Source organism: Bacillus cereus (assembly GCF_002567495.1).
Taxonomy (GTDB): domain Bacteria; phylum Bacillota; class Bacilli; order Bacillales; family Bacillaceae_G; genus Bacillus_A; species Bacillus_A cereus_AQ.
Window position 1 is genome coordinate 1 of sequence record NZ_NVAP01000039.1, and the last position, 57,671, is coordinate 57,671.

The following is a 57,671-nucleotide window of genomic DNA, read 5'->3' on the forward strand; positions in this document are numbered from 1 at the left end:
TTCTTCAATAAAAATATGCTTAAATTCCTCTGTATAGGTGATACCTTTCTGACTTACAGATTTTACGTATAAGTTATTTGATAGAATTTGAATTTCTCTTTCTGTAAATAGCTTTTTTGTCATTTTCAACATTCTCCGATCCCAATTTCCCTTTTATTATACAAGAAATACCCTATAGAATAGACTTTTTTTCAAGTGTCTATTCTATAGGGTACATTTTATCTAAATGCCCTACTCTTTTCTTTTATTTGATAATATCGTTGGTAATTGTACATTAGTCGCCAATTTACGAATAAAACCGAACACTAATCCCATTCCAATAAATATATATAATATCGTGAAAATCTTTCCAAAATCCGTTTGAGGACTAAAATCTTTATCTCCTACAGTTGTCAATGTCACAACACTAAAATATAACGCATCTAAAGGACGTAGCCCTTCAACCGTACTATAAAAAATCGTACCCGATATTAAAGTCAAAATTGTTAATACAAATAACACTTGAAATTCTTTATCTTTCCACGCTCGTAAAAAGGCTCTTAACATTCGTTTTAAAGTTAACAAAAATGAAAGCACCAGACTCCCCCTTCCAAACAAAAATACATTTAGTCAAAGGAAAGTCTATCATCTTTCAGTATAGAAAAAAAGTAGCCCTCTTCTATTTCTAGAAAAGGGCTACTCTTTTCGATTCTATCTTATTTAGGCGAAACAAGAATTTTCACTTGTGTTTTATCTTTTACAAGTGCTTCAAATCCTTCTTCAACAACTTGATCCACTGTAATTTTTTTCGTAATTAATTTCTCTGCTTGAATTTGACCAGAGCTAATTAATTTAATAACAGCTGGGAAGATGTGACGGTACCCTAAAATACCAATAACTTCTTTTTCTTTTAATACTAAGTTATTCGGAGTAATTGTTGCGTCTTTTTCCCATACACTAACAATTACAGTTTGTCCTTCGAAGCTTGTACTTTCAATCGCTTGGCGTAGTACAACTTCAACACCTGTTACTTCAAAGCTAACATTTACACCTAAGCCATTTGTTAAGTTTCGAATTTCAGCTAACACATCTTGAGTTGCTGGATTTAATACATAATCCGCACCTGCTAATTTTGCTAACTCTTGACGTTCTTTAGAAAGTTCAACTGCAATAACAGGAGTTGCGCCTGCTGCTTTAGCTGCTTGGATAACAAGAAGTCCAATTGGACCGCAACCAAATACTGCTACAGCTTCCCCTTCTTTTAATTTACTTTGACGTACTGCATGAACTGCTACTGCTGCTGGTTCTACAAGCGCACCTTGTTCATACGTCATTTCATCTGGAATGTGATGAACCATATCTTCTGGTACTACTGTATATTCAGAGAAACCGCCGCCTTCTCCGCCAAGACCGTGGAAAACAAGTTGTTCACAAACATTGTAATGTCCATGTTTACAAGCTTCACATTTACCACAAGAATAAATTGGTTCTACAACAACGCGGTCTCCCACTTTATGAGATGTAACTCCTTCACCAATCTCTATTACCTCACCACTAAACTCATGACCTAAAATAACAGGTGCTTTCACATGTGTTAATGGATGTTCTTCTGTTGGAATAAAAATAGGCCCTGCTAAATATTCATGCAAGTCTGTCCCACAAATACCACACCATTTAACTTTGATTTTCACTGTTCCTGGTTTTACTGTTGGTTCTGGTACTTCTTCTACTCGTACATCACGTTGATTATGCCAAAGTAGTGCTTTCATTTTATACATCCCTCTCTATGTATATACTTAACCTGGTGAAGTTTACAATTCTATTATAATACTTCTATCCATATATTTCAAAAAAACAATCACATTCCCACTAATTTTTTACAAATAATGTTCAATATTTTGTCACTTTGTACTTTTTTCCACATCTGTTAATTCAATTTCATTGCAGGTGAAATTAGCATTGTGCCATAATAGCATAGGAGAGGTGAATATCGCTTGAAATATTTTATTTACTTTATCGTTATCGTGGCATTTTTAGATACATTTTCACAATTACCTATTATGAGTACTTTCGCTCAAAGCCTTGGAGGAAGCCCTCTTATTATCGGGCTGGTTGTCGGTATGTACTCATTCGCTAATATGATCGGGAATATTATTGCTGGAGCCGCTGTCGATAAATTTGGTGCAAAAAAAATCCTTTATATAAGCATGGGAATTACGAGTTTCATAGTCTTGTTATACACCGTTGTTCAAAGTGGTGAACAACTATTAGTTGTTCGCTTTATGCATGGATTTAGTGATGGCTTTTTAATTCCTGCTGCCTTTACATTTTTATCAAAACAAACAAATGCAAAAAGGCAAGGAAAAGCAATGGCTCTATCTGGTGCTGCTGTTGGAACAGCGGCAATCGTAGGACCTGCTTTCAGCGGTATTATGAAAGCAACAGCTGGCGTAGAATGGGTCTTCATTACTATTTCTATTTTAATGGCTCTTGGTACAATTGTATCTCTATTCTTCTTACCAAATAACGTATCAAGAAAAGATACATCAAGAACGCAAATGATGAACAAAGAAGATATGGTTGAACTATTAAAATCAGAACCATTATTACAAGCATATATTGGTGCTTTTACATTAATGTTTTCACAAGGAATTGTCACTTATATGTTACCAGTAAAAGTTGAGGCATTAGCACTTAAAGCATCTACCACAGGCATGATGTTAAGTGTATTTGGCATTACTGCTATCCTCTTCTTCTTGCTTCCAACAAATCGTATTTACGATCGATTTAATCGTTCAAAACTAATGCTAATCGGAATTGCGGTTATGGCATTCGCATTATCTTTACTCGGATTATTTGCCACAAAGGGTATGCTCTTTATCGTAATGATGATTTATGGAATTGGATTCGCTATCCTCTTCCCATCTATTAACGCTTTACTCGTTGAAAATACTACAGACGATAACCGCGGAAAGGCATTCGGATTATTTTATGCTTTCTTCTCATTAGGAGTTGTTGCTGGCTCCTTTACAGTCGGCGCAATCGGAGCATCACCTAGTGCAAGCTTCATTATCGGAACGGCATTTTTGTTAACATTTGCTGGGATGATTTATGTAAGAAACAAAGTAAAAAAGACAATGATGGGGTAATCCATCGTTGTCTTTTTTAAAATGCATATTGATATAATCCGTAATATAATGGAAGAGTTGGAATAACGCCAATTAATTTAAATATAAAAGGTAACGGCTCATCTCGCTCTTCATATAAACGAAAAACAAAAACTGCAGTTAAAGTCCAAATGATGCTAAACACGAAGATACATCTCCAAACAATTGAGGTTAATATTTGTACATCAAATACAAAACCAAAGAGCCCTATCCACGTAATAATAGAAACTACAAAGTCAAACTTTTGAAGTGGTGTTTGAAACATGCCCCTTACTAACGAAATAATAGCTAACATTGCTACAATAACTAAATAGATTTTCCAAAGCATAATGATAATCTCCTATTTAATTCAACTTTTAACTTTCAATAAACCATATTTAATAAACAATATAGCGTTATATTTTTCATAAAAATAATACAATGGATAACAAAATAAAAAGAAAATAAGTACAGTTGGTACATTATCTACAAAAGAAAAATATTTTACTAGTAATTCCTTAATACTCTCTCCAATAATAATAAACAGTGGAATTATACAAATCATCGCTAATATTAAACATGGCGTTATCCTTATTTCTTTCAACTTCACCTTACAATGTGGACACCTTAATGAAAAAGGATGCGGGATATCAATAATATGTTGTACAGTAATATCCCCTTCACATTGTGGACATCCAATTACTTCTTTCATTTATCGCTTACTCCTTTCTATCTATAAAAAGAGCCCTATCGAATAGAACTCTTTTTTGCCCAATATATTACTTTTGTGTATAACCAAATAACAATGTAAATAAATTGAGCCGTAAAGGCAATAATACTTCTCTTCTTTTAAAAAGAAAGTTTATAAATACCGACGATACTTCGACAATTTCCTCGGAAATATTTCCTTTCCCCACATAATTTGATACACTACACATGAATAAACATTTGTATTACATGAACTAAAATAATAACTTACTGTACAAATTAAAAAGCACATCCTTCATTTGAAGAATGTGCTTTTATTTTATTAACGTCTAATCCAAACAGCACCTGCCGACTTATCTTCTGCTTGTCCAACAACTTGGAATTTAAGTCCAAGGTTTGGAACTTTGCGTCCTGCATCAGCAATTTGTTTATTACTGTATACTTTTGAATCATCAAATGTTGTAACACCTTGTAATCCATTATAATTAAATTGTCCACGTGTTAACGAATTTACACTCCATGCTGGCGTTTGATCAAATGAAAATGCAGCGTCTGCAATTTGCATGCCCGTATTCCCGTACGCTGGTTTCCCGTTCAAGTTACCAACAAGTGCTTCTGGATGAGAATCTACAACACCAAGGAAGCCTTCACCTGGATGCACTCCAACCCAGTTATCTTTGAAGCTATCATCCGCATACCAAACGACAAGGCCTGTATTATATACCGGACCTCTTCCCGCTTTTAACCCATTATCTGATCCAGCATAGTTTCTCCATTCTAAATAATAATAATGAGGTTTCTTCTCTGTCCCATCAGAAACAACGAATCCATTTAATTTCATTTTGGACTGTCCTTCTGCATCATCAGAAAATACTACTTGTCCATCAACCGTTACATTTACATTATCCATTGCGAAACCTTTATATGTTACAGCTGGATCTGTAATATAGTCGAATTGTAGTTTCACTTTTTTTCCTTTAAATTGACTTAAATCATATGATTTATCAATCCATTTTCCATCTGTTGTATCCTTATCGCCTTGGACTACTTTTTCTCCAAGTCTATCAATCAATGTTTTCGTTCCATCTTCCGTTACAGCATGTACTTCGACAAAATCGCACTCTGCTTCTAACTCATAATTTGCTTTATAATCGAATTTTACATTTGTTCCTTTTGTTAAATCAACGAATGGTGTCTCTAACGTTGTATGCATATCGTCTCCTCTTGTACTATAATATGCATGCTTTCCAAACTCAGGCTTAATCGTTTCAACACTCTTACCTGGTAAGTTAACACGTACAACGCCTGGACGATTGGATTTCGTAACACTTTGATCAATATATGTAGGAACTCCCACACCACTCTTAATTTTATCGTAATCTACTTCTAATATTTTTGCCCAGTTGCCACCCATATTCTTTTGTAAGAAGTCTTTATTTTGTGGTGAAAAACTAGTCGGCTCCGTTCCTGCGATTTTTCCTGTCCAACTACCTCCACTCATTAATGACCAAGCCTCGACTGGCGATCCGGCTCCAGTATATTTTGTATCGTATTCATCCGGCAAACCAAGATCATGTCCAAATTCATGTGCAAACACACCAACTGCACCATCTTCTGGTTCAATTGTGTAATCATGTGCCGCTACTTTTCCACCAAAGTAATCTACCTTTGATTTTGTGCCTTCAATCGCTACTGGATCTACTGCTAATTTTGAACGATGTGACCAGATTGCATCATCACCTAATTTACCCCCACCAGCTTCTTGACCGACACCAGCATGGATTACCATTAAATGATCAATTACACCGTCAGGTTCATTTTGATTCCCATCACCATTTGTATCATATCTATCAAATTGATCGAACTGAGATAAATCCAGTCCTTTCTCAGCTGCCGCATGTAAAGCTTCTTTCACTAAATCACGTGCACCTTTCGGACCTTTATTATCATGACCACTGCTACCATCAGCTCCATAATCAGATGCTTTTCCTGGAACAGTTAGCCACTCCGTTACATATCCGTCTGTCGTATAACTACCACCAGACTGCTCTTCATAGTATTGTTTAAACGTTTTTACTTTTGAACCATCAAATAATGTATAAGGCTCATTACCGAACAACATCTTTTGATAATGTTCTCTACTAAAGTCTTTCGAATACATATAACCTGGTGTTTGATCGATATTATTATGTTTATAATCACTAAATTCAACGAGTAACACTAATACTTTATCCGATCGAACAGAGCCCTTATATGGAGCTTGCTTTGCTTTTGAAGTTGGAACTTGCCCATTCAATTGCTTTTTATTTGGTTCTGGCTTTTGCTCAGGGCTAACATTTTTTTCAGCCTTTTTAACATTTTCCTTTTCTTCCATCTTTTTCTCTTTTACTTTTTTCGTGAAATCAGATGTTTCTTGTAAGTGAGCATCTGGAAGAATTTCTTTATTCGCCTGGTCTCCTTGTTTCTTTTCAATATATTGCTCGACGGCTTTTTTCGTCTCTTCTTTAGAAGCTGCTGGATTAATTGTTCCTCTTTCCTTCAGCGCTTCCGCTAAGCGATCTTCTTGAATTAAATTGTAATCAATTGGTGTTGTAGACACATTATCTTTCGCTTTTGCTACCGTTTCTGCGTATGCTAACGGAGCACTCATTACAGATGTACATCCAATAATTGCCGCAATTGCTAATGATGACAACACTTTAAATGGAGCTTTTCTTCTCATCCTATGTCTCTCCTTTTATAAAACTTAAAATTCAGATAAATAAGTGCATTTTAATCAAAATCTCTACTTTCTTCCCTCCCTATATAAAAAGGCATAATTCTATAAACATTAAACTTTCTGTTATAGAATCATGCCCTCCAGTTTTCTGGTCAGACCCTCTATCTTTTTATCCCGCTTTAACGGGCAGTAAGACTCCCACCTCAAAATTCGGTGACTGCGAGGAAGTTAGGTGGGAGATAACTGCCCGTTAAAGCCCGATTGGTTCAACTAATAATTAGTGGGGGGATGAACAAAGCCCCCCACTAATTAAAGTTTCACTTTATATCAAAATATAAAAAATAAAGAGTGATTTGTATATATTAAATAGCTTATATTAAAAATTTAAAAGACAATATGCAAAATTGCATGAAAATTCTTTCAAACAAAAAAAGAACCCTAGTCAATTAAACTAGGATTCTCGATTTTCTATTATTTCTCTTGTGTTTTTTCCCAATCAGCTAAGAATTTCTCAATTCCTTGATCTGTTAATGGGTGCTTCACTAATGAAGCAATTACGTTTGCTGGGATTGTTGCAATATGTGCACCGTTTAATGCTGCGTCAGTTACGTGAACGCTGTGACGTACAGATGCTGCAATGATTTCTGTTTCAATACCGTGAATTGCAAAGATTTCTGCGATTTGGCGAATTAAGTCCATACCGTTATGACCAATATCGTCTAAGCGGCCTAAGAATGGTGAAACGTATGTCGCACCAGCGCGAGCTGCAAGTAATGCTTGAACTGCTGAGAATACTAATGTAACGTTTGTACGAATTCCTAAATCAGAGAACGCTTTTACTGCTTTTAAACCTTCCGTTGTCATTGGAACTTTTACAACAACGTTTGGAGCAATTTTCGCTAACTCTTTTCCTTCTTCAATCATTTTATCAGCTTCTAAGCTAATTACTTCTGCACTTACAGGTCCTTCTATAAAGCTGCAAATTTCACGAATACGCTCATGGAAATCTACGCCTTCTTTTGCTACAAGTGATGGGTTTGTCGTTACTCCAGCTACTACACCTAATGCATTTGCCTCTTTAATTTCGTTAATGTTTGCTGTATCAATAAAGAATTTCATTTGTTATTCTTCCTTCCTAATTTTCATTTTATATTTATTTATTTTTTTTAATAAGCTCTAATTCAATCGGAATAGATTTGTCCACTTTCTTACCTTGTGTTATCTCTTTTGCTGTTTGCATCGCCTTCTCCCCGATTAATTCCGGTTTTTGAGCGACTGTTGCAGCCATACGCCCATCGTTAACCGCTTTCACAGCATCTTCTGTTGCATCAAATCCAACAACGACTACATCTGTTTTTCCAGCAGACTTCAATGCTTCAAGTGCACCTAATGCCATTTCGTCGTTATGCGCAAACACGGCTTTAATATCGCTATTCGCTTGCAAAATGTTTTCCATAACAGATAATCCTTTCGCTCTATCAAAATCAGCCGCTTGTTTGGCAACTACTTTTAAAGACTTATCGGCTACGTTATGGAATCCTTTCCCACGTTCACGAGCAGCAGAAGATCCAGGGATTCCTTCTAACTCAGCAACGTTTGCTCCTTCGCCAACTAATTCACGAATGTAATCACTAGCCATTTGACCACCTTCGATATTATTAGATGCAATGTGAGAAACAACCTTACCTGAATTCGCAACGCGGTCTACTGTAATAACAGGGACATTTGCTGCATTTGCCGCACTTACTGCTGAAGCAACAGCATCTGAATCGGTCGGATTAATAACAACTACATCGACACCCTTTTGAATTAAATCTTCAACATCGTTCGTTTGCTTTGCTGCATCATTTTGTGCATCAACAGCAATTAATTCGATGCCACTATCTTTCGCTTTCTTTTCTGCACCTTTTTTCAAAGTTACAAAAAAGGGATTGTTTAAAGTTGAAACAGAGAATCCAACTTTAATAGTTTTATTTCGACCTTTATCGCTAGAATCCTTTGCCCATTCTGGTGGTTCCATTGAACAACCAGCAGTAATGACCATAATACATGCAACGAGTATAAGTAACCATTTCTTCATGAACTGTCCCTCCATTACGCTTCTTTTCGGCGATCAATTAATACAGCTAGTAAGATTACAAGTCCTTTTACAACTTGCTGGAAGAAAGAAGATACACCTAATAAATTTAAACCGTTATTTAGTACACCGATAATAAGTACACCGATGAATGTACCAACAATCCATCCTCTTCCCCCAGAAAGACTTGTTCCACCTAATACAACTGCTGCAATTGCATCTAATTCGTAAGAAGTACCTGCAGTCGGCTGTGCAGAATCTAGTCGTGATGTTAAGACAATACCTGCAAGCGCTGCCAAAATTCCGGAAAGACCGTAAATCATTACTTTAATTCTCGTAACATTAATACCTGATAGTGCTGCTGCCTCTTCATTTCCACCAATTGCAAATGTACGGCGGCCAAATGTCGTTTTCTTCAAAATGAAGTACAGTACTGCGAAAGCGATCATCATTGTAACAGCTGGTACCGGAATACCAAGAAAATAACCGCGGCCAAACATTTGGAACATTAAATGATCACCAAGACCAGTGATCGGACGTCCGTCCATATAAACAAGCGTCAACCCACGAAAAATAGTCATTGTTGCTAAAGTTGCAATAAATGGAGCTACTTTTCCCTTCGCTATAATGATACCGTTTACAATCCCCATTACAAGACCTGCTAATAATCCAACTGCCATTGCAAGGAACGGATCCATGCCACTTGCCATCATTCCAGCAACAAGTGCACTTGATAATGCTAAAATAGAACCTACCGATAAGTCAATACCCCCTGTTAAAATTACGAAGGTCATTCCGAATGCAATAAGCGCATTAATCGATACTTGACGCAGTATATTAAATAAATTTGGAATTTCAATAAATGCTGGATTTAAAGCTGTAATTACTACAATAATTAATACTAGTCCAATTAAAGACCCGAGTTGTTGTAATACATTCCCCTTCTTAGCCATCCTTACTCTCCCCCTGTAGCTAGTGCCATAATAGACTCTTGTGATGCCTCATCTTTCTCTAAAATGCCGCCGATTTTCCCTTCATGAATGACAAGAACTCGATCACCCATCCCTAAAACTTCCGGAAGCTCAGATGATACCATAATAACGGCATCGCCTTGCTCTGTAAGCTTATTCATGATAGAGTAAATTTCTTTTTTCGCTCCAACATCTACACCTCTTGTTGGCTCGTCTAAAATGAGTAATTGCGGATGAATACCTAGCCATTTTGCGATTACAATCTTTTGCTGATTTCCACCAGAAAGAGATTTCACTGCCTGCTCTCCGCTAGCTGCTTTCACATTAAGAAGCTTCATCATATCTTCTGTAAACTGTTGTTCTAGCTCGCTGCTCAGAACGCTTCCCTTTGAAAGACTTTCTAAATTCGGTAACGATAAATTTTCTCGAATTGAGAAATCTAACACTAACCCTTCAGATTTTCTATCCTCTGTAATGAAAGCAATTCTTTGTCTAATCGCATCTATCGGACTATCAATCTTTACTTCTTGTCCATTTATAAAAATTCCCCCAGAGTCTAAAGGTTCATACCCAAATATCGCTTTCATAATATCCGTACGTCCAGCCCCCATCAAACCAGCAACACCAAGGATTTCACCTTTTCTCACTTGAAACGAAACATTTTCAAATTTCCCTTTCTTCGTTCCGTTACGCATTTCAAAAATGACATCACCAATTTGAGTATTTCGCTCTGGGTAACGTTCACCAATGCTGCGCCCCACCATCATACTCACTACTTCATCAAACGATGTTTCTGGAATTAATCTCTTTCCGACATATTCTCCATCACGCAAAATCGTAATAGCATCACATATTGAGAAAATCTCTTCCATACGATGCGAAATGTAAACGAATGAAACACCTTCTTTACGTAACTTATTGATTACTGTAAAGAGCGTTTCGATTTCACGATCCGTCAATGCCGCAGTAGGTTCATCCATAATAATAACACTCGCATTTGTCATCAATGCTTTCGCAATTTCAATAATTTGCTGTTGTCCAACCGATAGTTCTCCAGCTAGCATAGCACCTTTCACATGCAATCCTAGCTCTGCTAGCTGTTGCTGCGCAATCGCGTTCATTTGTCGCGTGCGTAAAATACCTGTTTTCCCATACATTAACTCTTTGCCGAGAAACATATTTTCAGCTACTGTTAAATTCGGCAATATGTTTAGTTCTTGATGTATAAATGCGATGCCATACTCTTCAGCTTCTTTCGCATTTTTAAACGTACGTTCTTGCCCATCAATCGTGATTGTTCCACCATCTCTTTTGTATACACCTGTTAAAATCTTCATGAGCGTTGATTTACCCGCTCCATTTTCCCCCATCAATGCATGGACTTCTCCTGTTTCAATCATAAACTGTGCATTCTTCAAAACAGGATTGCCATTGAACGCTTTTGAAATATTTTTCATTTCAATATGCATTCTCATCACTTCCCTTTATTAAAAAATCACGCCTGCATGTAAAATTACATTTGCATAAGGCGTAGCTTCGCCTGTACGAATAATTGCCTTCGCTTTCTTTGTATGCTCTTTAAATTGTTCATGAGATACATACTCAAATGCTGGCTCTATTAATTTCAGCTCAATCTCTTTATTCACTTCCGCATTATTTATAATGACTTCTTCTGCTAACGTCACTTTTTCAATTGCCATATCATCAGCTACAACTTGTAACACCTCTAAAAAACTCGGTTTTCCAATCTCAACAGCTAAATCAATTCGTTTTACCTCGTCAGGAATCGGTAACCCGCAATCAGCAATTACAATTGTATCTGTATGCCCAAGTGAAGCAAGGACTGCCGCAATTTCACTATTTAATACACCATGCTTTTTCATCCAACAATCACCTGCACTTCACGTACTCGATCTCTCGTTGGCATACCGCCCTGTGCTCCAAGTTTCGTCACAGAAAGACCACCGGCAATATTCGCGAAACGAATTGCTTTTTGAAGTGTCTCTCCTTCAGAAAGTGCAACTGCTAACGCACCATTAAATGTATCACCAGCTCCAGTTGTATCCACTACATCAACAGCAATGCTAGGAACATGTACAATCTCCGTTCCATTATGGAAACGAACACCGTTAGAACCTTCTGTCATCAATAGTTTATTTGGATACTTCGCCAATAAATCTTCAATTGGTGATTTGAAATCATCTAATACAATGCGGCACTCATGTTCATTTGGCGTAATATAAGTTGCCTTTTCTAAAATATCTTCTGCTAGCACTTGTGCTGGCGCTGGATTTAACATAACTGGAATATTATGCTCCTCACAAATAGCCAATACATATTTTACTGTTTCAAGTGGAATTTCTAGTTGCAGAACAACCATATCTGCTTTTATAAGAAGGTCTTTTGAGCGATCTACAACTGATTTATTTACAAGAGCATTTGCTCCTTGTACGACAACAATACTGTTATCTTCTTCTGCTAAAACGATATGAGCAATTCCTGTCGTTCCATCTGTAACCGGTACCACATAGTCGATAAAAATGCGTTCGTTCTCTAAATTTTTTCTAACTACCGTTCCGTAATCATCAGTTCCTACCGCTCCAACCATCGCTACATTTGCTCCTAATCTAGCTGCAGCAACTGCTTGGTTTGCCCCTTTTCCTCCTGGAATTGTATGAAACGCTTCACCAATTACTGTTTCTCCTGCTTTCGGCCGTTTTTTTGAAACAGCCACTAAGTCCATTGAAATGCTTCCTACTACTGCAATATTCGGCATCTGTTTCATCTCCTTACTTCGTTGTATTTCGTTCTATAATTTCAATCGGTAGACGATAGTGTTTCTCTTCTAATGCATTTCCTTCCATTTGCTCTAACAACAACTCTGTTGCAATTTTCCCCATTTCATATATCGGTTGTGCAACTGTTGTAATAGATGGATACATCATTTCTGTTAAAGAAATTCCATCAAATCCGATAATTTGTAAATCATCTGGAATGGCAATCCCCTTTTGAAGTGCAGCCTTTACAATACCGATCGCAATTAAATCATTTCCAGCAACAATACCATCAATATGCGGGTATTCTTCTAATAATTCCATCGCTACACGCTCACTATTTGCTGGATCAAACGTGCTCTCTGCAATCATATACGAAAGATTATTTTGCGTAATAACGTCTACAAAACCTTCAAAACGTTCATTTGCAGTACTCACATCACGTGGACCTCGAATATGTGCAATATGTTTACATCCTTTATCTAGTAACAACTTTGTCGCAGCCTGACTTCCCGCATAGTTATCTGCATACACGGTAGGTATACGCTCATTAAACAGACGGTCAATCGCAACGACTGGAACAGATAAATTCATGTAATTAACACTATTTTGTGGATTCGTTGCTACAATAAATCCATCTACATTATTTTGTCTAAGTACATCAATGTATTGTTTCTCTTTTTCTAAACTTTCATCAGAGTTACAAAGGACAACTGTGTAACCTTGTTTATGTGCTACATCTTCTACGGCACGTGCAACTTCTGGAAAGAATGGATTCACGATATTTGGAACAACTAAGCCAATTAAACGGGACTTTTTATTATACAGTGAACGCGCTACTGTACTGGGCTTATAATCTAACATCTCAATTGCACGCTCTACCTTTTTTAATGTATCTTCGTGAACATATCCATTTTTATTTAGAACTCTGGAAACGGTCGCAACAGATACTCCCGCTAATTTCGCAACGTCTTTGATCGTACTCATTCTCTTTTCTCCCCATTTCATGTAACCGTTTACAGAAAATAATATAACGTATTTATACAAATACGTCAATCATTTCTCACTAAAAAGCTTTTAAGTTTATACTCAAAAAAGCACCGCCATAAGGCGATGCTTCTTCATTACGAGTATGATACAGTTTTTTCTTTTTCTTCTACAGCAGGCTCTTCAGCATCTTTTTTACGATCTGATAGTTTAATTTTTTGTAAGAAAATCGTAAAGATAGCACCTACTACAATAAATACTAATCCTGTTAAGAATACAGTATGAAGCGAGTCTACTAAAGAGTTTTTCAAAATAGGTACAATGCTGTTAGCGAACGCTTCTGGCATTTGTTTTAATGCCTCTGGGCTAAATAGCATTGAATACAATCCTTGTGGATCTGTGTGAATCATGTCTTTAAATTTCGTTACCATTTGTCCCGCTTCTTTCGGGAATGTATCTAATACAGGTACTAATTTATTTGTTAACGTTGTACCTGAAGTGTTATTCATAATTGATCCTAAAATTGTAATACCAAATGTTCCACCAATTTGACGGAAGAATTGACTTGATGATGTTACGACACCAAGATCCTTTTTCGGGAAGCTTTCTTGTAACGCTAATGTTAATGTTGGCATTACAAGACCCATTCCTAAACCGATAACCATCATATAAGAAGTAGCTGTAAGCTTCGTTGTGTGCATATCCATCGTTGTTAATAACCAGAAACCACCGGCCATAATAAGCATACCTGCGATAATTTGTGGTTTTACACCAACTTTTAATACAAGTTGCCCACCGATAATACTCATCACAATCATTGTAATCATCATTGGAGTCATAATTGTTCCTGATTCAGCAGCACTTACTCCTACAATACCTTGCATGAAGAATGGTACGAACATAATCGCACCGAACATTCCGATACTCATAAAGAATCCAATCGCATTCAGTATTGTAAATGTGCGATTTTTAAAGAAATGCATTGGTAAAATCGGCTCTTCAGCTTTCGTTTCAACAATAACAAAGCTAACGATACCAATTACAGCTAGTGCAAATAAACCGATAATTTGCCAAGAATCCCATGCGTAATCTTTTCCGCCAAACGTTAACGCTAGTAATAAACTTACAACACCGAGAATCATCGTAAAGATTCCAGCGATATCAATTTTAATTGGTCCCGTTTGTTTATGTGATTTTAAGCCCATTGCGATAAAGATTGTCGCTAAAATACCAACCGGTAAGTTAATGTAGAATACCCATCTCCAGTTCACTGCATCTACAATCCAACCACCAACTTGTGGTCCAATTACAGAAGCAAGACCGTATAACGCACCAAAAATCCCTTGCCATTTCGCACGTTCTTTTCCCGTAAACATATCTCCAATAATAATCATAGCCATTGGCATCATAATACCGCCACCAAGACCTTGAATACCACGGAAAATAATTAATTCTGTCATACCATTCGCCATACCACATAACGCCGAACCAATCATGAAAATAACTAGCCCTGTTATATATACGTTACGACGACCAAGTAAATCCGCTAATTTACCTGCAATTGGTACAACTGTCGTTGATGTTAACATATATGCTGTTGTTAACCATGTCATTAAACTTAATCCGCCTAGGTCACCGACGATACGTGGCATTGCTGTACCAACAATTGTTCCATCTAATGCAGCAAATAGCATCGCGATAATTAAACCGATTAACAACAACTTTCTATTTTGATTTTCTTGTTGCTCCATGTAATCTCCTCAATTCCTCTTAGTTATTCTCTTTTTTCTCTTGTGTCCCGCAAATAATGGTTTCTAACTTCTCAAAGAGACGTAATAAATCTTCTCTTTCTTGCAACTCTAAATGTGAAAAGTATTTTGCAATATGCTCGTTGCGAGCTGTCATTGCCTCTTCTACTCTAGCTTTCCCCTTTTTCGTTAACTCGATGATGACAACACGACGGTCATCTTTGTCGTGATAGCGTTCTACAAGTTCTTGATCGATTAGACGATCAATCATCACTGTAATCGCGCTAGGCTTCACATACATCTTTTTTGCTAATGTTGTCGCTCTTGAAGCCCCATAATGATCTAAAATCTTTAAAATATAAAACTGCGGTGGTGTAAGTCCTGTTGCTTGCATTTGTTCTAATAACTCCGTCTGCATTTTCTTTCCAATCGAAAAAGCAAGAGCTTGAATTTTATCGATATGCGTCATATCATTTGGCATGTTATCCACCTCTTATTTAAACAATAAAATATTTAACGTATTTAAATATTAATCCCCCGAACAAAATCCGTCAATACTTTTTATCCATAAAAACGTTTACATTTTTGTCACAAAGTTGTATAATTTTCGTCGAAGTTAATATTGACAGTCACGGAGAATTGGAGTTCACGGCTATGAATCATAAAAAAGGAAACTTTTTTATATTTCATGGCCTTTTTATATTCTCTGTCTTAAAACGCTTCGAATTAATTAGGGGAGGATTTTCATTTTATGTTTTTCACACAATTATTTAAACCTGCGCCCCACGCGGAACGCTTACCAGCTGATCGCGTTGATAGCGAATACCGTAAATTACGTTTACAAGTATTCTTAGGTATCTTCATTGGTTATGCAGGTTACTACTTTGTTCGAAAAAACTTTTCACTAGCAATGCCATACTTAATCGAACAAGGCTTTAGTAAAGGAGAACTTGGGGTTATCCTTTCAGCAGTATCTATCGCTTATGGATTAAGTAAATTCCTGATGGGGATCGTATCTGACCGTTGTAATCCTCGCTACTTTTTAGCAGCTGGGCTATTTTTATCAGGTATCATTAATATTATTTTCGGTTCATTTTCTTTCATTACAACGAGCATCATACTTATGTTTGTACTTCAGTTTTTAAATGGATGGGTACAAGGTATGGGGTGGCCTCCATGTGGCCGTACGATGGTTCACTGGTTCTCTGTTAGTGAACGTGGTACAAAAATGTCTATTTGGAACGTCGCTCATAATGTCGGCGGAGCGCTTATGCCTTCTCTTGTAACATTAGGTTTATACTTCTTTGCAAATGACTGGAAAAGTATTTTTTACTTCCCAGGTATTCTTTCAATTCTAGTTGGTATTTATGTATTAATTACAATGAAAGATACGCCTCAATCTTGTGGACTACCTTCTATTGAAGAACATACTGGAGAATATTCACCAGATGAGAAAATACAAGATCGCGAACGCGAACTTTCGGCAAAGGAAATTTTATTTAAATACGTACTAAACAATAAATTTTTATGGTACATCGCTATTGCGAACGTTTTTGTGTATTTCGTACGTTACGGCGTTGTAGACTGGGCTCCTACTTATTTAGTAGAAGAAAAAAGCTTTACTCATAGTAGCTCACGTACTGCTTACGCTCTATATGAATGGGCTGGTATTCCAGGTACACTTCTTTGCGGATGGATGAGTGATAAACTATTTAAAGGACGTCGTGCACCTGCTGGTATTTTATTTATGGTTGGTGTATTTATCGCAGTTCTTGTTTACTGGTTAAACCCTCCTGGTAATCCAATGGTTGATAGTATCGCACTTGTCGCAATTGGATTTTTAATTTACGGACCGGTTATGTTAATTGGTCTACACGCTCTAGACTTAGCACCAAAGAAAGCTGCTGGAACTGCAGCAGGCTTAACTGGATTTTTCGGTTACTTAGGCGGAGCAGCTTTCGCTAGTGCCGCTATGGGCTTTATCGTAGATGCATTCGGATGGGATGGCGGATTCATCTTATTACTTGCATCTTGCATACTTGCAATGTTCTTCCTTGCCCTTACTTTAAATACAGGGTCGGCAAAATCAAAGCAAGCTTAATTACTAATATTATACTTCCCAAAAAAAGAGAGACCGTTCTTCCTAGAATGCCTCTCTTTTTTCTACATATAAATCTTTTTTCTTACAAAAGATTCATTTCCCTCCCTTATTCATGTTAGCGTTTTCAAATCACTCCAACCACTTACACAACTGCATCCAATCTCTATATAAAAAGATTTTTGAATATTTTTTCAACTTACCCTTGTCAAACATTGTCAATTTATATTAAAATAACAACAACATACAAAATATTTAGTCTTTTCAGAAAAGATGGAGGGATAGCCATGAAGAATCCACTTCTTCGCATTGAAAACTTACAAACTTCCTTTCGCATACAAGATCAATATCATGCAGCAGTTGATGATGTCTCGTTAACTGTCCATGAAAATGAAATTGTCGCGATAGTTGGTGAATCGGGTTGCGGAAAAAGTGCACTTGCCCTTTCTATTATGCGACTGCATAATGAAGCAAATACAAAATTACAAGGGCAGCTTAACTATAGAGATAAGGATTTACTAACTATGTCGACCGCAGAAATGAATAAAGTACGCGGATCAAACATCGGTATGATTTTCCAAGAACCTCTTACAGCACTCGATCCTCTTATGACAGTTGGAAAACAAATCGAAGAAAACTTAGACTACCACACAAGCCTTTCAAAAGCAGAAAAGAAAGAACGCACCTTAGAACTACTCCATCAAGTTGGTATTCCAAAACCAGAACTTACATATAAACAATACCCACACGAATTATCTGGCGGAATGAGACAAAGAATTGTTATCGCAATTGCAATTGCTTGCAAGCCTGGACTCATTATTGCAGATGAGCCTACAACCGCTCTAGATGTAACCATTCAAGCGCAAATTTTAGATTTATTACGTTCCATTCAAGAACAAACGAAAATGGGCATCATTTTAATTACACACGATTTAAGCGTCGTTGCCGAAACCGCTGACCGTATTGTCGTTATGTATGCAGGACAAGTTGTAGAAACAGGAACAGTCGAAGAGATTTTTAATAACCCTCTTCATCCATATACTCGTTCCTTATTAAATTCAATCCCGTCTGCATCTGCTGAAAAAGAAAAATTACATGTTATTCAAGGCGTTGTACCGACATTAGCTAAGTTACCGCGCACAGGTTGTCGATTCCAAGCACGGATTCCATGGATTAGACCTGATCAACATGAAGAAAATCCCATTTTACATGAAGTAAAACAAGACCATTGGGTACGTTGCACTTGCTACAAACATTTCAACTTCCAACATAAGAAAGGAGATGACGTAACTCATGGCACTGCTTAAAGTAGAAGATTTAAAAGTACACTTTCCAATTAAAGGTGGTGTTTTCGGTCGTACATTAGATTACGTTCGCGCTGTTGATGGCGTAAGTTTTGAATTACAACCTGGCGAAACATACGGAATCGTTGGGGAATCTGGGAGCGGCAAATCAACAACCGGAAAAGCAATTATGCACTTAACAAAAGCGACAGGCGGTAGCATTCATTTTAATAATAAAGATTTAACAAAATTAAGTCGCTCAGAACTAAGAGAACAACGAAAAGATATTCAGATGATTTTTCAAGATCCTTATTCATCCTTAAACCCGAAGAAGCGTGTTATGGATATTATCGCTGAACCACTTCGGAATTTTGAGAAACTCTCACCTGATGAAGAGCGTAGAGCTGTTCAAGATTATCTTGATAAAGTTGGATTAAATCCTGAGTCTATGTATAAATACCCACATGAATTTTCCGGTGGACAAAGACAGCGGATTGGTATTGCACGCGCACTTACACTAAAACCAAAGCTTATTATCGCAGATGAACCTGTATCCGCGCTTGACGTGTCGGTACAAGCTCAAGTTTTAAACTTCTTACAAGATTTACAATCTGAACTCGGACTAACATACCTATTTATTAGTCATGATTTAGGTGTAATTCGCCATATGTGTGACCGTATCGGTGTTATGTATCGCGGACGCATTGTGGAAGAAGCAACTAGTGCTGAAATTTATAATAATCCACAGCACATCTATACGAAGCGCCTAATATCAGCTATTCCTGATATTCGTCCAGAAAACCGCGAGCAACAACGTAAATTGCGTCGTGAAGTAAGCGATGAATACGAAAAATCATACGAAAACTATTTCAACGAAAATGGTCGTGCTTACGATTTAAAACCAATCTCGCCAACACACCGGGTGGCATTACCTTAAGGGAGTGATAAAACATGTGGAAATTTATATTACGCCGGGTTTTAGTTATGATACCGCAATTATTCATATTAAGCGTACTCGTCTTTACACTGGCTAAGGCAATGCCAGGTGATGCATTAAGTGGCGCTGAACTAGCAAACCCAAAAGCCGATCCAAAAGTGATCGAAGAACAACGTGAAAAACTAGGTTTAAACGATCCTATTCCCACTCAATATGTAAGGTGGATTTCAAATGCTGTACAAGGGGATTTCGGTATTTCTTACGCACATAAAATAAAAGTAACAGATATTATCGGGGAACGTCTTGGCAATACAATACTGTTAGCTCTTCTTATTCTTATTCTTACTTACTTAATTGCTATTCCACTTGGAGTTATAAGTGGACGTTGGAATGATACGTGGGCTGATCGACTCATTACGCTCTATAACTTTTTAGGATTCGGTACACCACTATTTATTTTCGGATTAGTAATGTTATTCTTATTCGGCTTTTTATATCCAATTTTCCCTACGAGTGGTAGCGTTGATCCACAAGTTGCAACAGGATCATTTGATTACTATTTAAGTAAATTCAATCATATGATTTTACCAGCTTTATCTGGGGCATTAATTGGAACTGTAGGAACTGTACAATATTTGCGAAGTGAAATTATCGATACGAAACATAAAGATTTTGTACGCACAGTAAAAGCAAAAGGTGTACCAGAATCTAAAGTATATTCCAGACATATTTTAAGAAATTCATTTTTACCAATTGCAGCATTTTTAGGATATGAAATTACAGGTTTAGTTGGAGGCTCTATTATTCTAGAAAATATTTTCGGCTATCCAGGAATTGGACAACTATTTTTCCAATCTATCACTCAACGTGATTTCAGTGTCGTAACTGCTCTTGTATTATTTACTGGATTCGCAACGCTACTCGGGACTCTTCTTTCCGATATTATTCTAAGCATCGTTGATCCACGTATTCGTATTGATTAATGGAGGTGAAGAAACGTTATGTTAGCAAATCCTGAAAAACAAACTGAAGTCATTCATTACGAAAAGAGCCCCTCTGGTTTCTCCATTATGTGGCGAGAGTTTCGTAAAGATAAACTAGCAATGTTTTCTCTATTCTTTTTAGCTTTAATATTAATAGCCGTTTACGCAACTTCATTTATTATGAAGCAAGAAGATATCGTCCGAGTTGATTTGTTCGCTATTTATGACCCTCCTTCTGCTGAACATTGGTTAGGAACTGATTATGGAGGCCGTGATATTTTCGGACAATTAATTATTGGTACACGTAACTCCTTTACAGTTGGTTTAGCCATCACTCTTTTAGCAACCCTTATCGGTCTTACGACGGGACTAATTGCTGGCTATTTTGGCGGAGTTGTCGATAACATCATTATGCGTTTTATCGACTTCATGATGATTTTACCATTCTTAATGATTGTTATCGTGTTTATCTCACTCGTTCCAACTTTCAATATTACAACATTTATTCTCATAATGACCGCTTTCTTATGGGTCGGAAAAGCAAGGCTTATACGCTCTAAAGTATTGACTGAGAAAGAACTTGATTACGTATCTGCATCAAAAACGTTAGGAACACCAAATTGGAAAATAATCTTCCAGCAAATATTACCTAATTTAAGTTCTATTATCATCGTAAATATTACATTAAATCTTGCTGGTAACATCGGAATTGAATCTAGTTTAACTTACTTAGGATTCGGTCTACCAGAGAGCACACCAAGTCTTGGTACACTTGTAAGTTACGCAACTAACCCAGATGTATTGCAAGAAAAGTGGTGGATTTGGTTACCCGCATCAATCATGATTTTAGTGTTGATGCTGTGTATAAATTTTATTGGTCAAGCGTTAAAGCGTGCGGCTGATGCGAGACAAAGAAAAGGATAAGGGGTGGAGAAGTTATGAACAAACCAAAACTGTACAAAGTATTAAGTACACTTGCTGCTTCAACATTATTACTATCTGCATGTGGGGGTGCTGATAGCGGTAGTAAAAAGGCAAACACAAAAAAAGTAGAAACAAATAAATTTAGTGCTGCTGTAAAAAATGACGGTAAAGAAATTAAAGACGGATCATTAACTTATGGACTCGTTTCAAATTCACCTTTCGCTGGTGTTTTAAGTAGAGTATTGTATGAAGTTGCTCCAGATTCAGAGATTATGGATTTCTTTGATGAACAATTATTAGCTACAGATAAAAACTGGGAAATTACAAATGACGGTGCTGCAACTTATAAAATTTCTGAAGATAAAAAAACAATTACAATTAAGATTAAAGATAATGTAAAATGGCACGATGGTAACCCTTTAACTGCTGAGGATTTAGAATATTCTTACTTAATAATTGGTAATAGCAAATATACAGGTATCCGTTACGATACACAAATGCAAATGATTGAAGGTATGGAAGAATATCACACTGGAAAAGCTGACAAAATTTCCGGTATTAAAGTAGTCGATCCAAAAACAATTTCCATTACTTATAAAGAAGTAAACCCTTCATTGAAAACTGGTATTTGGACATATCCTACACCTAAAAAATATTTAGGCGATGTACCAATTGAAAAACTAGCTGAATCTGATAAAATCCGTCAAAATCCAATCGGGTTCGGTCCATTTAAAGTGAAGAAAATCGTTCCTGGTGAATCAGTTGAGTATGAGCGCTTTGATGATTACTGGGGTGGCAAACCTAAGCTGAAAAATGTAACATTAAAAGTTGTAAATCCATCTATTGTTAGTGCATCTCTGAAAAAAGGTGATATTGATATTGCATCAATTACTGCTGACCAATATCCGAACGTAAGTAAATTAAAAAACACACAACTAATTGGTAAAACTGACCTTGCTTACACTTATATCGGATTTAAGTTCGGACATATGGACAAAGCAAAGAATGAAGCTGTAATGGATAACGATAAATTCAAAGACGTTCGTTTACGTCAAGCGATGGCATATGCAATTGATAGAGAAAAATTAGGAGAAAAAGTATATCACGGACTTCGTGTTCCAGCTAACTCTCCAATTCCACCGTCTATGCCAAAGTACCATAATAACAATGTTGGCGCATATAACTTAGATGTAGATAAAGCGAAAAAACTATTAGATGAAGCTGGCTATAAAGACAAGAATGGTGATGGATTCCGTGAGGATCTAAAAGGTAATGAACTTAAAATTAACTTCCTAGCTAGTAACGGTAGTGAAACAAGTGAACCACTTGCAAAATTCTATATTCAATCTTGGAAAGATATCGGCTTAAAAGTAGAACTTGTTGATGGACGCTTACACGAATTTAATGCTATGCGTGATATGATTAAAAAAGATGATCCGAAGGTCGATATTTTCTCTGGTGCTTGGAACACTGGCTCTGACCCTGACCTTTCTGGCCTATGGGGCAAAAATGCCGGATTCAACTACCAACGCTGGGTAAATGATGAAAATACGAAGTTATTAGACGCAGGATTATCAGAAAAAGCTACTGATGAAAAATATCGTAAAGAAGTATACGATAAATGGCAAAAATTAATTCATGACGAAGCACCGATGATTCCAATTCATTACACATTCGATTTAACAGGTGTTAATAAGCGCGTGAAAGATTTTAATGTCAACACTGAAGTGAACCAAATTACTTCAAAATGGAAAGACGTTACTGTAACAAGCGAAAAGCCAGAAGTAGAAAAATAATCATAAAAATAGCCCTTAGCATTTACATACATGCTAAGAGCTATTTTTGATTTACAATCCTTTTCTTACCTTTTATAACAACCAATTCCTTCCCTACTATAAAATTAAAAGATTTGATGAAACACCTTTATTAAAACAGCTAACGTAACAGATGCAGCAAATCCCCCTAAACAAATTAAGCTTACCCCTTGACTATATGACAAACCTTGAAATGATTTCATTGCTTCCATCCTCCCTATCTCCCCTTTGATACTTTTATTTTACCAATGGGAAAAATTTCATAACATCGATTTCTCTAACAACTAACTTACAAATTTGTAAGTTAATATTTTTTAAAACTTATATATCTAGTATGTCCACCTACTCTCCCTTTATACAGCAAAAAAGACCTCGAATTATATCAAGGTCCTACTTACACTGCATACTATATCACTCAATTTATTTTATAATCATCACCGGACATTTCACTCGTTTGGCTATTTTATGACTTACGCTACCAAGTACCATTTCTTGCAATGTATTTAATCCTCTGCTCCCAGCAATAACAAGGTCAATATCTCCTGTATTTACATATTGAACAAGCGTATCTCCGGGATCACCATGTAAAATCGTAATTTTATAAGAAATGTTCTCTTTCTTTAATAAACCTTCAATCTCTTTTAACTTATCTTTTCGACTAGCCGATATCGTTTCTAAATCAGTTTGACCTTGTATAATATCTGATTTTGCTGTCCTATTATCTACAACATATACAACTTCAACATTTGTTTCTTCGCTAAATTTCGCAATATGTGTTGCGTGCTCTGCTGCTCGAAGCGCGTGTTCAGAACCATCACATGCTAATATAATTTGTTTGTACATATGCTGAATCCCCTTTTCGTTATCCTACTCGTATTATATAATAAAGCCCCCTAAAAAGGAGGCTTCTAACTAGCAATTCTTTTATTATACATAGCTAAATTTGTAACAAGTTTTGCGCTACGTTCATTTAATCCTGTTATACTTACTTTCACACCAATTTGTTCATACTTCATGATAACTTTATCAATTGATGCCACTGCCGAATCGTCCCATACGTGCGCATAAGTAAAGTTCATCTCGATTTCTTTTATATCTTCATCGAATGAAAATGCACTTATAAAATCTGCTGTAGATGCAAAGAAAAGTTGACCGTGAATTTCGTATATTTTCTTATTTTCAATATATAAATGTTTCACGTGAATCTTTGCCATATTGAACGCAAATAATACTGCACTAATTACTGTCCCGATAATTACACCTAATCCTAAATTATGAGTGATAAGAACGATCACGACTGTTACGATCATGACGAATGCGTTCCCTTTTGGCACTTTATGAATCGTTGCTACAGAATTCCAATCAAAAGTTCCGATTGAAACCATAATCATAACTGCAACTAAAGCTGCCATCGGAATATGAACGACATAATCACCTAAAACGAATAGTAATACGATTAAAAATCCACCCGCTACAAATGTTGATAAGCGACCTCGTCCACCTGATTTAATATTAATCACAGATTGGCCGATCATTGCACATCCTGCCATTCCTCCGAAAAATCCAGCAACAATGTTTGCAAGTCCTTGTCCACGTGCCTCTTTATGCTTATTACTTTCTGTATGCGTCATATCATCTAAAACCGAAGCTGTTAATAACGACTCTAGTAAACCGATAATTGCAAGCATAACTGAGTACGGTAAAAGAATACCTAATGTTTCTAATGTAAATGGCACATCAGGAAGACTAAAGAACGGTAATTCTTTCGGTAAACTTCCCATATCCCCTACTGTCTTCAACTGTAATCCACTCATAAGTGCGATGCTCGTCACAATAATAATCGAAATAAGTGTAGAAGGTACAGCCTTTGTAATACGTGGAAATAAATATATAATTGCAAGTCCTAATGCAACAAGTGCATACATTTGCCAAGTTGCATTTTTAAACTGTGGCAATTGAGCTGTAAAAACTAAAATTCCAAGAGCATTTAAAAAACCGCTCATAACAGATTTAGGAACAAACTTCATAAATGAGCTAAGTTTTAACACACCAAAAATAATTTGGACAATACCTGTTAATATTGTCGCAGCAAATAAATATTGTAAACCATGATCCTTAACAAGCGTTACCATTAATAATGCCATTGCACCTGTTGCAGCTGAAATCATTCCCGTTCTTCCGCCAACAAATGAAATGGTAACCGCAATACAAAAGGCTGCGTATAATCCAACTGTCGGATCCACACCTGCAATAACAGAGAAAGCTATCGCTTCAGGGATTAACGCTAAAGCAACGACAATTCCTGATAACACGTCCCCTCTCACATTAGAAAACCAGTCATTTTTTATTGTTTGAAACAAAATACCACTCCTCTACTCCTTTATAATTTGATTTTCTCCGTAAGAAAATCATACCGACTGCACGAAGGCTATTATATAACGAGTAGAAGATTTTTTGCTATGTAAAAGTTTCCTAAAGAAAAGACGCTATCCTCGTAGCGTCTTTTCTCATTTTATTAATGTCCACCGTGACCTTGACCACTTTCCTGAACAATCTCTAATCTCTCATCTAATATTCCTTGTGTTTCAAATGAAATATCACTCGTACTTCCTAATAAGAAGCCGTGATTATATGGTCCAAGTGTGGGATCATCTTTAAACTTTGGCTGAATAGTAGCAAGGAAGTCATACACTGGTTGTGAAACTTTCCCTTCCTCTAACAGTACAACAGGCGCATGTTTACCCATATGTGAAAAAGGTGCTCCTGCAACTGCTAAATCTGGTGTTTTGCTTGACACAAATGATAAACCGTGACCAGGTTTTGTGAATCCCCAGCCAAATTTTGTTTTTTCATCTTTAAATTTAGCGAACGCAATCGAGTTTTCTGTAGGGGTCTCTCCACTAATACGCGTTACTTTCCCGTATTTACTTAACTCTTTTTCTACTTCTTTTGAAACAATTTTTTCTGGCCCTAATACATATATATTTGCTTCATCTTTTCTCATCTTTAATGCCTCTATTGTCGCTTTTGGCACTTTATCTTTTTCTGTATATAGAAGTGGTTCTGGCATATGAGAAATCCAATTTACAGCTGGTGTTGTATACAAACGCCCTTCTTCCTCAGACGAACCGACAATAACGCTATTGGGATAACTTCCCGTTATATCGGCGTACTCTTTATCAACATCTTTCGCAAATATAGCTGGGTTCGTTTCTTTTATTTGTTTTACTTTATAATCTTTTAATTGTTCAAGCGTGCCAGCACCTACATCCCCCATCACCATAATTTGTGTTCCATCTTTCGTTCCGAGCGGATTTAATCGTTTTATTTCTTTTAATGTCATTTCGGGTATCTTTTCTTTTTCTATAAATAAAATCGGCCCGTTATTCGGATGATGAATAAGGTCTGCACTTGCAATACCTAATTGCCACTCGCTCACTGGTACTAAAATAACAGCGCCTGGCTGGTTCTCCTTATGAGTTGCTGGCCATATCGTTTGCGAAGTTAACACTGCCATTTTTAGGGGATCATTTGTATTTAATCTCGTTACATTTTTTAAACTTATCGTTAATAAATCATTGGATGCACCCACATTCATTTCTTTTGGCGCTGTTATCTCCTGATTCATTTTCATTTCCTTTTGCTCTGTTTTCTTCTCTTTTGTAGATTCATGGTTTTTATGGTCTGTATTCGTTTGTCCACATGCAGCAAGACCAACTGCTGTAATTATTGTTATCCCAAAAATTCGGGTTATTTTTTTCACTATACCGCCTCCGTATGAATCATTTTTGAGCCAATATGATTACCTAAAATGTAATTTCAACTCTACAATAACAAGCAATTCTGAAGAAATTATGCAGACACATCATAATCTGCACCATTTCTTCATGATTTTGCATTACACTTTAAGTAACGATTATAAATATGGAGGGCTCTCTATGATTGATATACTGCTCGTAGACGATGAACCGAGAATGCTTGAATTATTAACGCTTTATCTTACTCCAATTGGATATAACTGCGTATGTGCGACTTCCGGAGAAGAAGCTATTTTACATATAGAAAATCGAAACTTTAAATTTGTTTTACTCGATATTATGATGCCAAAGATGGACGGATGGGAAACGTGCAAAAGAATCCGTTCATTTAGTAACGTTCCTATTATTATGGTTACCGCTCGTGATCAAACAGTAGATGTCATCCAAGGATTAAAACTCGGAGCGGATGATTACGTAACGAAACCTTTCCATGAAGAAGAACTTTTCGCAAGAATTGAAGCTGTTTTAAGGCGCACAAATGAACATAAACAAATCCAATATCACGGTATTGTATGGGATGAAACAAAACACTTCGTTTCTATCCATAATGAAGAACTTCTTCTCACACCGATTGAATTCTCTTTACTCGGGTTATTTTTACGCCATGTGAATTATGTATTAAGCCGTGATCAGCTCATTGAACGAATTTGGGGATTAAACACAAATACAGAAGATCGCACAGTCGATTCACATATTCGTAATTTGCGTGATAAATTGCGAAAAGCAAATTTCCCTATTGATCATCATTTAAAAACTGTGTATGGGGTAGGTTATAGGTGGGTTGATACCGAATATTTAGGAGCGAAACAATGAAGCGAATTTCTATTCAATTCGGATTTTATTTTTTAATTGTTACAATTTTAATTGAAAGTGTTCTCTTTATTTTGCTTTATTATAGCCTCGTAAACACTAGAGTAAATGAAGAAATGACGGCTTTATTAAAGCGAGGAAATAGTCACCGGGATGTACTTGAGAAATATTATGATGAACAAACCATCTCTCACGTAGCATTAATGGAATCTGAAGCTGAAACAACTGTCGTTATTACAAATACAAATAAAGAAATACTAGCTAAATCTAACGAAATAAACTCGACTATCAAAGATCATATTAGTAAAATGCAAACTCGAACAGACCATAATGGAGCGATTATAGAAAATCACTGGAAAACATCTAATTATATATGTACAGTTAGCCCCATTGTAGTAGATGGAAAACATGAAGGCTATGTGTACATGTTTCTTGGAACAGGATCAATTGAAGAGCTGGTTAATGGATTAACGAAACAATTCATTATTGCCGGTATCATCACATTTCTACTAACAGTCATCACCATTTTTCTATTATCTCGATTATTAACCAAACCATTGTTACACATGAAACATGCCACTGAAAAAATGAGTAAAGGTGATTTATCTGTTTCATTAACGACTACTCGAAATGACGAAATTGGCGAACTAGCATCATCTATTCAGACGCTCGCAAATGATCTACATTATATGAAAACAGAGCGAAGTGAATTTCTAGCAAGTGTTGCTCACGAATTGCGAACACCGTTAACATACGTAAGAGGTTATGCAGACATTGCATTAAAAGAAAGCACCTCTCCTGAGCAACGTTTGCGATATTTATCTATTATAAAAGATGAGTCTGATTATATTACGAACTTAGTTCAAGATTTATTTTTACTTGCCCAAATGGAGAAACATAGCTTTTCTATCGAAGTAAAAGAAGTTCAATTACACCCTTTTCTTACTCGTATAACTGAAAAAGTAAACGCCATGTATAAGGAAAGGCACATTAAAGTTTCTTGTACTTGTCCTCCTTCCCTACTAGTAAACTTAGATGAACAACGATTCGAACAAGTGATAGTGAACATTTTAAATAACGCCTATAGACACTCAAAAGAGCATTCTTATATCAATATTTCTGTGATAGAGGAACATAAACGTGTTTCTATTAAAATTGAGGATGAAGGCGAAGGTATTCCGCCTAAAGACCTCTCTCACATTTTCGACCGCTTTTATCGTGTTGATAAAGCAAGAACACGCGCTACAGGCGGAACTGGCTTAGGACTCTCTATCGTGAAGGAAATTATAGAACTACACGGCGGGAATATTACAGTCACAAGTGAAGTTGATCATGGGTCTTGTTTTACAATTTCATTTCCATCTATATAAAGTGAAGGCTTTTACTGCCCGTTAATGCGGGATAAAGAAACACGGCTACTATCAGTAGTCGTGTTTCTTTATCCTTTAAGGTTTTACTTTATAATATAAATTTACAAACTGTCCAAAACGTTTCGTATCCGTTAGAGTTAAATTAATTTCCGGATTCTTTTCTTGAAATAATGGAACTCCAGAACCTAATATATGCGGTGTAATCGTAACAACATATTCGTCAATTAGATTATTCTTAAAGAACTCTCTCAGTAGACTTCCTCCACCGACCATCCATATTTTAGATCCTTCTTGTGCTTTTAACCTTTTAGTAAACTCCACTACATCTTCGTTTACAAACTCCACGTTTCCGTCTGAACCTTTTTCTGAACGAGAAAAAACATAACATGCTTTATCTAGGTACGGGAATGTTTCTGTATGCTCTACTACATAATCGTACGTTCTTTTCCCCATAATTATTGTATCAATTGTTTCATACATTTCTGTATAACCGTTATCTCCCTCTCCTTCCGTTTCCATTAACCACTGTAAATCATCATCTTCTTTCGCAATAAATCCATCTAAGCTCGCCGCAATAAATAAAACAATTTCACGTGACATATTTTTTCCTCCTTACATCTCATCTTGATAACATTATGATGTAAACAATATACTAACAATAAAACACGACAATTTATGTCATGTTTAAAAAGAAAAAAGGTGATACATTTGTCAAAAGCTAAACGCTTATTAGATATCCTTATATTTGCTTCTGCGAAAAAGACATTTACAGCGCAAGAAATAGCTGATGAATTTAATATTTCCGTTCGTACTGTTCATAGATACATTTTAGATTTAAGTGATATGGGGTTACCCATTTACGCTGAACAAGGTCGCAACGGAGGATATAAAGTATTAACGAATAGAGTCATTCCGCCTATTTTATTTACGGAAGAAGAAGCAGTATCCATCTTTTTTGCCTTTCAATCTTTAAGCTACTACAGAGACTTACCTTTCAACGCAGAAATCAATTCCGTTACGCATAAACTGTATAGCTCTCTACAACATGATGCGAAAACGAAAGTTGATAAAATACGTTCTTATATCGCCTTTTGGAATCCGAAGAGAACAATTGATACACCACTTTTAAAAGAAGTGTTAACGGCGGCTATTGAAAATAAAAATCTACACTTTCAATACGAATCTAAATCAGGGATCAAAACAAAACACGTTCATCCTATCGGTGTATATGCGCATGATGGTTTATGGTATTTACCTGCTTATGATTTTAATGTAGAAAAAATATTACTGTATCGCGCCGATCGAATTCTTTCCATATTATCAACGGATGGAAATGAGGAGACATTCATGAATTTAGAAGAGTGGTTTGCCTCTAGCTCTAACGTAGTACACAGCCCTACTCAGTTACATGTTTTACTGACAACAGAAGGCGTACGCCAATGTAAAAGCGTCCCTTACCTTGAAGAGTTCGTTGTAGTAACGGAAGACGGGACAGGATATATACATTCAACAATTGATAAAGGAGAAATCAATTTTATTACCCCTTTATTTTATAGACTTGGAAAAGATGCAAAAGTTTTAGAACCGAAAGAATTGATAGATGGTTTACGTATGCGTGCGAAAGAAGTTTTACATATGTATGAAGACGAAAAAAGCTGCTAAATAGAAGCAGCTTTTTAGTCTAGTTGTTCCTAGTTGTTTGACTGTTGACGAATGTCAAACCACCAACGATGTTTCGCATTCATATTTTCAGTGTCGCCAGTCCCTCTGTAATTGAAAGCATCAAGGAAGATTGAATCTAGTTTATCTTCATCTACAAAATAACCTAAGTTAACTTTCACCGTTTTCCCTGGTGTGATACTACCAATATTATAAAAGCTTTTTCCATCTCCGTGAGGTTCTAAATAATCAACTTCGCCCGTCATAATATTTCTTTCTGCAATTCCAGCTTCTTCAGCGTACTTCCATGCATTACCTTCAGATTTAAGCTGTTTTATAGATGGATGCATATAAATTTCTTCTGTCACCTGTTTACCAATGTTTTTCACTGTTGTTGTCAAGTAGACAAATTTAGGCTGAACTAATTTTGTCTCTACTAATTGATCAATTGAATCTTTACCATTTCCAATTTTATATTTATCCCGTCTATATGGTATCAATTGTCCTGCTTGATCCAAAGCTTGATTCTCGCTTAGTCTCCCTAATCCCGTTTCATTAAAGTTTTCTTGCTTAAAATCTTTGATTGAATCAAAAACTTCAACTTTTTCTATCACATATTCAATTTGGCTGTTGTCCATAGATATCGTTACTGGAACCTTTTGACCTATATGAAATAGTCGTTTACTATCTTTTTTCAAAGAAATCACCTTAGTTGTTTTACCTTCTTGGCTAAAATACTTTTTATCATAATCGCTTATATATGATGACTTTTCTTTTGACGTGGGCTCAAGTGAAATGCTCCCTAACACATCTATCGTTTGTTCTTCGTTTATATCGTTTCCAATATAACTTTGTAACATAATTCCCTCTTCTTCAAAATAGAGAAAAATCACTCTATTAAACATTAAATCTTTATTACCAGTTTCTCTATGGACAATTACTGCCTTCTTACCATTTATCTCTTTTTCTTCATAACTTTTCGAGTACAGAGTTGGAAAATCTGAATTCTCCCCTACTCTCCAAAGAACGAATGAAAATCCACCCATTGCGTCGTTATCTTTAAATGAATATTTCATAGCACTATCATCAATTGCTTCCATATTTTCTGGTAATTTATCGATTTTCAGCTTATACCACTTATCAGCCTTTTTCGTGTCCTTATTTGTTACCGACACATTTACTTCGTAATTTTGTTTTTTGACAATCATATTATAAACTTTCACTGCACCAAAAACGGTTGTCGGCATGCCGATCAATAAGCAAGCAGCAGCGATTAACATACGATGTTTTTTACGCTTTTTCTGAGGTTGTCCATCTTTCAACTTCATTTCCTCCATAAACAATTTCTTTTTGCGCGTATATGTATGTGAAAATTCATGTTGTTCTTCGGATTTATCCAAATCATCTAAAGCAATTTTTTCAGCAAGGTCATACATTTCTTTGGAGTTCTTTGAATTCGTCATGTTGTATACCTCCTATCATATTTTGGACTCGTTTTCGAGCGCGTTCAAACTGCTTGCGGGCATTGGCCTCCGTTATCCCCATGACACTTGAGATTTCTTGATACGTTAAGTTATAGAAGACTTTGTACTTAAATACCTGTCTGTTAGATTCATTTAACTCTTTTAGCAATGTATCAATTTGAACCTCGGACATTTTACGCTTTTCCCACTCTTCAATATTTTCATCTACTGCTTCTGTTGATTCTCTTTCATATTCTTCTAAAAATGTTTCATGTCGTTTATTTTTTCGGTAACTATCAATCGCCTTGTTTTTCGCTACCCTCAAAATGTAGCGTTTAAGCTCTTGAGTAGCCAAGCTATGAAGCTTTTCCAAATTCTTATAAAGAGTAATAAATGTCTCTTGAACTGCATCTTCAGCCTGCTGAATATTATTTAAAATGGAATAAGCTACATAATAAATTTTTTGTTCGTACAACTCATATAGCTCTTCCATCTTTTCATAATCATTGTCTGTGACTTTCATATAATTCCTCCTCTCACTCTATATAACGAATGAGCGATATACTTTGTGACACTGCAGAGTTCTTTTATAGATAAAATTTAATAATAGAATAAACAAAAGCCCAATTTNNAAATTGGGCTTTTGTTTATTAGAATTTTCCTGACTGTTCCTTTCAAATCATCCCTCTTACGCCTTTTCAGTAATCAGTATTTTCTCTATCGCTTCTTGTAACAAATTCTTTGTCTCTTCCAAGTTATGATTCTTCTTTTCTCCAGGTTGTACCGTATAAAACTCAGCAAACGAGCGCTCTTTATATCTTGGTACGACATGCATATGGTAATGTGTTAACTCGTTAAAGATTCCACCATTTTGACAAATTGTAACTCCATCTGGTTTATATAATGATTTAATCGCTTTTGCAATCAGCTTAGAAGCATCCATAATTGATTTCGCTATAACATCATCTAATTCGTCCACTTCAACAACATGCTGCTTTGGCACAATTAAAGTGTGTCCTGGATAGAAAGGTTCATGGTCTAAAAAGCATGTTACATAGTCATCTTCATATACTTTATATATTTTTTCCTCTTCGTTTGCTAATTTACAACCTAAACATTCCATAATACTTCTCCCTCTGTTAAAAACATAAAAACGTGAGAGCCGTATTCTCACGCTTTTATATTTCACTTTATTAATTCAATTGTTTCCGTAACCTTTATACTATCTTTTACCGATTGAACAATCGTGCAGTTTTTCACTGCAAGTTGCAAAGCCTTGTCCAATTGCTCTTCTGTAATGTTTTGTGCTTTAATTTTATAGTGCAAATGAACACTTTCAACTGGTTTTGATAGAGCTTCACTTCTACCAATTTCCGTTTCAATTGTAAACGTATCGTATGTAATACGTTTCTTTTCTAAAATCGTTCGAAAGACAATTGCACTACATCCTGCGATAGAAGAAATGAGTAATTGTAACGGTGAATACCCGTTTTCTTTTCCAATCGCTAATTGGCCATACGATAAATCTGCTTCTATATCATCGTGTTTGATTGTTAGTTTCATTTGTTTTTTCCATCTCCACTTTCATCGGTTTCTTCCGTTTCTTACTCATATAATAATATATGTAGCAGAAAATGATAAATGGAATACCACAATATAACGCCATTCTTTGTTCAGGAATAAACGCTAAACTAATAACAACAATGCTATTTGTAATTAAAGCCAAAATTGGAACAATTGGATATAGTGGTGTTCTATACTTTAAGTCCTCTAACTTTCCTCCGCCTTTTATATACTGACTTCTAAAGCGAAGTTGCGATAAAGCAATAATGATCCAACTTGATACAGCTGATAAACCAGCTATAGATAATAAATACATGTATACTGTATCTTCTGCAAGGAAACTTGTGAATAATGATAGACCAGCTACAGCAATCGTTACAACTAGTGCTGTAATTGGAATACCACGTTTATTTACTTTCTGGAAAGATGTTGGTGCCATTCCTTCATTTGAAAGTGACCATAATATACGAGTTGCCGCATATAATCCTGAATTTGCTACAGATAATAATGCTGTAATAATAACGAAGTTCATAATATCCGCTGCGTATGGAATACCAATTTTATCAAATACAACTACGAATGGACTTTCAATTACGCCTGCTTCTTTCCAAGAAATTAACCCTACTAAAATCGTCATTGTTAAAATGAAGAATAACATAATACGCCATACTGTATTACGAATCGCACGTGGAATTGTTTTTTCTGGATTTTCGCTTTCTCCTGCTGCAATCCCGATTAACTCTGTTCCTTGGAATGAGAAGTTAACCGTAATCATCGTAAGTAATACGGCAGCTAGTCCATTCGGGAATAATCCGCCATCGCTTACAAAGTTAGAGAAAAGAGGTGCTGCTTCTTTTCCGTCATATGATATAAACCCTAGTAATGCACTACCACCAAGAACAACAAATGCAAGAATTGTAACTACTTTAATACTAGAGAACCAAAATTCTAATTCAGCATAGCTTTTCGCTGAAATTGCGTTTGAAGCATATAAAATAACGCCGAATACGAGACACCATACCCAAACATCAACATTCGGAAACCATCTTTTCATCATTAAACCGATTGACGTTAACTCTAGTCCTACTGTTACTGCCCAGCCGAGCCAGTATAACCAGCCAATCATAAAACCCGTTCCTGGTCCAATAAACTTCGTTGCATACTTTTGGAAAGATCCTGAAACCGGCATTGCTACCGTTAACTCTCCAAGACAAAGCATTGTTAAATACATAATAAATCCGCCCACTAAATATGAAAGGATGGCTCCCCCTGGTCCAGCCTGATTAATAGTGTAACCTGAACCTAAGAAAAAACCAGTTCCGATTACACCACCAAGTGCGATCATAAATAAATGTCTACTCTTCATCGTACGATGTAATTTCTCATTCGTTGGTTGCTGCATCTAAATCCTCCCCCTACCATACCCCTATATCTTGTTAAAATTTTCTGATAATAAAAATATACACGAAAGCGGTTACAATTTCTATATAAAATTAAAACTTTTCTGATAAAATAATATAAAAAATCTAATTATTGCAAGATTTAGATTCTATTTAGAGGAAAATAAGGATAAACAAGGAAAAAACCCTCACATATATTGTAAGGGTTAACGGAGTTCTAATCTTCTGGATAAAATTGATAAACTATAATTTACTATAAAGTACATACAAGCCACTAATATAAACGTCGGGATCATGTAATTCACATTTTGTCCGCTAATAATTTGAGCATTATGCATAAGTTCAGGTAGTGATATAACAACCGCTAGCGACGTATCCTTCAGTAATGAAATAAATTGACTAACAAGCGGTGGAACCATTCTCCTTAATGCTTGCGGCAAAATAATATGCCAAAGCGCTTGCACATATGTTAATCCTGAAGATCTTGCAGCCTCAATCTGCCCTTTTTCAATAGACAATAGACCACTTCTAACGATTTCAGATATCATCGCAGCTTCAAATATTGTTAAAGCAATTATTGCAGCAGTTATAATTTCTAACTTCAACCCTGCTTCCGGAAGTGCAAAATACGTAAAAAATATAATTAAAAGAAGCGGTAAATTTCGAATCACTTCAACGATAAAACCTAGCACTTGTGAAACGACAGGTATTTTTGCGTAACGCAATATACCGATTACACTTCCAATAATAAAACTAAGTACAATTGCTACGAGCGCTACCTCTAACGTTATAAGTAATCCTTTTAATAAAAACAGAATATGATCTCCTGTAATTGCTCCCTTAAAATCCATTTACGCCGCCTCCTTTGCTAAGCGTTTTTCTAAATAACGCACTAGCATACTGAGCGGAATTGTTAATATTAAATAAAACACCCCGACAAATATATAGACGTCGAACGTAACAAATGTCTTCGTTGAAATTAAGTCTCCTTGATACATTAAATCCGTACCAGCGATAATTCCAAGTATGGAAGAGTTTTTTACTAAATTGAGAAATTGATTTCCTAAAGGAGGGATTACGATTTTCATCGCCTGAGGTAAAACAACATAATACATTCCCTGTACATACGTTAATCCTGAAGACCGCGCCGCTTCCATTTGACCTTTTGCAACTGATAAAATACCAGCGCGAATGACTTCTGCAATAAATGCTGCCGTATATACGGTAAGCGTAGCTGTTCCTGCTACAAAACCATTTAAAGTAATTCCTATTACAGGTAAAGCGAAATAAAATATAAATGCAATTAATACGAGTGGAATATTTCTTACAAACTCTACAAAAGCTGATCCTATCCAATTTAAAATACGAATAGGTGCAATACGCATTACAGCCAAAATTACTCCTAAAATAAAGCTTCCTATTAATGCAATTACACTAGACATAACTGTATATTTAAACCCTTCTAAATACATATCAATGTTATTCGTTAATATAGAAAAATCAGGCACATACTCTCCCCTCTTTCTTTACAAGAAGAGGAAGAGGATGAGTACGCTCATCCTCTCACTCTTACTATTTATCAAGAAAAATAAAGTTTCACTTTACTTCTCTTGTTTTTGACCGATCCATTTTTCATACAATTTATCGTACTCCCCGCTAGCCTTCATATCTTTTAGTAAGTTATTAATCTCTTTCCTGAAATCGTCTGCACCTTTTTGCACTGCAATTCCGTACGGTTCATCCGTGAAAATTTTCCCTACAACTTCATAATTTGAATCTTGTTTTGCCATGCCGTAAAGGATTGCATTATCTGTCGTTAAAACATCACCTTTACCTGCTTTTAACGCCGTAAATGCCTCACTATAATTTTCAAATTCTAATACAGTCGCTTCTGGTGACTTTTGACGAATGTTATTTGTAGATGTTGATCCTTTTACAGCTAATACTTTAACGCCTTGTTTTATATCATCGATACTCTTAATATTGCTTCCTTTTTTCACAAGTAACGATTGCCCTGCTTTAAAATATACATCTGAAAAATCTACTTCTTTTTTACGCTCCTCCGTAATTGTCATTGTTGCGATAATCGCATCAATATCACCATTTTTCAGTAGTGGAATACGCGTTTTAGACGTTACTTCTTTTAATTCTAGTTTCTTTTCATCTCCAAGGATTTTTTTCGCAAGCGCCTTTGCGATATCAACATCAAATCCTTCTACCTGCCCTGTTGAAGGATTTTTCAATCCAAATAAGTTCGTATCATTCTTCACCCCAACTACTAGTTTCCCGCGCTTTTTAATTTGCTCCACAGCCCCGCCTTGCTTCGTATTCGTTTCTTTCGCCTCATCTTTTTTACTTCCACATCCAGCAACGACAAGTACGAATAAACATGAGAATACGATTAACGTAACTAACTTTTTCATTTTAAGCATGAAATTCCTCCTTTAATGATTTAACACTCTTCTTAAAAATAGACGCGCTCTTTCTTGTTCAGGACTTGCAAAAAATTGCGCCGGTGTTGTATCCTCAATGATCTTGCCATCATCCATAAATAAGATCCGATCTGCTACTTCTCGCGCAAATCCCATTTCATGCGTGACGACGACCATCGTCATCCCTTCTTTAGCTAGCGTTTTCATAACATCAAGTACTTCCCCAATCATCTCTGGATCAAGAGCAGACGTAGGCTCATCAAATAACATAATTTCCGGCTGCATTGCAAGCCCTCTAGCAATTGCTACCCTTTGCTGTTGTCCTCCAGATAGTTGATGCGGGTATACATTAGCCTTCTCCGGTATTCCTACTTTCTCTAAATAAAACATCGCCGTTTTCTCAGCTTCTTCTTTTGAAGTTTTATTTACTTTAATCGGTGCTAGTGTAATATTTTGAAGAACCGTTTTATGTGGATATAAATAAAAATGTTGAAAGACCATTCCAATATTTCGGCGTAATTCATTCATATCTGTTTTTGCATTGTGTACCTCCGTATCTTGTACAATTAGCGCTCCATCTGTAATCGTTTCTAACTGATTTATACACCGAAGCAACGTACTTTTTCCTGATCCAGAAGGCCCAACAACTACTACCACTTCACCTTTTTTCACTTGTACATTAATATCTTTTAAAACTTGAAAGCTACCATAATATTTATTTACATTACGAAACTCTATCAACATACTCCCCCCTTCCCCTAACAAAGCATGTACATTCTTTTATATTCAAAAACAGGCAAAAAAATAACTTTCAGCTGCATTTTGTCCATAAAAAAAAGCAAAGGGATTTTCCCTTTGCTTCTTCATTTCTAGTCTATTAAGATACTTCTTCCTTCTTATCTTTTCCGTATTCATGCTCCCAAAAATCAGCATTTTTAATTCCTAATGGTCCTGGATCGAATACTGGATCTTTCCCTTCTTTTTTCTGCTTTTCATAGTCCTTTAATGCAACTAATGCAGGCTTTTGTAATAGTAAAATCGCAATGATATTTACCCATGCCATAATCCCTACACCGATATCCCCTAAAGCCCAAGCCGTTGCTGCTGTTTTTATACAGCCGTAGAATACAGCTCCTAAAAATACAAACTTTAGTATCATAGACAGCCAAGGGCGGTCTTTATCACGATTTAAGTACGCGATATTCGTTTCTGCAATGTAGTAATACGCCATAATTGTTGTAAATGCAAAAAATAGCAGTGAGATGGCAACGAAACCGTTTCCAAATCCAGGGAAAACAGATTCTACCGCTGCCTGTGTATATCCTGGTCCTGGCTGAGCACCATTTAATTTATTAACGATAAAGTTTTTTCCGCTTGCATCAAATACGTTATACATGCCTGTAATAATCATCATAAATGCTGTTGCTGAACAAACAAATAATGTATCAATGTAAACGGAAAATGCTTGCACTAAACCTTGTTTAGCTGGATGTGATACTTCCGCAGCAGCTGCTGCATGTGGTCCAGTCCCTTGCCCTGCTTCGTTGGAATAAATACCACGTTTTACTCCCCAAGAAATTGCTAAACCGATAATACCACCGAAAGCCGCTTCTAATGCAAAAGCACTTCTTATAATTAACATAAATGCTTCTGGCAATTTTTCAATATTCATAGCAACAATAACGCAAGCTACTAAAATATAACCAACTGCCATAAACGGTACGACAACTTGTGCAACGTTAACGATTCGCTTTACGCCACCGAAGATGATAATAGCTAATACAACTACTAATAAAGCCCCTGATACGGTAGTGTTAATTCCAAAAGCTGTTTCTAAACTTACGGCAATACTATTCGCTTGCACACCTGGCAATAAGAGCCCTGTTGCAATAATTGTCGCTGCAACGAATACTAATGCATACCATTTCACACCTAAACCTTTTTCAATGTAATAAGCAGGCCCACCACGAAACTGTCCTTGATGCTTCGTCTTATATATTTGCGCGAGTGTTGATTCTACATAAGCTGATCCTGCCCCTAAAAAGGCTACTGCCCACATCCAAAATACAGCTCCTGGTCCACCGAATGCAACCGCTGTTGCTACCCCAGCTATATTCCCTGTCCCAACGCGTCCTGATAACGAAAGCGCTAACGCTTGGAACGAAGAAACACCAGCCTCTGATTTTTCTCCTTTAAATGTCAGCTTCACCATTTCTCCTACATGCCTTACTTGTAAAAACCTCGTTCGAATGGAAAAATATAACCCTACTCCTAGACATAAATAAACAAGTGCTGGACTCCAAACAATATTATTTATCCAATTTACGATAGCCTCCAATATTCCCCCTCCTTCTTTATAAAGAATTTTCAGAATATATAAAAATTATAAATGTATACTGAATCTATGACAATATTATTTTAATAAAACAAACATATTTTTGTATAAAAAAACAAAGTATATATTTATTTTATATACTTTGTTTTGAACAAAATGTATTATATATTCACAATCGCTTCTTTGCGTATAATTCTTTCATATAATTCTTCAGATAATTCCCGGAAGTTATCTGGCATATCTTTCCCCTTAAACTTCTTTTGGAGCGTGCCATATAAACCTATATCGCGTAAGCGTAAAAATAGCGGTAACGATTCATACCAACTATCCGCCAACTTATGTTCATATTCGTATCCTTTTCTTAACACTTGTAGCTGTTTACGAGAAAAATCAGTCTTCTCTTCCACTGTCCACGGTGTAAATAAAACAGAGTAATAGAGAACCATCGCTAAATCATGTATAAAGTAATTATAAGCCGCATCATCAAAATCAAAGATTGTTAGCTCTTTACCATCATAATGAAAATTACCTTGATGAATATCACCGTGCATAAGACCGAACGTTTCTCTTTCAACTGGAAGGGCCTTAATTTCATCCATTAATACAGCAGCAATCTCTTTCACCTTCTCATCTTCTAATTCATTCACAATGCTACTCTCGTCCTCTTCCCACGTATCACGATAGTCTGTTTTAGGATAGTTCATTGTTAGGCGGTGCAGTTGTCCAATCGCTTTTCCCCATGCTTCAAAGTAAGCATCTCCCCAATAAGACGATTCTTCTCCCTTTACTTGCTCGCCTTTTGCATATGTAAATAAAGACACGAAAAAGAACGTTCCATCCTCTGCTACGATTTCTTCTACGAGATTTTGAGACGTTGAATAAAGAGGTCCTGCTACCTTTGCCCCGTTCTCCGCAACATATCGTAAAAAATCTAGTTCAGCCTCTACCTCTTGTTTAGAGCGATGAGAAGAATGTGTTAAACGTAATACGTAATCTTCATCATTATCATCCTTCGCCTTAAAAATATAATTCTCAAAATCTCCAAGTGGCTTTTCTTCCACTGTTACATGAAATTCCCTTGCCGCTCTTGCTAAAATTCCCTTTGTAAAAACACGTTCTACAGCTATTTCCATATGTATCCCTCCTATATATCTTCTTAATTCGACACAAATGTGAGAAGTACTGCTATGAAATTGAATAATGCACAAAAGACAATGTAACGTAACTTTCAACCCTCTTTTTTAAAAAAATAATTCAAGCATAAATTTCTCACAAACGACAAAAATTAACAGAAACAATTGCACTTTAAAAGAGGTGGAAATTATGACAGAGAAAAAAGAACAACAAGAGAGTAAAAAACAAAAGCATATGTTTCCATCACTTCCGGAGAATATTAATTACATTGAAAATAAGCTTTCTCATTCTGATGATATAAAAAAATTAGATATCCCTTTTCAAAACGGAAAAGGATCGATTATATATATCGAATCTTTAGCAGATCCAAATTTAATTCATCAATTAGCTCTTGAGCCTTTATTAACACGATCAGATTTAGATTTAGATAAAGCTTTTTCTACATTGAATATGAAAAAAGAAACGAATTTAAATTATGGTGTACAACTTTTATTACAAGGTAAATCTTTATATTTTCATGAACATGTCGAAAACTTTTGTATTTTTGAAACGGCTCTTTCTTTAAAGCGAGATATAACAGAACCTGATAATGAAGGGATTGTCCGTGGACCTCATACCGGTTTTGTAGAAGATTTAGCAACCAATTTAGCTTCGATTCGTAAACTCATAAAGAGTCCAAATGTCGTCGTTAAATATTTCACACTTGGTGAAGAAATGCACACGAAAGTGGCAATTGCTTATATGCAAAATATAGCTAATGATGATCTCGTTACAGAAGTAAAAAGAAGGTTAGAAATGATTAAGACAGACGCACTCATGCCACCAGGCTACATACAGGAATTTATAGAAGATACATCTTTCTCACCATTCCCACAACAATTAAATACAGAGCGCCCAGATAGAGTAGCTGCAAATTTAATGGAAGGACGAGTTGCTATTTTATCTGATGGAGACCCAACAGCTCTTATCGTTCCTGTTACATTATTCGCTTTTTATCAATCACCAGATGATTATAATAATCGTTGGATTGTTGGATCTTTCGTCCGAATGATTCGCTTAGTGAGTTTCTTAATTGCCTTTCTCTTACCAGCTATATATATCGCAACCGTCGCTTTTCATCCTGATGTGTTGCCGCTCGAACTTGTTTATACAATTAAATCTTCTTTAGAAAAAGTGCCGCTTCCTCCTATTTTTGAAGCTCTCTTAATGGAATTAATCTTTGAATTATTACGGGAAGCTGGTATCCGCTTGCCAAGCCGAGTTGGACAAACAATTGGTATTGTAGGTGGCTTAGTAATTGGTGATGCGATTGTAAAAGCTGGACTTGTTTCTTATACAATGATTATCGTTGTAGCTTTAACTGCAATCTCATCTTTTCTTGTTCCATCAAATGATATGAGTTCTGCAGTTCGGATTCTTCGTTTTCCGTTAATGCTCCTTGCTGCTATATTCGGATATGTCGGAATATCATTTGGTCTAATTATAACTTTCGTTCATTTATGCCAGCTTCATTCATTTCATACACCATATCTTTCTCCTGTTGCCCCGATGCGAATCAAAGATATGAAAGATTCTTTTGTAAGACTACCAATTTGGTCATTTTGGGAACGTCCACATGATCCAAAACCAAAAAAAATGCAGCGCCAACATGTAACGAGAGAGGATGAGGATGGTGACAAACACGCAAAATAAAATTTCACTTGTTCAATTTACCTTTTTCGTTATTCAATGCCAAATCGGGGTCGGTATACTTTCTCTACCAAATCGCCTTCACCCAATAGCAAAAGGTGGGGGATGGATTTCCGCTCTTATCGCTGGGCTTGCGATTCAACTTATTATTTTACTTATGTGGCTTTTCTTAAAACGATTTCCTGATGCAGATATGTATGAAAGCGTCTGTATGCTATTTGGTAATAAATTTGGAAAACTATTAGGTTTTGCTTATGTTTTTTATTTTACCCTTATCGGTATGACGGTTATGTTAAATGCTTGTAATGTCATTAAAGTATGGATATTACAAGCAACTCCTTGGTATGCCATTCTCATACTATTTACAATAGCTTGTTGTTACGTAGCTTATAATACATTTAAAGTCATCGTACGATTTTATGTCATGGCCTCTATCCTCATTTTACCGATGGCACTTTTAATTGCCCTAGGGCTTTCCCGAGCTGATTTCTCTTATATTTTCCCCATTACAGAAGCTGGGTGGTGGAATATTATTCAAGCATCGAAAGAAACAATTACAGCTATGTATGGGTTTGAAATTATTCTTATCGCTTTCCCAAAAGTAAACGGGAGTTCTGCGGCAAAACTGAAGGCAATTTCTATCGCTAATGGATTTGTAACCCTTTTTTATACTTTTACTGTTTGGATTTGCTTTATCGTATTTAGTCCAAAGCAAATTGAACTGATTCCAGAGCCGGTTGCTTACTTATTACGCTCCTTGCATATCGGGATTATAGACCGGACTGATTTACTATTCATACCAATATGGATGATAACCGTTGTGGCTTCTATTGCTAGTTATTATTGTGCTGCTTCAATCGGAATTGGACATATATTCAATCTTACTAACCATAAAAAAGCTGTTCCAATCGTTGGTATTATTGCTTTTAGTGTAGCCTTATTTATAGATACCCCGGAAGAATTAAAGGTAATTTCAACTTTCACTGATAAGTTCACCTATATTTTCATTGTTGTCCTCCCTCTTCTATTTCTACTTTATTCAGTAATAAGAAATAAGAAAGGAGAACAGTATGCTCAAAAAAAGAGTTAAATTACTTTTTATATTATGTGCTAGTTCATTCCTTTCTGGATGCTGGGATCAAGAACCATTAAGAGAAGCGAGATTAGCTTATAGTATTGGTTATGATATTACGGAAGAGGATAAACTTCAGCAAACAATTGAGCTCGTAAAAAGTTCCAGCGGTGAACAATCTTCATTCCAGAATGAAATACATTCAGCTACCGGACATAACATAAGAGATACAAGCGATTCACTGAAAAAAAATGTGACTGGGAACATTCGTTATTTTAAATATGGCGTGCAATTATTAGGAACAAAAATTCAAAAAAAAGGTATATTACCCTATTTAGATGTCAGCTTTCGAGACCCAACAAACCCAACTGCTTTAGTGAAACTTATTTCAGTAGATGGGGACACCTCCAAAATACTCAAAAAAAAGAAAGTAGGGAATTTACTGATTGGAGATTTTCTAAAGAAAAAAGTTAAAAGCTTAGAAGATATGAGCGTATTTCCGAAAGAAACTTTAGAGACAGCTGCTACAAAAATGTTAGATCCAGGTAAAGACTTCACCCTCCCCTCTATAAAAATAAAAGAAAAAGAAGTTATTACAGACGGATTAGCTTTATTTAATAAAGACAAATTAACTGGACATTTACCTTTGAAACAAACTGTTTTATTTGTGTTATTAACCGGAAAAATGGGGAAAAGTGCCCGTATCACCCAAAAGCTTACTAGCGATGAATCAGAGAAGACATCTGATTATTTAACAATGGAAGTGAGTAACAAGAAATTAAAACGAGACTTACAAATAACTACAGATAAAAAAGGAAATGTGTATGCTCACATTAAACTTCAACTAAAAGTGATAGCACTTGAGGCTCCAAGAGATAATCTGTATAAAATGGGAGAAAGAAAAGAACTAAATAAAGAATTATCTAAACAACTTACGAAAGAAGCTCAAAAGATAACGAAAAAGTTACAAAAAGCAAACTGTGATGCTTTCGGTATCGGCAGACACCTTATCGCTTATCACCCCGAATTATGGAAGAAAAAAAATTGGAATAAAGATTATGCAAAAGTAAAATTTAAACCAGAGGTAGAAGTAAGCATTTTATATAGTGGTGTCTTAAAATAAAAGGTTGTATGCCACGCGGGCATACAACCTTTTATTTCGTATATCGATATACAATTGATTCATATGGTCTTACATGAAGTTTTGTAATATCCATTCCTGAATCTTTATAATTTGACATTAGTACTTCTTGTTTCATTCCATCCAATTGAACACTAGCTGGTACAGAATACGTTATTTCTTCTCCATAGAAGTTATTTATAACAAGTAGTACTTCATTCTCAGCAGTACGAGTATACGCCCAAATTTTAGGGTGGTCCTCATCTAAAATAGCATATTCTCCATCTGTAATAACATCATATGTTTTTCTTAGTTCAATTAGTTTTTTATAATGATAAAATACAGATTCATTATCTTCTAATGCCTTCTCTACGTTTATTTCTTTAAAGTTTTCAGCCACTGAAATCCAAGGTGTGCTTGTTGTAAAACCGCTGTTCATCTCTTCATTCCACTGCATTGGAGTACGAGAATTGTCACGAGATTTTTGTTTTAAAATCTCTATAATCTCTTCTTTCGATAATCCTTCTTTTAGCTTTATATCATGTATATTTAACGATTCCACATCACGATATTTCTCAATGGACTCAAATTTAGGATTCGTCATACCGATTTCTTCCCCTTGATAAATGTAAGGTGTTCCTTTCAACATATGCATAACTGTCGCTAACATTTTTGCAGATTCGTTTCGGTACTTCCCGTCATCACCAAATCGTGAGACGATGCGTGGCTGATCATGATTACACCAAAATAATGCATTCCATCCCCCGCCCTTTTGCATTTCAATTTGCCAGTTAGACATAATTTCTTTTAATTTAATGAAATCAAAATCTGCTCGCGTCCACTTATCACCATTCGGATAATCTACTTTTAAATGATGGAAACTAAACGTCATGCTTAATTCATTGCGCTCAGGGTTAGAATATTTAATACAATTATCAATTGTCGTAGATGACATTTCTCCAACTGTAATTACATCTTTCCCTGCAAAAACGTTTCGGTTCATCTCTTGTAAATATTCATGAACACGCGGACCATCTGTATAATACTTACGTCCATCACTTGTCGCTGTACTACCTTCATCGTTTAAGAAACGTTGGTCTTTTGAAATTAAGTTAATGACATCTAATCTGAATCCTGTTACCCCTTTATCCAGCCAAAAACGCATCATATCATATACTTCTTCACGCAGTTTTTCATTTTCCCAATTTAAATCAGCTTGTGTTTCATCAAATAGATGTAAATAATATTGCTCTGTCTTCTCATCATATTTCCAAGCAGACCCGCCAAACTTAGACTGCCAATTATTTTTTTCATCACGCCAAATGTAGTAATTACGATATGGGCTATTTTTATCTTCTTTCGCCTCTTTAAACCACTTATGTTCCGTCGAACTATGATTTACAACGATATCAAGCATGATTTCAATATTACGTGCTTTCGCTTCTTCTAAAAGTTCTTCAAACTCTTCCATCGTTCCGTAAGATGGATCAATACTGTAATAATCACTTACATCGTATCCATTATCATTTTGTGGTGATTGGTATATCGGTGTTAACCATATATAATCCACTCCGAGTTCTTTTAAATAATCTAGTTTCTCTGTAACCCCTTTTATATCACCGGTGTCTCTATTGTAATAACTATTAAAGCTCTTCGGATAAATTTGATAGACTACACTTTTATGCCAATCCTTCATGTTTAACTTCCTCCTACTTCTGTTTGACTCTTTTTGCAAATAACCATGTTAGCGTAAATGGGATTACAACTGCAATAAACATCCCTATAACAAACATTAGAATCGATTTCGGAATGATAGAAATAAATGCTGGTAATCCGCCAATTCCGATAGCGGGTGCTAATACACCATTTAATGTAATGAATATCGCCGCCACAGCAGATCCTATAATCGCTGCATAGAACGGGAACTTATTTCGTAAATTCACACCAAACATCGCTGGTTCTGTAATACCGAAGTACGCTGAAATTGCTGATGTCGATGCCATACTTTTATCATTTTGATTTTTAGAAATCCAGAACATCGCAAGTGCCGCACTACCTTGCGCAATGTTAGAAAGAGCAATCATCGGCCAAATAAATGTACCGCCATGTTGTGCAATCAATTGTAAATCAATTGCAATAAACATATGATGCATACCTGTAATGACAAGCGGTGCATATAAAGCTCCAAATAATACTGCTCCAACTACTGGTACTGTTTCATATACACCTACTAATCCAGCTGTTAATAAGTCTCCAACATGACGTGTAACTGGACCAATAATTCCTAATGCTAACACACCTGTTACAACAATCGTTGTAATTGGTACAACTAATAATTGAATCGCATTTGGTACGTGTTTCTTTAAAAAGATTTCTACTTTACTTAACACAAATGCAGCTACTAAAACCGGTAAAATTTGTCCTTGATACCCTACCTTTTCAATTTGGAACAACCCTAAAATATTGAAGTACTCAATCTTTTGACCGTCTAGTCCAGTCGCTGCTTTTCCATAATCCCAGGCGTTTAATAAGGCCGGATGCACAAGCATTAATCCCATAACAATCCCTAGTATTGGGCTACCACCAAAACGCTTCGTTGCTGACCAACCGACAAGTGCTGGTAAGAATACGAATGCTGTATTCGCCATCATATTAATTAAATCCCAAAGTCCACCTAAATTCGGATAAACATCTAATAAATTTTTCCCATCAAAAAATAAGTCCTTTGCCCCTAATAGATTGTTAATACCCATTAGTAAACCAGCTGTTACGATCGCTGGTAATATTGGCATAAATACATCCGAAAATATTTTCACAAACTTTTGAGCTGGATTTAACTTCTGGTTTCCAGAATCTTTTACGTCAGCTACAGTCGATTCTTTCCTACCTGCAAGCGTTATCAATTCAGCGTAAACACGATCTACATCCCCTGGTCCAATTACAATTTGAAATATCCCAGAGTTATGAAACGCTCCTTTCACTAATGAAACAGACTGCAATTTATCATTATCTATTTTACTTTCATCTTTTAAAGCGATACGGAGCCTCGTCACACAGTGTGCAGCTTGTTCAATATTGTCTTTCCCACCAATATACTGCAACACTTCCTCTGCTGTTTTACGATAGTCTTTCCCCATTTTCCCGTCCCTCTTTTCTTTTTTTGATACCGTTTACACTTACATATTAACTCGTATATATAAGTTAGTCAACACTCGTATATATGAGTTTGTATTTTTTTTTATAAAAAAAGAGATGAAACAATATTTTGTTCCACCTCTTTACTTCCTCCGCGCCACATCCGAAAAATGAAAAATATCTAAACGGTGGCGTGATTCTGTATATTCAAACTGACTTCCATCATACAAATGCGTAAAGTTCTTCACAACGACAACATAGTCTGTGCCATTTAAATCTAAATACTTCCTGTCATCCTCTGTACATGGTTGCACTTCAATTACCCTCTGTGAATAACTAATATGTAGCCCTAGTTCTTTCTCAATGTATTTATAAATTGACGCAGTTGCAATTTCTTTCGTTAACCCCGGAATACACTCAGATACAAAATGATTTATATCTAAAATTACTTTTTCCCCATCAATATTTCGTACACGTTTAATATGATCAATTTCTGTTTTTTCTTTCACGTTTAATAACTTTGCTACGTCTTTCGTCGCTTCGATTTTCTCCATTTCTACGACATCTGTAATACAATGACGCCCTAAACGTTCATTTTCTTCTTGAAAGCTTACAATACCACCAAAATTAAACTCAATGTTTTTTCGCTTTAAAACAAAAACACCTTTTCCATGAATTTTTTGCACATATCCACGCTCTTGCAGTAAATCTACTGCTTTTCTTACCGTACCTCGGCTTGCCTCATACTGCTTCATTAATTCTGTTTCTGATGGGATTTTGCATCCTTCTTTTAATTGCTTATTATCAATAGACTTACTGATTTCTGTATAAATTTGTTCATACTTACTCATCATCTACACTAGCCCCTTGTCACCTTCTAATTCTATATGTATTATACCATGCTACACTCTTCTGCCAATCTCTCACTTATTTTCCAGTATAGGAAAAATACAGGTGAATTTTTAATCTCTAAAACGGATTTTTATAAAAATTTTTATATTTTTCTTTTCATTCAAAAAAACATGTAGTATACTAACTTCAAAATCAGAGGAGAGAGGGAGCAAAGAACTATGCTTACTTATACAACAATTGTAGTTACATTTGCACAAAAACATCATCATCATACTTAACCCTTGAAACCTAGCGGAAAATTACGCGTAGGTACAAGGGTTATTCCCGTTGTACCTACGTCAGGCGAAGAGCCATGTAGGTATTTTTTATCTACATGGCTCTTTTTTTATTGTCAAAAAGGCTAGTAAAAAATGATGTTTAAGCAAAAATTACTACAAAGGAGTTAACAAAAATGGAAACGAAAAAATGGGGATTATGGGTTTTAACAGCATTTGTTATCGGGAATATGGTTGGCGGTGGCGTATTTATGCTTCCAGCAAATTTAGCACAAGTATCAGGTCCAATGGGTTCTACACTCGCATGGAGTATTACAGGCCTTGGCGTATTTATGATTGCACTTGTATTTGGAAATTTAGCGATTCGGAAACCAGAATTAAAAGCTGGACCACAAAGCTATGCTCAAGCGATGTTTCCTTCCAAAAAAGCTGGTAAAGTTGCAGGATATAGTATGGCATGGGGATATTGGGCTGCTAACTGGGCTGCAACAGCATCTGTTATTATTTCCTTTGCTGGATATTTATCAACATTCTTTCCAGTTTTACAAAGTAAGCAAATTCTTTTTTCAATAAACGGATTTTCACTAGAACTCGGGAAAGGGTTAACTTTCCTCGTATGTAGCCTTATGCTGTGGGGAATTCAATATATTCTTTCTCAAAATATTGATCGAGCTGGAAATATGAATCTACTTGCTACCATTGCAAAAATTATCGGATTTACAATGTTTATTGTAATTACATTATTCATTTTCAATGCCTCTAATTTCGGAGACGGTCAAACCTTTATGAATGAAGCAGGACAATCCATCTCGTTAGGTGGACAAATTAATTCAGCTGCTATTGCAACACTGTGGGCATTTATCGGTATTGAATCAGCGGTTATGCTTTCTAATCGTGCAAAATCACAGCGCGATGTAAAAAAAGCTACGATTTTCGGACTAATTATCGCTCTTCTTATTTACATGTCAATTACTTTACTTACAATGGGAGCTCTCTCGCAAGATGCTTTAAAAGAGTCTCAAAAACCATTAGTAGACGCATTAAATTTAGCAATTGGAAATAAAGGCGCATATATAATGGCTTTACTTGCACTTATATCTTTATTTGGATCTACAGTTGGCTGGATCGTTGTTAGTTCAGAAGTACCTTTTCAGGCAGCAAAGAATGGACTTTTCCCTAAGTTTTTCGGGAAAACAAATAAAAAAGGTAGTCCTTCAAAATCATTATTGATTACAAATGTGATGACGCAAATTTTCTTATTTTCAACAATTTCTGGTACTGTTTCAGAAGCATATAGTTTCGCTATCGTCGTAGCGACATTAGCATATTTAATTCCATACCTTGTCTCTACCCTATACCAATTAAAATTAGTTATTACAGGAGAAACATATGATATATTGCCAGGATCTCGAGTAAAAGATGGAATCATTACTACATTGGCATTGGTATACTCCATTTGGGTTATCAAAACGGGAACTGCTGATTTAAAAACATTCTTCTTAGGGATTGGATTGTTTATATTAGGTCTTATTCTTTACCCAGTATTAATGAAAGACTCACAAAAAACGAATTAAAGAAAGAGAAGCTGCTGGCTTCTCTTTTTTATTAAAAATCTGTAATTAACTTTTCTTTTAGCTCTCCTACAGATAAAGGTTTCGCATAATAAAATCCCTGTACATAATCACAACTCATTGATTGTAACAAACTTTCTTGCTCTACTGTTTCTACCCCCTCAGCAACTACTGCTAAATTTAAACTATGAGCAATTTCAATAACGGATTTTACAATCGTTCGTTCTGGTTGTGCGTGATCATAATGAAATTCACGGATAAAATTACGATCAATTTTTACAATATCCAGTGGTAGTTGTTTTAAATAATATAAGGAAGAATAGCCAGTTCCGAAATCATCCAAAGCAATTAAAACACCCATATTTCTTAATTCTTGTAATGTAGCAATAATATAATCAAAATGGCGGACTGCAATGCTTTCCGTTATTTCTAATATTAAACGGTTCGGAGGAAAACCAGTTCTCCTTAAAATGCTACGTACAGACAAAATAAAACGTTTTTGCATTAATTGTTGTATAGATAAATTCACAGATAACTTTAGTCCTTCTTGATAATTTGGCAATGTTTTAAACAAGCGGCATGATTTTTCTAATACCCAGTCTCCTAGCTTTATAATAAGTCCAGACTCTTCAGCTACAGGGATAAATTCGCTTGGTGAAATAGGTCCGTCTTCTGCCGTACAACGTACTAAAGCTTCTATACCAGAATATCTCTTCGTTTTCAAATCAATAATAGGCTGCAATGCTACATCTAACTCTTCATCACGAATTGCTTTTTGCAAGGCAAACTCAATTTTCATTCTACGATTTATTTTCGCACGTAACTCATCTGTAAAGAAACAAGCAGCGTTTCTACCTTGTTCTTTCGCACTATACATAGCTAAGTCCGAATTTTTCAATAACGTTTCCACATCTTGTCCATCTTGTGGATAAGAACAAAGTCCTAGACTAGCTGAAATATATACTTCATGGCCTTCCAGCATAAATGGTGCCTGAAAACATGATAATACCGATGTCGCTAACTGCTTCATCTCAGCTTGTGTATGATTATTTGTTAACAACACAAATTCGTCGCCACCTAGCCTAGCCAGAACATCTTTCTCTCCTAGTACATAATGCAACCGTGAAGCAACTTCGCTTAAAAGTAAATCCCCTATCATATGGCCTAACGTATCATTTACTAATTTAAAACGGTCCAAATCAAAGTAAATCATACCAAATTCTTTTTTATCTGCAATCAATTTATTAACAGTCGTTATTAATTGTAAACGGTTCGGCAAACTCGTTAAAGCATCATGATAGGCAAGTTCCCTATAACGACTTTCACTTAGACGCAATCTCTGCTCCGCTTCTTTTCTACTACTAATATCATTTCGAATTGCAATAAATTGGTATGGCTCTCCTTTTTCATTTAAAAATGGAACAATTGTTGTTTTGACCCAATAATATGTACCATCTTTTGCTCGATTCCGAATCTCACCTGTCCATACTTTCCCATTCAAAATACGTTTCCATAAGTTTTGAAAAAAGGTTTTCGGATGATGGCCTGAATTTAAAATACGGTGATCTTTTCCAATTAATTCTTCTCTTTTATATTTAGAGATTTCACAAAATTTATCATTTACATATGTAATAAGACCTTTTCGATCTGTAATCGCAACAATTGAAGACTCATCTAATGCTAACTTTAAATCCCGCAATGAAGAGTCATATAATGCATGACCTCTCTGTTCTAGCATGCGCATCTCTCCTTGCTTCCTATCTGACTAAAACACAACTTGTTTCTCTTCATAGAAATAGAGATATTTCATTTTCTAATAATAGCCCTTTACATACATTATCTTTTTAAATAGGCCGATTAAAATAACATAATATTATTTGGAATAAAAAGCAATATTATACCGTTCCAACTATAACTAGTAGCTTCTCATCTCCCTAATTATCTCGTGCCTTATTATACCGCAATTTCTTCAAGTGGCTCCATGCAAGCCTTGTTTCCGACTAATTCCACTCACTTCTAATCTCTTTGCTTTTTAATGGTGAAATAGAAATTAGACCATACTACATAACTATTCACGAATAATAATATAAAAATCTACATGAATGTATATGTTTTCGAATTACAATAACAAAATATTAACATATTTTCACCTTTATTTTGGGAGTATTTTATAAATAAATACTGTATTAAACTAAAAAAGAGGATAGCCTCTTTTTTAGTTTAATATGGATATGGTGTTGGCTGATAACCTGGGTATGGCATTGGATACGTTACTGGGTATGGTGATGGATATGTTACTGGATATGGAGCTGGATAATATCCTCCACTTGCTGCACCTGTTAATGCACCAGCTGTCAGTCCACCTAACATTCCTCCTGCAAAACTTCCAGGGAAAAATCCACCTCCCCATGAACTTCCACCCCAGCCCCATCCGCCTCCGTGATGATGATCATAGTGATTGTGTCCTCCATGATGGTGATATCCGCCGTTATGATTGTGCCCACCATGATTGTGTCCTCCATGGTGGTGATTCCGATAATACAATCCATTATTTTCTATATAATTCACGTTTCTCCGCTCCTTTTCGATTTTTTCACTTTCATATGCGTTAAGAGTGGGATAAAGATGTGATAGTACACTGTATGTAGGACAAATGCGGAAAGTATAGGTTAAATGTCTATATTTTGTAAAAAAAGAAAAACACCTTATAATAAAGGTGTCATATTACATCTTCTATTTAAGAAGTCTATATTGAAAAAAGATTAGGGGAATTATATAGAAATGAAAAAGCCTATCGTTCAATTATTATTAATATTTACAATTGTATCCATCGTTCTTTTCCTTTTAAATACATCATTTATTTCATTATATACATTTGTCGGCGCTCTATGGTCCATCACAATTGTAGGAATTTCATTCGTTATTTTTATAGAAAATAGATCTCCACAAAGTACCTTAGCATGGTTTTTAGTATTAGCACTTCTTCCTATTATAGGTGTACTTTTATACGCTATTTTTGGGCGCAGCCGCTGGAGAAGAAAAAAGCATCTCCATCGTTCAGAAGAACAAAGAAAATTATTCCGTGAAATATTAGAAGGAAGACGACTAGAGTTATTACTCACAGTCCCACTAAATGAACGTTCCATGCATTTAACAAAAGTCATACAAAAATTTGGAGGCGGGCCTGCCGCAGATAAAACAACTACAAACCTTTTAACAAACGGAGATCAAACATTTTCAGAAATTTTGCAAGCTATAGAGCATGCAAAACATCATATACATATCCAATACTATATTTTTAAATCTGATGAAATTGGTACAAAAGTTCGAGATGCTTTAATAAACAAAGCAAAATCTGGAGTTATTGTGCGCTTCCTTTATGATGGCCTTGGAAGTAATACGTTAAGAAGACGATTTTTGCAACCTATGAAAGAAGCTGGGATTGAAATTGTAGAATTTGACCCTATTTTTTCGGCTTGGTTACTGGAAACTGTCAATTATCGTAACCATCGAAAAATCGTTATTGTAGATGGAGAAATTGGTTTTACCGGAGGACTCAACGTCGGTGATGAATATCTTGGCCGTTCAAAGAAATTTCCCGTTTGGCGTGATAGTCATTTAAAAATAGAAGGAAAAGCATTATATAAATTACAAGCAATCTTTCTAGAAGACTGGCTCTATGCCTCTAGTGGTTTAAATACTTATTCCTGGGATCAATTCATGAATATACAATACTTCCCAGGTAAAGAGATTTCGAATGCAGAAGGTGCCGTTCAAATCGTAGCAAGCGGACCAAGCTCGGATGATAAAAGTATTCGTAATGCATTATTAGCTGTTATGGGCTCTGCAAAAAAATCCATTTGGATCGCTACACCCTACTTTATTCCAGATCAAGAAACTTTAACATTATTACGCTTAAGTGCAATTGCCGGAATAGATGTACGGATTTTATATCCAGGTAAAAGTGATAGCATCATTAGTGATCAAGCATCTCAATCCTATTTCACTCCGCTTTTAAAAGCTGGTGCTTCTATATACAGTTATAAAGATGGTTTTATGCATGCAAAAATTGTACTCGTTGATGATACAATTGCAACTATAGGAACAGCAAACATGGATGTACGTAGCTTTGAATTGAATTATGAAATTATTAGCGTACTTTATGAATCAAAAACAGTTCACGATATTAAACGTGATTTTGAAGAAGACTTTAAACATTCAACTGAAATTAAATGGAACGCTTTCCAAAAAAGAAGTATAAAAAAACGCATATTGGAGTCTTTTATGAGGCTCATTTCTCCTTTACTGTAAGCAATCAACTTCTTCTTGATTGCTTTTTCTTTTCCCTTTATCCTCCTTCCTTTTCTTTGCATACCATATTAAAACAAGTTATCATAAGGTGTATTACTTTATGAAAATAATGTTAGGTGGGAAATACATGTTAGAACAATTTCATATACATGCTGATTTAAAACAACAGCTTTCTACGATTCATGAAAGGAATAAACAAGAAGCTGGTGAAAATGCGCATTTAATCGGAACGAAAATATATAAAGCGTCTGATAATAGCATTATCGAAGATGCAATTACAGCACTTCTTCTTGGCAAGAACATTCTATTAAAAGGACCGACTGGTAGTGGTAAAACAGTACTAGCGGAAACACTTTCTTCTTTATTCCAAAAACCAATGCACAGCATTAACTGCTCTGTCGACTTAGATGTAGAAGGTATTTTAGGATACAACACACTACAAACGAAAGATGGCGCATCTGAAGTTACATTCGTTAACGGTCCTCTTATGAAAGCAATGAAGAACGGTCACTTCCTATATATTGACGAAATCAATATGGCAAAGCCTGAAACTTTACCACTACTTCACGGCGCATTAGATTACCGTAAAATGATTACAAACCCATTTACACAAGAAGTTGTATACGGTGATGATGAATACCGCGTAATTGCTGCGATTAACGAAGGTTACGTTGGAACAAGCGAACTAAACGAAGCATTAAAAAACCGTTTCGTTATTATTGAAGTTCCTTACATTCAAGGTGACACATTAAAAGAACTATTATTAGCAGAATCAAAATTAAATGATGTTGCAACAATTGAAAAGTTTGTTGCATTTGCAAGCGACCTTATGCCTTTAGCTCGCGATGGACGTGTAAGTGAAGAAGCAGCAAGTATTCGTGGTATTATCGATGCATGTGATTTAGGTGTATATATTCCTGTTATGCGCGCTATTGAACGAAGCATAATTGCAAAACTTAATGATGAAACAGAACAAATGACTGTCCGTGAATTAGCAGAAAGTTATTTCTTTGAGGGATAATTTATGAGACAAATTTTTAGTGACAAAAAAATTGATGCGTCGCTGTTTCTACAAATGGAAAACTTAATGTATGCCCTTCTAAAAGAAGACGATGCCTATCTTGAATATGGCTATAAGGCATACTACGACGAAATTGAAAAGAAAGTTGTCATTAGTCACTTTTGGGATGATCGAAAAGAAGAAGATACAGTAATCGGATTAAAAAGCGAAGTGTTCTTAAAAGCACTTGGCAATAAACATTACTCGGACATGACTTTAATTCGTTCTTATGCGATTGAATTACAAGAATCGCCCCTAAAAAAGTTCTTAACACAATTATTTGTTCTATTAGAAGATTTACGTGTCGAGGAAATCGTAAAGAACTTACGTCCTGGCACAAAGCATGTTTTTAAACGCCGAAAAGAAATGTACCGCAATTACTTCGGCTCCCAAAATGAAATAAACCGCGTTCGTAATTATCACGGTGATCGTCTATTTTGCCTATGCTATCTTTCATTAACGAGCGATAAATATGAAATGTTTAATAATGAATATTTTGAGCAAATTGAAGCGATTTTACATGAAACATTCCAAGCACGTAATACAGAAGATATTATGTATATCGTTGAGAAAATTCGCTATCGCTTAGAGGCGCTTCTTGAAAGTGATATGCTTAACAACTATTTCGGACATGCTCCACTTTATTTATCTGTCATTGCAGACGAAAAGAACTGTCGCGTCGAAGATTTAGCAAATGATGATACGCAGCTCATAGATGACGATGAAAATAAAAACAAAATGGATGAAAGTTTCTCCACATGGCACCGTGAAAATAAAAACAATGAAAATGAGAACTTTTTACGCTTTGAACTAGAAAGCGGAACAAAAACTAATATGATGGGTGATACTGCCCGTGAATCAGAAGATGGCGACCAAGCACTTGGTTCTGTACAAGGTACTTCACAAAAAAGTACACAATCTAACTTTGATGGTGCAGATACAGAGGAAGCAAGAGCTTCTCACGCTTCTAGTCAAAACGATGGTGTATACGGTAAGTATAATGCTGGAGCTTCTCACACATTTAAAGAAGCTCGTAAACCAAATCCTGATGAGAAAAAAGATTATCAAGCTATCAAATCAGTCGTGAATAAAGATGTAAAAGAATTAAAGAAAATCATCGAAAAAACGATTGAAAATAAAACAAATGCAAATAGTGATAAATACTACGGAAGACTTCGCAAGAAATTCCTTCGTATTTATACCGAAAAACAACCGCGTATGTTTTATAAAAAAGGACAAGAGTCACAAGAACTCGATGTTGCATTCCAACTGTTAGTTGACTGTTCTGGTTCTATGTATAACAAAATGGAAGAAACGAAGAAGAGTGTTGTACTATTCCATGAAGCTTTAAAATCTTTAAAAATCCCGCACGCTATTAGCGGATTTTGGGAAGATGCCTCTAGTGCTAAACCTGAAGATAAGCCGAACGTTATCCATGAAGTTGTAAATTATAA

Annotated in this window: 51 protein-coding genes and 1 pseudogene (1 of these 52 running past the window's edge); 17 read left to right on the plus strand and 35 right to left on the minus strand. The window is 35.8% G+C overall.

What is annotated here, in order from left to right:
* Window positions 1-231: 231 nt before the first annotated feature.
* Entirely contained in the window at window positions 232-576 is a 345-nt protein-coding gene (locus COK05_RS18220; RefSeq protein ID WP_098613717.1) for a potassium channel family protein, read from the minus strand.
* 119 nt (window positions 577-695) lie between these two features.
* Window positions 696-1,748, minus strand: a complete 1,053-nt coding sequence (gene bdhA, locus COK05_RS18225; protein ID WP_000645827.1) for a (R,R)-butanediol dehydrogenase — start codon at window positions 1,746-1,748, stop codon at window positions 696-698.
* A gap of 225 nt (window positions 1,749-1,973) precedes the next feature.
* Between bdhA and COK05_RS18230 the strand changes: the two genes are divergently transcribed.
* Window positions 1,974-3,128: an MFS transporter gene (locus COK05_RS18230; protein ID WP_098613718.1), complete on the plus strand. Its 1,155-nt coding sequence runs from the start codon at window positions 1,974-1,976 to the stop codon at window positions 3,126-3,128.
* Window positions 3,129-3,144: 16 nt separating this feature from the next.
* Here COK05_RS18230 and COK05_RS18235 read toward each other — a convergent pair whose 3' ends face one another.
* From COK05_RS18235 to COK05_RS18295, 12 genes are all read right to left on the minus strand, one after another.
* Window positions 3,145-3,474 (minus strand): hypothetical protein, encoded by a 330-nt coding sequence (locus tag COK05_RS18235; RefSeq protein ID WP_098613719.1) that lies wholly within the window; start codon window positions 3,472-3,474, stop codon window positions 3,145-3,147.
* A gap of 21 nt (window positions 3,475-3,495) precedes the next feature.
* Entirely contained in the window at window positions 3,496-3,837 is a 342-nt protein-coding gene (locus COK05_RS18240) for a hypothetical protein (RefSeq protein WP_098613720.1), read from the minus strand.
* Window positions 3,838-4,155: 318 nt separating this feature from the next.
* On the minus strand, window positions 4,156-6,555 hold the full coding sequence (inhA2, locus tag COK05_RS18245; RefSeq protein ID WP_098613721.1) for a M6 family metalloprotease immune inhibitor InhA2: 2,400 nt from the start codon (window positions 6,553-6,555) through the stop codon (window positions 4,156-4,158).
* 468 nt (window positions 6,556-7,023) lie between these two features.
* A complete protein-coding gene (fsa, locus tag COK05_RS18255; RefSeq protein WP_000667666.1) occupies window positions 7,024-7,671 on the minus strand; it encodes a fructose-6-phosphate aldolase in 648 nt (215 codons plus the stop codon).
* A 34-nt stretch (window positions 7,672-7,705) separates the two neighbouring features.
* Window positions 7,706-8,632: a ribose ABC transporter substrate-binding protein RbsB gene (gene rbsB, locus COK05_RS18260; RefSeq protein ID WP_000758976.1), complete on the minus strand. Its 927-nt coding sequence runs from the start codon at window positions 8,630-8,632 to the stop codon at window positions 7,706-7,708.
* A 14-nt stretch (window positions 8,633-8,646) separates the two neighbouring features.
* Complete coding sequence (locus tag COK05_RS18265) at window positions 8,647-9,582, minus strand: ABC transporter permease subunit (RefSeq protein WP_001074641.1); 936 nt, start codon at window positions 9,580-9,582, stop codon at window positions 8,647-8,649.
* 2 nt (window positions 9,583-9,584) lie between these two features.
* Entirely contained in the window at window positions 9,585-11,069 is a 1,485-nt protein-coding gene (gene rbsA / locus COK05_RS18270; protein WP_098613723.1) for a ribose ABC transporter ATP-binding protein RbsA, read from the minus strand.
* Window positions 11,070-11,087: 18 nt separating this feature from the next.
* Window positions 11,088-11,483, minus strand: a complete 396-nt coding sequence (rbsD, locus tag COK05_RS18275; RefSeq protein WP_098613724.1) for a D-ribose pyranase — start codon at window positions 11,481-11,483, stop codon at window positions 11,088-11,090.
* Window positions 11,480-12,376, minus strand: a complete 897-nt coding sequence (gene rbsK, locus COK05_RS18280) for a ribokinase (RefSeq protein WP_098613725.1) — start codon at window positions 12,374-12,376, stop codon at window positions 11,480-11,482. Before rbsK ends, rbsD begins: the two co-directional genes overlap by 4 nt.
* A 13-nt stretch (window positions 12,377-12,389) precedes the next feature.
* Window positions 12,390-13,361, minus strand: coding sequence for a ribose operon transcriptional repressor RbsR (gene rbsR, locus COK05_RS18285; protein ID WP_098613726.1), 972 nt, complete (start codon window positions 13,359-13,361; stop codon window positions 12,390-12,392).
* 137 nt (window positions 13,362-13,498) lie between these two features.
* A complete protein-coding gene (locus COK05_RS18290; protein ID WP_098613727.1) occupies window positions 13,499-15,112 on the minus strand; it encodes an MDR family MFS transporter in 1,614 nt (537 codons plus the stop codon).
* 19 nt (window positions 15,113-15,131) lie between these two features.
* Window positions 15,132-15,590, minus strand: coding sequence for a MarR family winged helix-turn-helix transcriptional regulator (locus COK05_RS18295; RefSeq protein WP_001132365.1), 459 nt, complete (start codon window positions 15,588-15,590; stop codon window positions 15,132-15,134).
* 270 nt (window positions 15,591-15,860) lie between these two features.
* Here COK05_RS18295 and glpT point away from each other — a divergent pair, with 270 nt between their 5' ends.
* The 6 genes from glpT (at window position 15,861) to opp4A (ending at window position 23,130) form a co-directional block, all read left to right on the plus strand.
* Window positions 15,861-17,210 carry a glycerol-3-phosphate transporter gene (gene glpT / locus COK05_RS18300; protein WP_098613728.1) on the plus strand — a complete coding sequence of 450 codons (1,350 nt, stop codon included), beginning with the start codon at window positions 15,861-15,863 and terminating at the stop codon, window positions 17,208-17,210.
* Between the two features lie 284 nt (window positions 17,211-17,494).
* Window positions 17,495-18,514 carry an ABC transporter ATP-binding protein gene (locus COK05_RS18305; protein ID WP_098613729.1) on the plus strand — a complete coding sequence of 340 codons (1,020 nt, stop codon included), beginning with the start codon at window positions 17,495-17,497 and terminating at the stop codon, window positions 18,512-18,514.
* On the plus strand, window positions 18,501-19,427 hold the full coding sequence (locus COK05_RS18310; RefSeq protein WP_098613730.1) for an ABC transporter ATP-binding protein: 927 nt from the start codon (window positions 18,501-18,503) through the stop codon (window positions 19,425-19,427). The genes COK05_RS18305 and COK05_RS18310 overlap by 14 nt, the downstream gene beginning before the upstream one ends.
* Window positions 19,428-19,441: 14 nt before the next feature.
* A complete protein-coding gene (gene opp4B, locus COK05_RS18315; protein ID WP_098613731.1) occupies window positions 19,442-20,410 on the plus strand; it encodes an oligopeptide ABC transporter permease in 969 nt (322 codons plus the stop codon).
* A gap of 18 nt (window positions 20,411-20,428) precedes the next feature.
* Entirely contained in the window at window positions 20,429-21,334 is a 906-nt protein-coding gene (locus COK05_RS18320; RefSeq protein ID WP_000880730.1) for an ABC transporter permease, read from the plus strand.
* 14 nt (window positions 21,335-21,348) lie between these two features.
* The gene (gene opp4A, locus COK05_RS18325; protein ID WP_098613732.1) at window positions 21,349-23,130 is read left to right on the plus strand and encodes an oligopeptide ABC transporter substrate-binding protein; all 1,782 of its coding nucleotides are present in this window, start codon (window positions 21,349-21,351) and stop codon (window positions 23,128-23,130) included.
* A 104-nt stretch (window positions 23,131-23,234) separates the two neighbouring features.
* Here the strand turns inward: opp4A and COK05_RS18330 are convergent, their stop codons facing one another.
* The 4 genes from COK05_RS18330 to COK05_RS18345 all read right to left on the minus strand — a co-directional run bounded on the left by COK05_RS18330 (window position 23,235) and on the right by COK05_RS18345 (window position 26,911).
* Window positions 23,235-23,351: a DUF4027 family protein gene (locus COK05_RS18330; RefSeq protein WP_141539155.1), complete on the minus strand. Its 117-nt coding sequence runs from the start codon at window positions 23,349-23,351 to the stop codon at window positions 23,235-23,237.
* Between the two features lie 217 nt (window positions 23,352-23,568).
* A complete protein-coding gene (locus COK05_RS18335; protein ID WP_098613734.1) occupies window positions 23,569-23,991 on the minus strand; it encodes a universal stress protein in 423 nt (140 codons plus the stop codon).
* Between the two features lie 65 nt (window positions 23,992-24,056).
* Window positions 24,057-25,508 (minus strand): SulP family inorganic anion transporter, encoded by a 1,452-nt coding sequence (locus COK05_RS18340; RefSeq protein WP_098613735.1) that lies wholly within the window; start codon window positions 25,506-25,508, stop codon window positions 24,057-24,059.
* Window positions 25,509-25,663: 155 nt separating this feature from the next.
* Complete coding sequence (locus tag COK05_RS18345; RefSeq protein WP_098613736.1) at window positions 25,664-26,911, minus strand: ArsR family transcriptional regulator; 1,248 nt, start codon at window positions 26,909-26,911, stop codon at window positions 25,664-25,666.
* A 175-nt stretch (window positions 26,912-27,086) separates the two neighbouring features.
* On the opposite strand from COK05_RS18345, the gene COK05_RS18350 reads away from it, so the two are divergent.
* Together COK05_RS18350 and COK05_RS18355 are read left to right on the plus strand one after the other, a co-directional pair.
* On the plus strand, window positions 27,087-27,779 hold the full coding sequence (locus COK05_RS18350; protein WP_098613737.1) for a response regulator transcription factor: 693 nt from the start codon (window positions 27,087-27,089) through the stop codon (window positions 27,777-27,779).
* A complete protein-coding gene (locus COK05_RS18355; RefSeq protein ID WP_098613738.1) occupies window positions 27,776-29,146 on the plus strand; it encodes a sensor histidine kinase in 1,371 nt (456 codons plus the stop codon). Before COK05_RS18350 ends, COK05_RS18355 begins: the two co-directional genes overlap by 4 nt.
* A gap of 75 nt (window positions 29,147-29,221) precedes the next feature.
* Here the strand turns inward: COK05_RS18355 and COK05_RS18360 are convergent, their stop codons facing one another.
* Window positions 29,222-29,746 (minus strand): dihydrofolate reductase family protein, encoded by a 525-nt coding sequence (locus COK05_RS18360; RefSeq protein ID WP_098613739.1) that lies wholly within the window; start codon window positions 29,744-29,746, stop codon window positions 29,222-29,224.
* Between the two features lie 75 nt (window positions 29,747-29,821).
* Here COK05_RS18360 and COK05_RS18365 point away from each other — a divergent pair, with 75 nt between their 5' ends.
* The gene (locus COK05_RS18365; RefSeq protein ID WP_141539156.1) at window positions 29,822-30,808 is read left to right on the plus strand and encodes a helix-turn-helix transcriptional regulator; all 987 of its coding nucleotides are present in this window, start codon (window positions 29,822-29,824) and stop codon (window positions 30,806-30,808) included.
* 29 nt (window positions 30,809-30,837) lie between these two features.
* Here COK05_RS18365 and COK05_RS18370 read toward each other — a convergent pair whose 3' ends face one another.
* From COK05_RS18370 to COK05_RS18425, 11 genes and pseudogenes are all read right to left on the minus strand, one after another.
* Window positions 30,838-32,268 carry an anti-sigma factor gene (locus tag COK05_RS18370; protein WP_098613741.1) on the minus strand — a complete coding sequence of 477 codons (1,431 nt, stop codon included), beginning with the start codon at window positions 32,266-32,268 and terminating at the stop codon, window positions 30,838-30,840.
* The gene (locus tag COK05_RS18375; RefSeq protein ID WP_098613742.1) at window positions 32,234-32,791 is read right to left on the minus strand and encodes an RNA polymerase sigma factor; all 558 of its coding nucleotides are present in this window, start codon (window positions 32,789-32,791) and stop codon (window positions 32,234-32,236) included. The genes COK05_RS18370 and COK05_RS18375 overlap by 35 nt, the downstream gene beginning before the upstream one ends.
* A 165-nt stretch (window positions 32,792-32,956) precedes the next feature.
* Window positions 32,957-33,442 (minus strand): HIT family protein, encoded by a 486-nt coding sequence (locus COK05_RS18380; RefSeq protein WP_141539157.1) that lies wholly within the window; start codon window positions 33,440-33,442, stop codon window positions 32,957-32,959.
* Window positions 33,443-33,453: 11 nt separating this feature from the next.
* The gene (locus tag COK05_RS18385) at window positions 33,454-33,831 is read right to left on the minus strand and encodes an OsmC family protein (RefSeq protein WP_006918002.1); all 378 of its coding nucleotides are present in this window, start codon (window positions 33,829-33,831) and stop codon (window positions 33,454-33,456) included.
* Window positions 33,806-35,233: an amino acid permease gene (locus COK05_RS18390; RefSeq protein WP_001187114.1), complete on the minus strand. Its 1,428-nt coding sequence runs from the start codon at window positions 35,231-35,233 to the stop codon at window positions 33,806-33,808. The genes COK05_RS18385 and COK05_RS18390 overlap by 26 nt, the downstream gene beginning before the upstream one ends.
* A gap of 204 nt (window positions 35,234-35,437) precedes the next feature.
* Window positions 35,438-36,082 carry an amino acid ABC transporter permease gene (locus COK05_RS18395; RefSeq protein WP_098613744.1) on the minus strand — a complete coding sequence of 215 codons (645 nt, stop codon included), beginning with the start codon at window positions 36,080-36,082 and terminating at the stop codon, window positions 35,438-35,440.
* A complete protein-coding gene (locus tag COK05_RS18400; RefSeq protein ID WP_098613745.1) occupies window positions 36,083-36,739 on the minus strand; it encodes an amino acid ABC transporter permease in 657 nt (218 codons plus the stop codon).
* Window positions 36,740-36,832: 93 nt separating this feature from the next.
* A complete protein-coding gene (glnH, locus tag COK05_RS18405; protein WP_098613746.1) occupies window positions 36,833-37,663 on the minus strand; it encodes a glutamine ABC transporter substrate-binding protein GlnH in 831 nt (276 codons plus the stop codon).
* Window positions 37,664-37,675: 12 nt separating this feature from the next.
* Window positions 37,676-38,596, minus strand: a pseudogene (locus tag COK05_RS18410) (amino acid ABC transporter ATP-binding protein).
* On the minus strand, window positions 38,541-40,001 hold the full coding sequence (locus COK05_RS18420) for an alanine/glycine:cation symporter family protein (protein ID WP_088095136.1): 1,461 nt from the start codon (window positions 39,999-40,001) through the stop codon (window positions 38,541-38,543). The pseudogene COK05_RS18410 and the gene COK05_RS18420 overlap by 56 nt, the downstream one beginning before the upstream one ends.
* A 158-nt stretch (window positions 40,002-40,159) precedes the next feature.
* A complete protein-coding gene (locus COK05_RS18425) occupies window positions 40,160-41,131 on the minus strand; it encodes a phosphotransferase enzyme family protein (protein WP_098613748.1) in 972 nt (323 codons plus the stop codon).
* 190 nt (window positions 41,132-41,321) lie between these two features.
* On the opposite strand from COK05_RS18425, the gene gerKA reads away from it, so the two are divergent.
* From gerKA to COK05_RS18440, 3 genes are read left to right on the plus strand one after another with little or no spacing between them, the layout of a single operon-like run.
* The gene (gerKA, locus tag COK05_RS18430) at window positions 41,322-42,824 is read left to right on the plus strand and encodes a spore germination protein GerKA (RefSeq protein ID WP_098613749.1); all 1,503 of its coding nucleotides are present in this window, start codon (window positions 41,322-41,324) and stop codon (window positions 42,822-42,824) included.
* Window positions 42,805-43,911 (plus strand): GerAB/ArcD/ProY family transporter, encoded by a 1,107-nt coding sequence (locus tag COK05_RS18435; RefSeq protein WP_098613784.1) that lies wholly within the window; start codon window positions 42,805-42,807, stop codon window positions 43,909-43,911. Before gerKA ends, COK05_RS18435 begins: the two co-directional genes overlap by 20 nt.
* Window positions 43,892-45,016, plus strand: a complete 1,125-nt coding sequence (locus tag COK05_RS18440; protein WP_098613750.1) for a Ger(x)C family spore germination protein — start codon at window positions 43,892-43,894, stop codon at window positions 45,014-45,016. Before COK05_RS18435 ends, COK05_RS18440 begins: the two co-directional genes overlap by 20 nt.
* A 31-nt stretch (window positions 45,017-45,047) precedes the next feature.
* Here the strand turns inward: COK05_RS18440 and treC are convergent, their stop codons facing one another.
* From treC to treR, 3 genes are all read right to left on the minus strand, one after another.
* Entirely contained in the window at window positions 45,048-46,709 is a 1,662-nt protein-coding gene (gene treC / locus COK05_RS18445; protein ID WP_098613751.1) for an alpha,alpha-phosphotrehalase, read from the minus strand.
* 13 nt (window positions 46,710-46,722) lie between these two features.
* Window positions 46,723-48,150: a PTS system trehalose-specific EIIBC component gene (gene treP / locus COK05_RS18450; protein ID WP_098613752.1), complete on the minus strand. Its 1,428-nt coding sequence runs from the start codon at window positions 48,148-48,150 to the stop codon at window positions 46,723-46,725.
* Between the two features lie 141 nt (window positions 48,151-48,291).
* Complete coding sequence (gene treR, locus COK05_RS18455; protein WP_098613753.1) at window positions 48,292-49,002, minus strand: trehalose operon repressor; 711 nt, start codon at window positions 49,000-49,002, stop codon at window positions 48,292-48,294.
* 449 nt (window positions 49,003-49,451) lie between these two features.
* Here treR and COK05_RS18460 point away from each other — a divergent pair, with 449 nt between their 5' ends.
* Window positions 49,452-50,849, plus strand: a complete 1,398-nt coding sequence (locus tag COK05_RS18460) for an amino acid permease (protein WP_098613754.1) — start codon at window positions 49,452-49,454, stop codon at window positions 50,847-50,849.
* Between the two features lie 31 nt (window positions 50,850-50,880).
* Here COK05_RS18460 and COK05_RS18465 read toward each other — a convergent pair whose 3' ends face one another.
* Entirely contained in the window at window positions 50,881-52,584 is a 1,704-nt protein-coding gene (locus COK05_RS18465) for a putative bifunctional diguanylate cyclase/phosphodiesterase (RefSeq protein ID WP_098613755.1), read from the minus strand.
* Window positions 52,585-53,066: 482 nt separating this feature from the next.
* Window positions 53,067-53,414 (minus strand): cobalt transporter, encoded by a 348-nt coding sequence (locus COK05_RS18470; RefSeq protein WP_098613756.1) that lies wholly within the window; start codon window positions 53,412-53,414, stop codon window positions 53,067-53,069.
* A gap of 213 nt (window positions 53,415-53,627) precedes the next feature.
* On the opposite strand from COK05_RS18470, the gene COK05_RS18475 reads away from it, so the two are divergent.
* From COK05_RS18475 to COK05_RS18485, 3 genes are all read left to right on the plus strand, one after another.
* Window positions 53,628-55,157 (plus strand): cardiolipin synthase, encoded by a 1,530-nt coding sequence (locus COK05_RS18475; protein ID WP_098613757.1) that lies wholly within the window; start codon window positions 53,628-53,630, stop codon window positions 55,155-55,157.
* Between the two features lie 127 nt (window positions 55,158-55,284).
* Window positions 55,285-56,178: an ATP-binding protein gene (locus COK05_RS18480; RefSeq protein ID WP_098613758.1), complete on the plus strand. Its 894-nt coding sequence runs from the start codon at window positions 55,285-55,287 to the stop codon at window positions 56,176-56,178.
* A gap of 3 nt (window positions 56,179-56,181) precedes the next feature.
* Window positions 56,182-57,671, plus strand: partial view of a vWA domain-containing protein gene (locus COK05_RS18485; RefSeq protein ID WP_098613759.1) — the 5' portion only. It continues 394 nt past the right edge of the window; 1,490 of the gene's 1,884 nt are visible here — the first part of the coding sequence; it begins with the start codon at window positions 56,182-56,184; its stop codon lies off the right edge, out of view.

Excerpts from the sequence above, each read along its gene's own strand:
- bdhA (WP_000645827.1), bottom strand. The coding sequence starts at position 1,748 with ATGAAAGCACTACTTTGGCATAATCAACGTGATGTACGAGTAGAAGAA.
- COK05_RS18235 (WP_098613719.1), bottom strand. The coding sequence starts at position 3,474 with ATGCTTTGGAAAATCTATTTAGTTATTGTAGCAATGTTAGCTATTATT.
- COK05_RS18240 (WP_098613720.1), bottom strand. The coding sequence starts at position 3,837 with ATGAAAGAAGTAATTGGATGTCCACAATGTGAAGGGGATATTACTGTA.
- inhA2 (WP_098613721.1), bottom strand. The coding sequence starts at position 6,555 with ATGAGAAGAAAAGCTCCATTTAAAGTGTTGTCATCATTAGCAATTGCG.
- fsa (WP_000667666.1), bottom strand. The coding sequence starts at position 7,671 with ATGAAATTCTTTATTGATACAGCAAACATTAACGAAATTAAAGAGGCA.
- rbsB (WP_000758976.1), bottom strand. The coding sequence starts at position 8,632 with ATGAAGAAATGGTTACTTATACTCGTTGCATGTATTATGGTCATTACT.
- COK05_RS18265 (WP_001074641.1), bottom strand. The coding sequence starts at position 9,582 with ATGGCTAAGAAGGGGAATGTATTACAACAACTCGGGTCTTTAATTGGA.
- rbsA (WP_098613723.1), bottom strand. The coding sequence starts at position 11,069 with ATGCATATTGAAATGAAAAATATTTCAAAAGCGTTCAATGGCAATCCT.
- rbsD (WP_098613724.1), bottom strand. The coding sequence starts at position 11,483 with ATGAAAAAGCATGGTGTATTAAATAGTGAAATTGCGGCAGTCCTTGCT.
- rbsK (WP_098613725.1), bottom strand. The coding sequence starts at position 12,376 with ATGCCGAATATTGCAGTAGTAGGAAGCATTTCAATGGACTTAGTGGCT.
- rbsR (WP_098613726.1), bottom strand. The coding sequence starts at position 13,361 with ATGAGTACGATCAAAGACGTTGCGAAATTAGCGGGAGTATCTGTTGCG.
- COK05_RS18290 (WP_098613727.1), bottom strand. The coding sequence starts at position 15,112 with ATGGAGCAACAAGAAAATCAAAATAGAAAGTTGTTGTTAATCGGTTTA.
- COK05_RS18295 (WP_001132365.1), bottom strand. The coding sequence starts at position 15,590 with ATGCCAAATGATATGACGCATATCGATAAAATTCAAGCTCTTGCTTTT.
- glpT (WP_098613728.1), top strand. The coding sequence starts at position 15,861 with ATGTTTTTCACACAATTATTTAAACCTGCGCCCCACGCGGAACGCTTA.
- COK05_RS18305 (WP_098613729.1), top strand. The coding sequence starts at position 17,495 with ATGAAGAATCCACTTCTTCGCATTGAAAACTTACAAACTTCCTTTCGC.
- COK05_RS18310 (WP_098613730.1), top strand. The coding sequence starts at position 18,501 with ATGGCACTGCTTAAAGTAGAAGATTTAAAAGTACACTTTCCAATTAAA.
- opp4B (WP_098613731.1), top strand. The coding sequence starts at position 19,442 with ATGTGGAAATTTATATTACGCCGGGTTTTAGTTATGATACCGCAATTA.
- COK05_RS18320 (WP_000880730.1), top strand. The coding sequence starts at position 20,429 with ATGTTAGCAAATCCTGAAAAACAAACTGAAGTCATTCATTACGAAAAG.
- opp4A (WP_098613732.1), top strand. The coding sequence starts at position 21,349 with ATGAACAAACCAAAACTGTACAAAGTATTAAGTACACTTGCTGCTTCA.
- COK05_RS18330 (WP_141539155.1), bottom strand. The coding sequence starts at position 23,351 with ATGAAATCATTTCAAGGTTTGTCATATAGTCAAGGGGTAAGCTTAATT.
- COK05_RS18335 (WP_098613734.1), bottom strand. The coding sequence starts at position 23,991 with ATGTACAAACAAATTATATTAGCATGTGATGGTTCTGAACACGCGCTT.
- COK05_RS18350 (WP_098613737.1), top strand. The coding sequence starts at position 27,087 with ATGATTGATATACTGCTCGTAGACGATGAACCGAGAATGCTTGAATTA.
- COK05_RS18355 (WP_098613738.1), top strand. The coding sequence starts at position 27,776 with ATGAAGCGAATTTCTATTCAATTCGGATTTTATTTTTTAATTGTTACA.
- COK05_RS18360 (WP_098613739.1), bottom strand. The coding sequence starts at position 29,746 with ATGTCACGTGAAATTGTTTTATTTATTGCGGCGAGCTTAGATGGATTT.
- COK05_RS18365 (WP_141539156.1), top strand. The coding sequence starts at position 29,822 with ATGTCATGTTTAAAAAGAAAAAAGGTGATACATTTGTCAAAAGCTAAA.
- COK05_RS18370 (WP_098613741.1), bottom strand. The coding sequence starts at position 32,268 with ATGACGAATTCAAAGAACTCCAAAGAAATGTATGACCTTGCTGAAAAA.
- COK05_RS18375 (WP_098613742.1), bottom strand. The coding sequence starts at position 32,791 with ATGAAAGTCACAGACAATGATTATGAAAAGATGGAAGAGCTATATGAG.
- COK05_RS18385 (WP_006918002.1), bottom strand. The coding sequence starts at position 33,831 with ATGAAACTAACAATCAAACACGATGATATAGAAGCAGATTTATCGTAT.
- COK05_RS18390 (WP_001187114.1), bottom strand. The coding sequence starts at position 35,233 with ATGCAGCAACCAACGAATGAGAAATTACATCGTACGATGAAGAGTAGA.
- COK05_RS18395 (WP_098613744.1), bottom strand. The coding sequence starts at position 36,082 with ATGGATTTTAAGGGAGCAATTACAGGAGATCATATTCTGTTTTTATTA.
- glnH (WP_098613746.1), bottom strand. The coding sequence starts at position 37,663 with ATGCTTAAAATGAAAAAGTTAGTTACGTTAATCGTATTCTCATGTTTA.
- COK05_RS18425 (WP_098613748.1), bottom strand. The coding sequence starts at position 41,131 with ATGGAAATAGCTGTAGAACGTGTTTTTACAAAGGGAATTTTAGCAAGA.
- gerKA (WP_098613749.1), top strand. The coding sequence starts at position 41,322 with ATGACAGAGAAAAAAGAACAACAAGAGAGTAAAAAACAAAAGCATATG.
- COK05_RS18440 (WP_098613750.1), top strand. The coding sequence starts at position 43,892 with ATGCTCAAAAAAAGAGTTAAATTACTTTTTATATTATGTGCTAGTTCA.
- treC (WP_098613751.1), bottom strand. The coding sequence starts at position 46,709 with ATGAAGGATTGGCATAAAAGTGTAGTCTATCAAATTTATCCGAAGAGC.
- treP (WP_098613752.1), bottom strand. The coding sequence starts at position 48,150 with ATGGGGAAAGACTATCGTAAAACAGCAGAGGAAGTGTTGCAGTATATT.
- treR (WP_098613753.1), bottom strand. The coding sequence starts at position 49,002 with ATGATGAGTAAGTATGAACAAATTTATACAGAAATCAGTAAGTCTATT.
- COK05_RS18460 (WP_098613754.1), top strand. The coding sequence starts at position 49,452 with ATGGAAACGAAAAAATGGGGATTATGGGTTTTAACAGCATTTGTTATC.
- COK05_RS18465 (WP_098613755.1), bottom strand. The coding sequence starts at position 52,584 with ATGCTAGAACAGAGAGGTCATGCATTATATGACTCTTCATTGCGGGAT.
- COK05_RS18475 (WP_098613757.1), top strand. The coding sequence starts at position 53,628 with ATGAAAAAGCCTATCGTTCAATTATTATTAATATTTACAATTGTATCC.
- COK05_RS18480 (WP_098613758.1), top strand. The coding sequence starts at position 55,285 with ATGTTAGAACAATTTCATATACATGCTGATTTAAAACAACAGCTTTCT.